Genomic DNA, 55,945 nt, shown 5'->3' on the forward strand with positions numbered 1-55,945 from the left:
TTCGGTGTTTCCGACTCTATCAGATCTTTTCTCGACCCGATCCCCAGTCAGCGGGGGTTGTCTTCGCGGCCGTTGGGCCGTTCCGACGAGTGAGACTTTAGCGGATTCCCGGCTCCCGACCTAATCGGGGGGCCGCGTCCTTTCGAACGTGGATTCCTCATTCCGTAAATACGCATGCCAATTACGCGACGACAGACAGCACGACTGTCGTCGAGTAGTGGATGGTCTTGCGGAGTGGCTGTCCGGGGACCGACCGGAGTCGGCGCTCACGTCGGACAACTCGGAGAACACTACGGAGGGAGCCGGGGTGTGTCAACTTCGCTCCGGAGGGCACTCCGACGGCGTAGTCTGTGACGCATGACGACGCATACGTGTTCCCAGCAGTGGTGGGCCGCCTGACGGCGGCCGTACACACGTATGCACTCAACGGTCGCTGCCTCGGCGGCCGTTCTCGTTTCTCCCTCCAGAACCCCTGAGGGCCGGCCGGCCGGGGGCGGTGGCCTCGACCAGGAGGTGGAGAAGAGATGACGCGAGTCTTCAGCGGGGTCAAGCCGACCGGGCACCTGACGCTGGGGAACTACCTGGGGGCCATGCGGCAGTGGGCCGCGGTCGACCAGCACCAGGCCGATGCGCTGTTCTGCATCGTCGATCTGCATGCGCTGACCGTGGAGCACGATCCGGCGCGGGTGCGCCGGCTGAGTCGGCAGGCGGCGACGCTGTTGCTGGCGGCCGGACTGGATCCGGAACTGTGCACGGTGTTCGTACAGAGTCATGTGGATGAGCACGCGCGGCTGTCGTTCGTGCTGGAGTGCGTGGCTTCCGACGGTGAGATGCGGCGGGTGATCCAGTACAAGGAGAAGTCGGCGCGGGAGCGGGCGCGGGGCGGGAGTGTGCGGCTGTCACTGCTGACGTATCCGGTGCTGATGGCGGCGGACATCCTGGCGTACGGGGCCGACGAGGTGCCGGTCGGGGACGATCAGTCGCAGCATGTGGAGCTGACGCGGGATCTGGCGGTGCGGTTCAACCAGCGGTACGGGCACACGTTCGTGGTGCCTCGGGCGACGCTGCCGAGAGTGGCCGCGCGAGTGATGAACCTGCAGGAGCCGACGTCGAAGATGGGGAAGTCGGACGACTCGGGGTCGGGGATCGTCTACCTGCTCGATGAGCCCGATGTGGCGCGGAAGAAGGTCATGCGGGCCGTGACGGACAGCGGGCGGGAGGTCGTGTACGACAGGGAGGCGCGGCCGGGGGTGGCGAATCTGCTGGAGATCCTCGCTGCGTGCACGGGTGGGAACCCAGAGGCCTTGAGCAGCGTTTATGAGTCGTACGGCGCCTTGAAGAAGGACACCGCGGAGGCCGTGGTGGAGGTTCTCAGGCCCGTGCAGGACAGGCACAGGGCGCTGTGCGCGGATCCTGGCTATGTGGAGGGGGTGCTGCGGGATGGTGCGGAGCGGGCGCGGGCCATGGCGCGGCCGACCGTGGATGCCGCCTATCGCGCGATCGGCTTGCTGCCGGCCGTTTCTGATACGGGTGCCGTGCTGAACGCAGCTCGGTAGGCGCGTGGGCTGGTGGCGAGGCGCGATGCGAAGTGCTGGCGCATCGTGACCTCGCTGCCGAAGCTGGCGCGACGGGCGACCTCGGGCATGGGCAGGTCGGTGCGTTCGAGGAGTTTCTGAGCTGCGGCGATGCGTTGGTCGAGGAGCCAGCTCAGGGGTGTGGTGCCGGTCTCGGCGGCGAAGTGGCGGGCGAAGGTGCGGTGGAGCGGCGGCGCGGGAAGGGGGACGGGGCTGAGCTGTTCATCACGAAGACCGTGAACTCGGCCTTCCTCGGGACGCCGGACCTGGGCGCCTGGCTGACGGCGGAGGGGACGCGACGTACACGTTCGGCCTGGCGGGGCCGTTCGGCTGGCGGCGGAGTGCGGAGGAGTTGGCGCAGGCGTCGGCGGTGTCGCTGCACGGGGGCGGTTTCGCGCGTGTGGTGACCACAAAGGAGGTGGTGGACGCGGCGGGGTGACCGCCCCCGTCGGGCGGGTGCGGGTCAGCTGTTGTTGCCGGAGGCCAGGGCGCGGCTGCGGTCGCGGGCGGCTTCGAGGGCGGCGATGAGGGCGGCTCGCACGCCGTGGTTCTCCAGTTCGCGGATGGCGTTGATCGTCGTGCCCGCGGGGGAGGTGACGTTCTCGCGGAGCCTGACCGGGTGTTCGCCGCTGTCGCGGAGCATGGTCGCGGCGCCGATCGCGGACTGGACGATCAGGTCGTGGGCCTTGTCACGGGGCAGGCCGAGCAGGATGCCGGCGTCGGTCATGGCTTCGACCAGGTAGAAGAAGTACGCCGGGCCGGAGCCGGAGAGGGCGGTGCAGGCGTCCTGCTGGGACTCGGGGACGCGGAGGGTCTTGCCGACGGCACCGAAGATCTCCTCGGCGTGGGCGAGGTGTTCGGCGGTGGCGTGAGTGCCGGCGGAGATGACGGACATGGCCTCGTCGACGAGGGCGGGGGTGTTCGTCATGACGCGGACGACCGGGGTGCCGGTCGCGAGGCGGGCCTCGAAGTAGGAGGTGGGGATGCCTGCGGCACCGCTTATGACCAGGCGGTCGGCGGGGACGTGGGGGGCGAGTTCGTCGAGAAGGGTGCCCATGTCCTGCGGTTTGACCGTGAGGATCAGGGTGTCGGCGGTCTTGGCGGCCTCGGGGTTGCTGACGGGGGTCACTCCGTAGCGGGTGCGGAGTTCGTCGGCTCGTTCCTGGCGGCGGGCGGTGACCAGGAGGTCTGCGGGGGGCCAGCCGCCGCGGATCATTCCGCTGAGCAGGGCTTCGCCGATCTTGCCGGTGCCGAGGACTGCGACTTTCTGGGTCATGGCTGGGGTGTCCTCCGGAGGTTGCGTCGTCCGGGTTCATCCTCGCACCGGGGATGGGTGCGCGGCGGAGGTGTCCGCTGAACGGACGTCGGCCGTCGGGCCGCCGACGGGCTCGTGCTGGTCGGCGCGGCGTGCGGAAGCGGCGGTCTGCCGGTGCGTCGACCGGCTCGCGGGGCCGGTCCGGCGTGCGGAAGGACCTGGTCGGTCGCCTCCCACGGTGGTGAAGGACGGGGGTGGGGCTGGCGCCTTGACCATCCGTGGCCCCGCGACCCGTGCGGCCGTTCGGGACACGGTGGCGGAGCGGACGGCCGTGGTGGCCGAGAAGCGACCGCCGCCCGGCACGGTCGGCCGAGAAGTAACCGTCCTCCGGGTCGGTCGGGCAGGGAGCCGGCGTTGGCCTGGCAGGTTGGTCACGCGGTGCGGCGGCGTAGCGTTGCTGCTCCCAGCCCGAGGACCAGGAGGGCGCAGCCCGCGACGATCAGCACGTCGCGTACGAAGGCGGCGGTCATGTCGGTGTGCTTGAGGACCTCGTTCATGCCGTCGACCGCGTAGGACATGGGCAGGACGTCGGAGATGGCCTCCAGGACAGGGTGCATCGCGTCGCGCGGGGTGAACAGGCCGCAGAGGAGGAGCTGCGGGAAGATCACCGCCGGCATGAACTGGACGGCCTGGAACTCGGAGGCCGCGAAGGCCGATACGAACAGGCCCAGGGCGGTGCCGAGCAGGGCGTCGAGGAGGGCCACGAGGAGCAGGAGCCAGGGGCTGCCGGTGACGTCCAGGCCCAGGAACCACACCGCGAGGCCGGTGGCCAGGGCCGACTGGATGATCGCGAGGGTGCCGAAGGCGAGCGCGTAGCCCGCGATGAGGTCGCCCTTGCCCAGGGGCATGGCAAGGAGGCGTTCCAGGGTGCCGGAGGTGCGTTCGCGCAGGGTGGCGATCGAGGTCACCAGGAACATCGTGATGAGCGGGAAGATGCCCAGGAGGGACGCGCCGATGTTGTCGAAGGTGCGCGGGTTGCCGTCGAAGACGTAGCGCAGCAGGAACAGCATCACGCACGGGATGAGGATCATCAGCGCGATGGTGCGCGGGTCGTGGCGCAGCTGGCGCAGGACGCGGGCCGCGGTGGCGGCGGTGCGGGAGGCGTTGAGGGCGCTCGGGGGCGCGGGGGTGATCGGCTGCGCGGTCGTGGTCGTAGTGGCGGGCGTCTTGCTCATCGGGCGGTCTCCTCCTTGCGGTTGGCCGCGGCGACTGCCTCGTCCACGAGGTGCAGGAACGCGGCCTCGACCGTGTCGGAGCGGGTGCGGGTGCGCAGGGCGTCGGGGGTGTCGTCGGCGAGGATCTCGCCCTCGCGCATGAGGAGGAGGCGGTGGCAGCGCTCGGCCTCGTCCATGACGTGGGAGGAGATGAGGAGGGTCGCGCCGCGTTCCGCCGCGATGGTGTGGAAGAGGTTCCACAGGTCACGGCGCAGGACGGGGTCGAGGCCGACCGTGGGTTCGTCGAGGACCAGGAGTTCGGGGGTGCCGAGGAGGGCGACGGCCAGGGAGACGCGGCTGCGCTGGCCGCCGGAGAGATTGCCGGCCAGGGCGTCGGCGTGAGATGTCAGGTCGACGTCGGCGAGGACGCGATCGACACCGTGGCGGCGTTCGGCGGAGGCGCGGCCGGGTGCGAGGATCGCGGCGAAGTAGTCGAGGTTCTGGCGGAGGGTCAGGTCGTCGTAGACGGACGGGGCCTGGGTGACGTAACCGATGCGGGTGCGCAGGGTTGGGTGGCCGGCGGGGTGGCCGAGGACGTCCAGGGTGCCGGTGACCTTGGCCTGGGTGCCGACGATCGCGCGCATGAGGGTGGACTTGCCGCAGCCGGAGGGGCCGAGGAGGCCGGTGACCTGGCCGCGCGGGACGGTGAAGTCGATGCCGTGCAGCACGGTGCGGGGGCCGCGGACGACGGTGAGGCCCTCGGCGCGGACGGCGGGTGAGCCGGTCGCGTCCGGGCCGGTTCGGGGTGGGTCGGACACGTAATTCATCATATGATGAATAATCCTCCTGCCGGTGGGTGGCGTCAAGCGGGAGGGGCACGCCGGGCGGCCGGGCATGCCACCTTCCTGCGGTTGCCGAAGCTGCTGGACGCGCTGGAGGGCCTGCCGCGCGAGCGGGCGGTGCGGCTGGAGCTGGGCGGGCTGCGGCACCTGGACCACGCCTGCGCGGCGGCCCTGGAGAGGTGGGCTGCGGGGAGAGGTCAGGGGGTGACGGCGGCCGGGCTGGTCGCGACCAGCAGAACGACGTCGTAGACCTCCTCGACCATCCCGTCCGGGAACACCTGCGTCAGGTGCTCGCGCTCCTCGGCGAGGAAGGCCGCGCTGCGCTCCGCGTCGACGAGGAAGATCGAGTGGCTGCCGATGTTGGCGAGGTGTGTGTCCAGCGGGACGCGGCGGCTCCAGCGGACCGTGCGGTGGGCGAAGTGGAGGCGGCCGGTGGGGTCGGCGACGCGGGCGTTGACGTTCCGCCTCTCAGCCGGGATGTGCACGCCGAAGCGGCGCCCGGTGCGCTCGGCCGCCTGCGCGATCCAGGGCACGTCGATGGCGTCGGTGTTCCACCACAGCGCCAGCGCCCCGCCCGGACGCAGCACGCGCAGCGCCTCCGGCACCGCCCGGGCCGGGTCGGTCCAGTGCCAGGCCTGGGCGTACGTCACGAAGTCGACCGAGGCGTCGGCGAGGGGCAGCGCGTTGCCGTTGCCGCGGACGATCGGGATACGGGGGAGCGTGCCGTGGAACTGCGCCGCCATGCCGTCCCCCGGCTCCACGGCGACCACGTCGGCACCGCGGCCGTGCAGGAGGGCCGTCGCGATGCCGGTACCGGCCCCGACGTCCGCGACGCGGGCGCCGGTGAGGGGAAGGCCGGCCATGTCCTCGATCGCGTCGAAGAGGGCGGGCGGATAGGAGGGGCGGTTGGCGGCGTACTGGGCTGCGACGGCGTTGAAGGAGTGGGCTCGGGCGGTGTGGGTGGTCCGGGTGGTCTGGGTCGAGGAGCCGGCGGGCGTGGTGGGAGGCGGGGGCGTTGTGGCCATACGGCCATGGTGGCTGGGAGTGGGGGTGGGCGGCAGTTGGATTCTGGTGAGAAGTGAGGCGCCGGCAGGAACTCGGTGTTCTGGAGGTTCAGGTCCCCTTCACCCGGCCACCTACGACCGACGGCGCTTCTTCGACGGGTTGCCCGAGCGGCGGGACGTGCGCTGTTCGTGGTGTTTGCGGGCAGCCTCGTATTCGGTGCGGTGGAGTTTCTCGCCGGGGGCCTCGGTGAGGGAGCGGAGGAAGTAGGCGAGGAGGGAGCCGACGAAGCCGATGGCCAGGAGGCCGCGCAAGGAGGCCTGGCGGTCGGGGTCGGGGCGGCGGGTGAAGCCGTCCCAGGTGTGGCGGAAGGCGAGCGCGCTGCAGACCGCGAACATCACGACCATGAGGAGTGTGACGAAGCTGCCGATGTCGGCGATCTGGAGGCCCTGGTAGGCGATGCGCAGGACGAGACAGGAGGCCACGGCCGCGGCGAGCGAGCCGACGGAGGCGGCGACGCGGCGGGCGGTGTAGCCGTGGTCGTGGTGCACCCAGGTCGTGCCGAAGAAGCGGAGGGGCTCGGGGCGGGGGCCGGACGGGGCCGTGGGGACCACGGGCCCCGGGGAGCCCTTGGCCTCCTCGGACCCCTTGGCCCTCCGGGAGCCTTGGGCATCCTCGGAACCCTTGGCCTTCCGAGAACCCTTGGCCCTCTGAGAGCCCTCGGAGCCCGCGGGGTTGTCCGGGTTGCCGTTCTCTTCGCTCACGCGTCGATTATGGCGCCGGTGTGCCCACGGGCTCCGGTTGGGCCAGGTTCTAGCCGCAGCGCGGAGCGACGTAGCCGTCGCTGCCCGTGCGGACGTAGGCGTCCGAGACGTACTGGCCGTCGGCGATGTTGTCCCAGATGTTCGTGGTGCCGTAGGGACCCGAGACCCACGTGCCCGGTGTCTGGCAGTAGATCGGGATCCTGGCGCCCTCGGGCAGGACGCGGACGACCGGGTAGCCGGTGCCGGGGCCGCTGCGGACGTTGAGGCGGTAGCCTGGCGCGACCGAGTAGTAGCGGACGACCGTGGCGGCGGCCTCCGCCTCCCCTCCCCCGTGCGACGCTCTGCCCGCGGTCTCCTGGACACGGTCAACTGACATGCACCCTCCCCCGTTTGCACCCCATGACTGCCATGGGGTCCCGTTGATTCCCCTAAATCACGTCAATGAAACACATGTACGCAAACTCGCACGGAGAGGCTAGTGCCCCGACAGGCAGCGTTGCCCGTCAAGGAGCGGCGTCCGGTGCGTGCTCTCGGCGTGTCGGCCGGAAGCCCTCGTACTGGACGTACTTGGGCTTTCGGCCGGTGCGGCGAGAAGGCGTGCCGGGCGCCGCGACGGGGCGAACGTTGCCTGCCGGGGCACTAGCAAGCCGCCTCTGGCTCATACGAGTCATCGACTAGGCTCCGTGCGTCGCGCGCGCGAACGAACCAGCACGGGGGTGGTCCCATGGCGCCACAGCGCAACACCGGAGCGGGCGCGGAAGCGGAACTTCCGGAGTTCGCCGGTCACTATCGTCTGGAGTCCTGTCTGGGGTCGGGCGGCATGGGCGTGGTGCATCTGGCGCGCAGCACCTCGGGGATGAAGCTCGCGGTGAAGATCGTGCATGCCCAGTTCGCCGAGGACCCCGAGTTCAGGGGGCGTTTCCGGCAGGAGGTGACGGCGGCGCGGCGGGTGAGCGGGGCGTTCACCGCGCCCGTCGTGGATGCCGACCCGGAGGCCGAACGGCCGTGGATGGCCACGCTGTTCATTCCGGGTTCGACCCTGGCCGAGCAGGTGAAGCGGAACGGGCCGATGGCGCCCGGGCAGTTGCGGCGGCTGATGGCCGGGCTGGCGGAGGCGTTGCGCGACATTCACCGCGTCGGTGTGGTGCACCGGGATCTCAAGCCGAGCAATGTGCTGCTCGCGGGCGACGGCCCGAAGGTCATCGACTTCGGCATCTCCCGGCCGAAGGACAGCGAACTGCGGACCGAGACGGGCAAGTTGATCGGCACACCGCCGTTCATGGCGCCGGAGCAGTTCCGGCGCCCGCGCGAGGTGGGTCCGGCCGCCGACGTCTTCGCCCTCGGGTCGGTGATGGTGCACGCGGCCACGGGGCGCGGGCCGTTCGACTCCGACAGCCCGTACATCGTGGCCTACCAGGTCGTGCACGACGAGCCCGACCTGACCGGCGTACCGGAAGAACTCGCGCCGGTCGTGCTGCGTTGTCTCGCCAAGGAGCCCGAGGACCGGCCCACGCCGGACGAGTTGATGCGGGAACTGCGGTCGGTGGCGGCGTCGTACGACACGCAGGCGTTCGTACCGTCGCCGCGGACGCACGACACGGATGAGGCCGAAGCAAAACAGCCGGGAGAGGCGGGACAGCCGGGACAGCTGGTACGGCCGGTACGGCCGGGAGACCTGCCGGAGGCGGCGGACGAGGTGCCGCGGCCGGACGCGGGCGGGTCCCGTGCCGCGGACTCGGTGCCGACGCCCGCGCCGCGCACGCGCCGGCGAACAGCCCTGGCGGCCCTGTCGGCGGGAGCGCTCGCGCTCGTCGCGGGCACGGTGTTCGCCTCGGTCCGGCTGCTCGACGACCGGGAACCGGCGGCGCGGAGCAGTGGCAGCGCCACGACGGCGTCGGCCCGGATCAGCGCGTGGGCGGTGCGGCCCGCCCCGCGCGGCGAGGGCACGCCCGAGTGCTCCCACGGCGCCGGGACGCTGTTCTGCGCCCGCAGCGGGGTGGTCTTCGCGGTCGATCCGGCCGACGGCGGACTGCTGTGGAAGCACCCTGTGCCCAAGGAGGTCAGGAGCGAGGCCCCGGTCCTGTCCGGCGGCCTCGTGCAGCCCATGGCGAGCCAGGGCCACCGCCTGGAGGCGCTCGACCCCGCCTCCGGCGATCCGCGCTGGCAGCGCCCCGTGCCGCCGTACAGCGGGGTGACGCGCATCGGCGGCATGCTCCTGCTCACCGGCGCCGACGGCAAGGTCACCGCGGTGGACGGCACGACGGGCCACACGAAGTGGAGCCGGCCGATCCCGGGGCTCAGCGCGCCGTACTTCCGTTCGTTCCCCGGCAGTCGGCTGGCGTACGCGACGAGCACCTCCGCCGACGGCTCGCGCACCCGCGTCACGGCGGTGGACCCGGTCACCGGCGACGTGCGGTGGACGGCACGGCTGAACGGCAATCTGGAGCCCGTCGGCGCCCATGACGGCTCCGTGTTCTTCCTCTCCCTCGACCAGGTCTACGGCCAGGCCGAGGCCGTCGTCCGCTACACCCGGGAGACGGAGGTGACGCGCCGGGTGCCGCTGCCCGTGCCCCGTCAGGGCGCCCAGGCCGCCGTACGCGGGGACGTCGTCTATCTCGTGGCCGCCGGCGGCTCGGTGGAGGCCGTCGACGTGGGTGCGCGCAAGCGGCTGTGGAGCCTCGAGGCGGCCGTGAGCCGGGGGTCGCGGCCGGTCGCGGACGCCCGGCACGTGTTCGTAAGCGCCCCCGACGGGCGGCTGCTCGCCGTGGACGCCCGTGAGGGGCGGCTCGCGGGGCAGACCGCGCCCCGCCTCGGCGCGCAGGCGGACCGGGTCGCAGCCACCCTGCCCGAACCGCTGATCGTCGACGGCCGCGTCTACGCCACCGCGCCCGACGGCACCGTCTTCGCGGTGGACGCCCGCGACCCGTCGGCCTGGCGCGGGTAAGGACACCCACAACACATGCGTAGGAACAGCCACCACACATAGACGCATAGGGACTGCCGCCACGCGTAAGGGCCGCCCCTCGGCAGGAGCGGCCCTCAAGGCGGTCTGTGTCAGCCCAGCTTGCTGACGTCCCGCACCGCGCCCTTGTCCGCGCTGGTCGCCATCGCGGCGTACGCCCGCAGGGCCGCCGACACCTTGCGGTCGCGGTTCTTGGGGGCGTACGTCCCGCCGAGCGCCTGCTCGCGCCGGGCCAGCTCGGCGTCGTCGACCAGCAGCTCGATCGAGCGGTTCGGGATGTCGATGCGGACGCGGTCGCCGTCCTCGACGAGGGCGATGGTGCCGCCCGACGCGGCCTCCGGGGAGGCGTGGCCGATGGACAGACCGGACGTGCCGCCCGAGAAGCGGCCGTCGGTGATCAGGGCACAGGCCTTGCCGAGGCCGCGGCCCTTCAGGTACGAGGTCGGGTAGAGCATCTCCTGCATGCCGGGGCCGCCCTTGGGGCCCTCGTAGCGGATGACGACGACGTCGCCCTCCTTGATCTCCTTCAGCAGGATCTTCTCGACGGCCTCCTCCTGCGACTCGCAGACGACCGCCGGGCCCTCGAAGGTCCAGATCGACTCGTCGACCCCGGCCGTCTTCACCACGCAGCCGTCGACCGCGAGATTGCCCTTGAGGACCGCGAGGCCGCCGTCCTTGGAGTACGCGTGCTCGACGGAGCGGATGCAGCCGCCCGCGGCGTCCTCGTCCAGGGCCTCCCAGCGCTCGGACTGGGAGAACGCCTCGGCGGAGCGGACGCAGCCGGGGGCCGCGTGCCACAGCTCGACCGCCTCGGGCGACGGGGAACCGCCGCGCACGTCCCAGGTCTTCAGCCAGTCGGACAGGGACGGGCTGTGGACCGAGTGCACGTCCTCGTTGAGCAGGCCCTCGCGGTGCAGCTCGCCGAGGAGGGCGGGGATGCCGCCGGCGCGGTGCACGTCCTCCATGTAGTACGTGCGGTTCTTCGCCACGTTCGGAGCCACCTTGGCCAGGCAGGCGACCCGGCGGGAGACCGCGTCGATCTCCGCGAGGCCGAACGGGACGCCGGCCTCCTGGGCCGCGGCCAGCAGGTGCAGGATCGTGTTGGTCGAGCCGCCCATCGCGATGTCGAGGGCCATCGCGTTCTCGAACGCCGCGAAGGTGGCGACATTGCGCGGCAGGACCGTCTCGTCGTCCTGATCGTAGTAGCGGCGGGTGATGTCCATCACCGTGTTGGCGGCGTCGACGTAGAGCTGCTTGCGGGCGGTGTGGGTGGCCAGGACCGAGCCGTTGCCGGGGAGGGAGAGGCCGATGGCCTCGGTGAGGCAGTTCATCGAGTTGGCGGTGAACATGCCGGAACACGAGCCGCAGGTCGGACAGGCGTTCTCCTCGATACGGAGGATGTCCTCGTCCGAGATCCTGTCGTTGGCGGCGTCGGAGATCGCGTCGATCAGGTCGAGCGTGCGGACCGTGCCGTCGACCAGGGTGGCCCGGCCGGACTCCATCGGGCCGCCGGAGACGAAGACCGTCGGGATGTTCAGGCGCAGGGCCGCGTTGAGCATGCCCGGGGTGATCTTGTCGCAGTTGGAGATGCAGATCAGGGCGTCGGCGCGGTGGGCCTCGACCATGTACTCCACGCTGTCCGCGATCAGGTCGCGGGAGGGCAGGCTGTACAGCATGCCGCCGTGGCCCATCGCGATGCCGTCGTCGACGGCGATGGTGTTGAACTCGCGCGGGATGCCGCCCGCCGCGACGACCGCCTCGCTGACGATCCGGCCGACCGGCGCCAGGTGCGTGTGGCCGGGCACGAACTCCGTGAAGCTGTTCGCGACCGCGATGATCGGCTTGCGGCCGATGTCCGCACCGGGTACACCGGAGGCGCGCATAAGGGCGCGGGCGCCCGCCATGTTACGGCCGTGGGTGACTGTGCGGGACCTCAGCTCGGGCATCGTCGCTCGCTCCTTCGGATACGGCTGTCAGAGAGTTCGGAGAGTTCTGACTGCTACTGAGCGTACGCCGGACATCCAGGGGGCGGGACGCGGTGTCCGGAATACGGGATGTAACATCTCAGGGCATCTCGGTGCGTCTCAGGGCCTCACGGCTGCGTCAGGTGTGCCTGCACCACCGGCGCCACCCGCGCGATGATCTGCTCGATGTCCGCCGATACCAGCGGCTCGATCTTGATCACGTACCGGATCATCACGATCCCGACCAGCTGCGAGGCCGCCAGTTCGGCCCGTAGCTCCGGGTCCGGCAGGTCGAGCTGGTCCGCGATACGGCGCAGCAGCTGGGTGGCGACGAGCCGGCGGAAGACCGCCGCCGCGGTCTCGTTGTTCACCGCCGACCGGAGGATCGCGAGCAGCGGCGTCCGGGTCACCGGGTTCTCCCAGAGGCCGAAGAGGATGCGGGTCATACGCTCGCCCACGGCGTCCAGGGGGCCCTCCAGGACCTCGTCCCGCGCCGTGAACGCGGGCGCGAACGCCACCTCGACCGCCGCCTCGAAGACCTTCTCCTTGGTGCCGAAGTAGTGGTGGACCAGCGCCGAGTCGACCCCGGCGGCCTTGGCGATGCCGCGCACCGACGTCTTCTCGTAGCCGCGCTCGGAGAACTCCTCGCGGGCCGCGCTCAGGATGCGGTCGCGGGTGCCGGCGGATTCCGTACGGCGGGGGCGGCCCCGGCCCCGGGAGGGCGCGTCGGTCATCGCCGCGGCACCCTCATCGCGGAGGCCAGGTGCAGCCGGGTGAAGGCCAGCGCCTCGGCCAGGTCGGCCTCCCGCTCGGCGCCGGACATGGCACGGCGGGTGTTGACCTCGATGACGACGTGACCGTCGAAGCCGGACAGGGCGAGCCGTTCCAGCAGCTCGGCGCAGGGCTGGGTGCCGCGGCCGGGCACCAGGTGCTCGTCCTTGGCCGAGCCCCGGCCGTCGGCGAGGTGGACGTGGCCCAGGCGGTCGCCCATGCGGTCGATCATCTGCAGGGCGTCGGTGCGGGCGGTCGCGGTGTGGCTGAGGTCGATCGTGAAGTGGCGGTAGTCGTCCTTGGTCACGTCCCAGTCGGGGGCGTAGGCGAGCATCTCGCGGTCGCGGTAGCGCCAGGGGTACATGTTCTCGACGGCGAACCGCACGTCCGTCTCGCCCGCCATGCGCCAGATGCCGGTGACGAAGTCACGGGCGTACTGGCGCTGCCAGCGGAACGGGGGGTGGACGACGACCGTACTGGCGCCGAGCTTCTCGGCCGCCGCCCGGGCGCGCTGGAGTTTGGTCCAGGGGTCGGTGGACCACACGCGCTGCGTGATGAGCAGGCAGGGGGCGTGGACGGCGAGGATCGGGATCTGGTGGTAGTCGGACAGGCGGCGCAGGGCCTCCATGTCCTGGCTGACCGGGTCGGTCCAGACCATGACCTCCACGCCGTCGTAGCCGAGGCGTGCGGCGATCTCGAAGGCCGTCGCTGTCGACTCCGGGTAGACGGAGGCCGTGGACAGGGCGACCTTCGCATCCGGGACGCGTACGGCTGGTTCGACCACGAGGACAGGTTACGGGGTGGGGGTGGGTGGGTGTGGGGTGCCTGTTCGCCGTTGTGGTGATCGCCATAGGCGGGTACGGGTGATCTGTGGCTTGGCGCGCCCACGCGGCGGAGCCGCATATCGATACGGCCCCGCGCCCCTTTCAGGCGCGCTACACCGAACCCATGTGGTCCAGGCGCCGCAGGATCACTCCCTCCCTCAGAGCCCATGGGCAGATCTCCACCGTCTCCACGCCGAACAAGTCCATCGCGCCCTCGGCCACCAAGGCGCCCGCGAGGAGCTGGCCCGCCCTGCCCTCCGAGACTCCCGGGAGTTCGGCGCGTTCCGCGGCCGTCATGCCTGCCAGTCGGGGGACCCAGCCCTCGAGGGACTCGCGTTTGAGTTCGCGCTGGACGTAGAGGCCCTCGGCGGAGCGGGCGGCGCCGGCGATGCGGGCCAGTTGCTTGAAGGTCTTGGACGTGGCGACCACGTGGTCGGGCGCGCCGAAGCGGCTGAATTCGCCCACGGTGCGGGCGATCTCGGCGCGTACGTGGCGGCGCAGCGCGCGGACGTCGTCCGGGTCGGGCGGGTCGCCGGGCAGCCAGGCGGCGGTGAGGCGGCCGGCGCCCAGCGGCAGGGACACGGCCGCGTCCGGTTCCTCGTCGATGCCGTACGCGATCTCCAGGGATCCGCCGCCGATGTCCAGGACCAGCAGCTTTCCGGCCGACCAGCCGAACCAGCGGCGGGCGGCGAGGAACGTGAGCCGGGCCTCCTCCTCGCCGGCGAGGACCTGCAGTTCGACGCCGGTCTCGTCCTGCACGCGCGCGAGGACCTCGTCGGCGTTGCTGGCCTCCCGCACGGCGGAGGTCGCGAACGGCAGCACGTCCACGACGCCCTTGTCCTCGGCGGCCTGGAGGGCCTCGTGCACGACCGCGATCAGTTTGGCGACGCCGTCGGGGCCGACCGCCCCGCTCTCGTCGAGCAGTTGGGCAAGGCGCAGGTCCGCCTTGTGCGAATGCGCGGGCAGTGGGCGCGCGCCTGGATGTGCATCCACCACCAGCAGATGCACCGTGTTCGAACCCACGTCGAGGACACCGAGTCTCATATACGGAACGCTACTGCCAGTCGAACGGTGCGCGGGCCCCGGAACAGCGTAAAGAGCGGGCCAGGGAGCTGTCCCGGGAGGGGCCGCGGGCGACTTACCCTGGACGGGTGCCAAAGACGAAAAAGGCGAAGGGCGACAAGGCCGCAAAGGCTGACAAGTCCGCCAAGAAGGCCAAAGCACCCAAGGGTTCTTCCCGGGTGGAAGCACCGGAGAAGTCGGAGCAGGCAGTGGTGGACGACGAGAAGGGCCTCGACTTCGCGCGCGCGTGGGTGGAGTTTCCGGATCCGGCGGACGACGAGCAGGTCTTCCGCTGCGATCTGACATGGCTGACCTCTCGCTGGAACTGCATCTTCGGCAGCGGCTGCCAGGGCATCCAGGCGGGCCGCGCGGACGACGGGTGCTGCACGCTGGGCGCGCACTTCTCCGACGAGGACGACGAGAAACGGGTCGCCGGGCATGTGGCGAGGCTCACGCCGGAGATCTGGCAGCACCACGACGAGGGCATGGAGCACGGCTGGATCGCGGAGGACTCCGAGGACTCCGAGGACGACGAGGGCGAGCGCCAGACCCGCCCCTACCAGGGGTCGTGCATCTTCCAGAACCGGCCCGGCTTCCCGGGCGGCGCGGGCTGCTCGCTGCACATCCTCGCCCTGAAGGAGGGCCGGGAGCCGCTGGAGACCAAGCCGGACGTGTGCTGGCAGCTGCCTGTCCGGCGCACGTACGAGTGGATCGACCGGCCCGACGACACGCGTGTGCTGCAGATCTCGATCGGGGAGTACGACCGCCGCGGCTGGGGTCCGGGCGGCCACGACCTGCACTGGTGGTGCACGTCGGCGACCTCGGCGCACGGCGCGGGCGATCCGGTGTACGTCTCCTACCGCGCGGAGCTGACCGAGCTGATGGGCAAGGCCGGCTACGACCGGCTGGCCGAGCTGTGCGAGGAGCGGCTGAACTCCCAGCTGCCGTTGCTGGCACCGCATCCGGCGGATCCCGTGGGCCAGGTGGACTAGGTGTTCTGCCTAGGCCGTCCACGACTGTGCGGGTGTGCCGGTTTACGACGTGGTCGGGCTCGGGTCGCCGCTGTCGCTGGGCGGCGGTGACGAGCCCGGCGGGTCGGAGGAGCCGGACGGGGTCGGGTCGCTGGGCGTGGGGTCGGGCGCGGGCGATGTGGGCCGGCCGGACGGGGACGGTGACGGGTCCGGGGGTGCCGAGGTCGTCGGGGTCGGGTCCGGGCGGGACGGCGGCGGGTCGCTGGGGGTGCCGGGGCTGCCAGGGGTACTGGGGCTGCCTGGGCCGGGGTTCGGGCCGGGGCCCGGGGCGGAGGGGCTGGGGGCGGTGCCGTAGCCGGTGATGGCGACCACGGCACCGGCCGGTGCGATCGCCACGCGTGCGGTCCAGTGGCCGGACGGCTCGCGCAGGTGGTCGACGTACACCTTGATCGTCAACGACTCGCCGGGGCGGAGGGTTCCCGACGAACGGCTCAGGTAGAGCCAGGAGACGGTCGTGGACGCGGACCAGCGGATCGGTGCGGAACCGGTCGCGGTGAGTGTGACGAGGGTGGTGTCGCCGCTGTTCGCGGCCCGCACGTCGAGGTGCCCGGTGCCCTTGACGGGCACGCTGGTGACCTCCACGGAGACGTCGGACGGACCGTCCTTGCCGAAGCGGGCGCCGGGCTGGGTGCTGGCGTTGCCGGCGTTCTCGTAGCCGCCGCCCGTCGCCTCGCCGTCGAGGCCGCCGGGGCCGTACTCCTCGCGCGCGGAGACGGAGGGGCCGCCCTGGCCCTCGCCGATCGGGGTGCCGCGGTAGGCCGCCCACAGCGCGAGCACGGGAGCGGCCACGACGGTGGCGACGACCGTCGTGGTGACGGCACGCGCGCGTAGGCGGTCTCTTCGGGCGGCGTGGTCCTTGGGGTCCATGGGGAAGCCGCGGCGGTCGAAGCGGGGTGCGGCGACTCGCGCGCGCGGGTGGTGGGCCAGGGCGCCGTGCAGGGCCGCGCGGGGCGCCTCCAGGACTGGCAGTTCGGCGGGCGTGACGCTGGTGCCGGGCCAGCGGCCGGGGATCGCGCGCTCCGCGGTGCGGCGGCAGCGGGGGCAGTCGTCGACGTGCCGGACGAGTTCGCGGCGCAGCGCCGCGCTGAGCACGAGCCGGCTGTCGCCGGTGAGGTGGGCGACGCTCGGGCAGGTGCCGGTCTCCACGACGGCGAGGGCCGCGCGCGTGCGCTCCACCTCACAGGCCGCGGAGGCGAGGAGTTCCCGGGCGGCGGCGAGGTCGAGACCGAGGACGGCGGCGACCTCGTGGGCGGCAAGGTGATGCCGGATGGCGAGCTCGAGCGCCTCCCGCTGCTCCGGCGTGGTCCCGGCGGCCTCCGGCCAGGCCAGCAGCCCCAACTCACGCCGCCGCCGCTCCTGAACGTCCTCGGGGAGGCCATCTCCGGCCGGCTGCGGGCCACGCCCTGCCCCGGTAGCCGGGCGTCCGGCCGCAAACCCCGACGCAGCCGCTGTACCCGGCACCGGTGCAGCGCCCGGCCCCGACGCCGGTCCCGATCCAGACTGCGGGCCTGTTGCCGCTCCCGGCGCCGGGCCAGGTGCGAATGCCCACGCCGACCCCGACCGCGGTGCCGACGCCGACCCGGGTCCGGATGCAGACCCGGCGGCTGGTCCTGACGCCGGCACAGACCCTGGTGCGGATCCCCACGCCGGTTCCGGCGTCGGTCCCGACGCAAACCCTGCGGCTGATCCCGGCCTCGGTGTCGATGCCGATCCCGGCCTGGGTGCAGATCCCGGCGGCGACCCTGCTCCCGGACCAGATCCGGACGCCCGCGAACCGGCCCCCGCAGCCAGTCCCGGGCTGGACCCCGCCGCCCCCGACGCCGGTCCGGACGCCGGCCCCGATCCCGGGCCGCGTCCCCGCGCCCGCCGTCGGCGCCGGTCATCGCCGCGGCGGCTCGCCGCGTGCGTGCCCTGACGTTTCTGCTTGGCCTCGGCCAGCTTGCGCAGGCAAGCCCAGCGGGCCAGCGCGTACAGCCAGGCCCGCCGGTCGCCCGCCGCCTCCGGCACGTGCCGGCCGCGCCGTTCGGCGAGCGCCAGGACCTCTCCGAGGGCGGCGATCGCGGCGTCGTGGTCGCACAGCACGGACAGGCAGTAGGTGAACAGGCCGTCCAGATACGGCTCGTAGCGCGCGGGCGGCCGCCGCGCCAACGTGCGCGCCGCCGCGCGATCACGCGCCTCCCGGTGCGCTCGATGCGCTCCCGTCGTGCGGGTCGGGGTCTCCGGCCTACTGCTCGTCATTCGGCGACCGTAGGCGGCGCCGGACGACCCCTTCGCCCACCTCCAGCACTTTTAATCCGTACGGGTGAAACGATCCCTCATAAAGGGACAGCAACCCCTTGTTCCGCGCGGAGCGCGCAGCACAGCACCGGGGGCGGCACTTCTGACGCCGGTCCTGCTGCCCAACTCAGGCGCACCCCTCGACGCCGGATCGGTCGTCCAGCTCAGCCCGTCCGGCACTTGAGGACGAGGCCGTACAGGCCGGAGCGGGGGTCCGGGGGCGTCAGAGCCCTCGGGACGGGACGGGTAGGGCGGCGGGGGCGAATCCGCGTTGTCAGTGGCGGAGGCTACGGTTTCGTCCATGGCTGCCCGTACGAAGACCGCCAAGGAGCGCCCGTCCTACCGCTGCACCGAGTGCGGTTGGCAGACGGCCAAGTGGCTCGGCCGCTGCCCCGAATGCCAGGCCTGGGGCACGGTCGAGGAGTACGGCGCGCCCGCGGTCCGTACGACGACACCGGGCCGCGTCACGACCTCCGCGCTGCCCATCGGCCAGGTCGACGGCCGCCAGGCCACCGCCCGCCCCACCGGCGTACCCGAACTGGACCGCGTGCTCGGCGGCGGCCTCGTCCCCGGCGCGGTCGTCCTCGTCGCGGGCGAACCCGGCGTCGGAAAGTCCACGCTCCTCCTCGACGTCGCCGCCAAGTCGGCCAGCGACGAACACCGCACGCTGTACGTGACGGGAGAGGAGTCGGCCAGCCAGGTCCGGCTGCGGGCCGACCGGATCAAGGCCATCGACGATCACCTGTACCTCGCCGCCGAGACCGACCTGGCCGCCGTGCTCGGGCACTTGGACGCGGTCAAGCCCTCCCTCCTGATCATGGACTCCGTGCAGACCGTCGCCTCCCCCGAGATCGACGGCGCCCCCGGCGGCATGGCACAGGTGCGGGAGGTCGCCGGGGCCCTCATCCGCGCCTCCAAGGAACGCGGCATGTCCACGCTCCTCGTGGGCCACGTCACCAAGGACGGCGCGATCGCCGGACCACGGCTCCTCGAACACCTCGTGGACGTGGTGCTGCACTTCGAGGGCGACCGCCACGCCCGCCTGAGGCTCGTACGGGGCGTCAAGAACCGCTACGGCACCACCGACGAGGTCGGCTGCTTCGAACTGCACGACGAGGGCATCACCGGCCTGGCCGACCCCAGCGGCCTGTTCCTGACCCGCCGCGCCGAACCGGTCCCCGGCACCTGCCTGACCGTCACCCTCGAGGGCCGCCGCCCCCTGGTCGCCGAGGTCCAGGCCCTGACCGTCGACTCGCAGATTCCCTCCCCCCGCCGCACCACCTCCGGCCTGGAGACCTCCCGGGTCTCGATGATGCTCGCGGTGCTGGAACAGCGCGGCCGGATCAGCGCTTTGGGCAAACGGGACATTTACTCCGCAACGGTCGGCGGTGTGAAGCTCTCCGAACCGGCCGCCGACCTCGCCATCGCCCTCGCGCTCGCCTCTGCCGCGAGCGACACCCCGCTGCCGAAGAATCTCGTGGCGATCGGCGAGGTCGGCCTCGCGGGCGAGGTCAGACGGGTGACCGGCGTCCAGCGCAGGCTCACCGAGGCGCACCGCCTGGGCTTCACGCACGCCCTCGTGCCGAACGATCCCGGGAAGATCCCTCCGGGTATGAAGGTGCTGGAAGTGGCCGACATGGGGGACGCTCTCCGGGTCCTTCCGCGCTCGCGTCGCCGAGAGGCCCCACGGGACGAGGAGGACCGCCGGTAGACTTTGCCCTGGTCTCGCCCGTCCGTACGAACCGAGTGTGCGACACGGGAGCGCCCCAGAACCTGCGACCGGAGGAGTGCAGTGGCAGCCAACGACCGGGGAGCAGCTCCCGGAAAGTACGGTGGGAGTGCCGGTGCCGATGGCCTGATGCGTGCCTCACTGAGCGCGGTGGCGCCCGGCACAGCCCTGCGAGACGGTCTGGAACGGGTGCTGCGCGGCAACACCGGCGGACTTATCCTGCTCGGCTCCGACAAGACCGTCGAGGCGATGTGCACCGGCGGCTTCGTCCTGGACGTCGAGTTCACCGCGACCCGGCTGCGGGAGCTGTGCAAGCTGGACGGCGGCATCGTGCTCTCCTCCGACCTGTCGAAGATCCTCCGGGCGGGCGTGCAGTTGCTCCCGGACCCGACGATCCCGACCGAGGAGACGGGCACCCGTCACCGCACGGCGGACCGCGTCTCGAAGCAGGTCGGCTTCCCGGTCGTCTCCGTCTCCCAGTCGATGCGGCTGATCGCCCTGTACGTCGACGGTCAGCGCCGTGTCCTGGAGGACTCGGCGGCGATCCTCTCCCGCGCGAACCAGGCGCTCGCCACGCTGGAGCGGTACAAGCTGCGCCTCGACGAGGTCGCCGGCACGCTGTCGGCGCTGGAGATCGAGGACCTGGTGACCGTCCGGGACGTCTCGGCGGTCGCCCAGCGCCTGGAGATGGTGCGCCGTATCGCCACGGAGATCGCCGAGTACGTCGTCGAGCTGGGCACCGACGGGCGCCTGCTGGCCCTCCAGCTGGACGAGCTGATCGCGGGCGTGGAGCCCGAGCGCGAGCTGGTCGTCCGGGACTACGTGCCCGAGCCGACGGCCAAACGTTCGCGCACGGTCGAAGAGGCCCTGGCCGAACTCGACGCGCTCACCCACGCGGAGCTCCTGGAACTCCCGACAGTGGCCCGCGCCTTGGGTTACACCGGCTCGCCCGAGACCCTGGACTCGGCGGTCTCCCCCCGCGGCTTCCGCCTCCTCGCCAAGGTCCCCCGGCTCCCCGGCGCCATCATCGACCGCCTGGTCGAGCACTTCGGCGGCCTGCAGAAACTCCTCGCCGCCAGCGTCGACGACCTCCAGACGGTGGACGGCGTGGGCGAGGCCCGCGCGCGGAGCGTACGGGAGGGCCTGTCGAGGCTGGCGGAGTCGTCGATCCTGGAGCGCTACGTCTGACCGCGAGCCGCAAGCGGTTGAGGGTGACCGATGGTCGGTGCGGGGTGACTGCGTCGGCCGGGCCGTGTCTGCCGGGAGCCCGGCGTTGGGGCTGGCCGGGGGTGGGTTTCGCTTGCCCGCGCCGGCGGGGTGCCTCCCCCACGCTCGAACGAGCTCGCGCGGGGGCACCCCCATCGCCCACCCGCGCCGCCCTGGCACCCCGTAAGCGCCGGGCTGCGCACCCAGCCCCCGGCCCACACCAGCCGACGGTCACCGGCAAACCGGCGCCAGCTAATCCGCATCCAGCACGAACGACGTCTGCACCTTCGCAAAGCCCGGAGCCTTCGCCTCCACCAGATACGTCCCCGCCCCGGCGGACCCCGCCGGAGGCGTCTCGCACTGGGGAGCGCTCGGCCGGCGGTCCCACTTCACGGTGTACGTGATCCCGCTACCGCCGGGCACCCGGAACCACTGACTCGCCGCCGCCCGGGGACAGTCCGCCGACGACCAGTACGCGTCGTCACCGCTCGCCGGCGTGATCGTCAGCACCGCGTTCTTCGGCCCGAGATCGACCTTGCAGTCGCTGGCCGAGGTGTTCCGCGCGGTCAGCTGGAAGGTCGGCGTCTGCTCGGGGTGGTACGTGTTCCGCACACTGCGCAGGCTGAACTTCACCACGCTGGCTGTGCAGTTGGGCAGCGTGGACCCGGCCGGCAACGTGTCCCCCGCGCCGACACCACCCGCCGCACCGCCCTCGGAGCCGCCACCCGCGGAACCACCCGCACCACCGGCCCCGGCACCAACCCCGGCACCATCCCCGGATCCAGCCCCGGATCCGCCACCAGCACCCGACGACGACCCGCCGGAACCCGAACCGTTCCCCGACTCATCCCGTCCGCCCGGCGCCTGACTGATCGCCGGTCCCGAACTCGACGGACCGGGAGTGATCGAGGCCGTGGGATTCCGGCCGTTGGCACCGTCCTGCCGTTCGTTCCTGTCGCCGCCGCCCGACGTGACGATCCATGTGATCAGCAGCGCCAACAGGGCGATCACAGACAGCAGTACGGCCCTCCGTCGCCAGTAGATGGAGGAGGGAAGCGGCCCGACCGGATTGCGCAGAGATCCCACGGCGCAAACCTTACGAGAGATCGGCGCGTTCACTGGCCCCACCCGCCGCGCAGAACCACAACTTTTCCGGATCATCATCCCGGAAACCCACCTGTCACCCCCGCCTTTCGTCAGGTGCGGCACCGGACGATCGCAGGATGTGACGGCAGCAGTCGGCCGCCTACGGTCCGTGAACATGGACTTCGAGGACACCGAGCTCTACCGCGACATCACCGGCTTCGCCCATGACACCCCAACGTGGGTACAGCACGCGGCCGAGACATGGACGGAGGCCGGACTGCTGCTGTTCACGGCGCTGTTCGTCGCCGCCTGGTGGCGAGCGCGCCGCCATAACCCCGCGCATTCGCGATCGCGGCCCTTGCACCTTTGGCCACGACTGTGGCGTACGTGTGCGGCGAGCTGCTCAAGTCCGGTGTCGCGGAGGAGCGTCCGTACCGGGCGGTCGTCGACGCGGCCCCGTCCCTCATGGCCTGCCCGCCGCACGGCGACTGCCAGCGGGGCCGCGGCTCGTTCAGCCCGATCCGGTCGGCCACGAAGCCGGCACTGCGAGGCCCGCCCAGCCGAGGGCGCCCCTGCCGAGCGGGCCGAGCCGGAGAAGACGACCTTCCATCCCGCCGACGCTACAAGCAGCCGACGGGGCGGCACTGCTGCCGATCGTCAGGTAGCGCACCTTCTCGGTGCCGGCCGGTGAAATCCCAGCCCGTCCGGCGTTCGAGGGCGAGGCCGCGAGGCCGATGGGGGTCTGGGGGCGCAGCCCCCAGGACAGCAACCCCCGAACAACCCGCACCCGAAAACGCGGCCCCACGTACCCGGTCGGCCCCCCGACCCATGGCAGGATCGGTAGCGCCATGACTGCGCCCACAAAGCCCCCGCACAGCACCGTCACCGCCCCCCGGTCCGAGGAACCCCCCGTCGGTCGGCCGCTGCACGGCCCCGTCATCACCTGGTTCGACGCCAACGCCCGCAACCTGCCGTGGCGGAGCCCGGACGCCGGCGCGTGGGGCGTGATGATCAGCGAGTTCATGCTCCAGCAGACGCCGGTCAACCGCGTCCTGCCCGTCTACGAACAGTGGCTGGCCCGCTGGCCGCGCCCCGCCGACCTCGCCAAGGAGGCCCCCGGCGAGGCCGTCCGCGCCTGGGGCCGGCTCGGCTACCCGCGCCGCGCGCTGCGCCTGCACGGCGCCGCCGTCGCCATAACGGAACGGCACGGCGGCGACGTACCGTCCGACCACGCCCAACTGCTCGCCCTGCCCGGTATCGGCGAGTACACGGCCGCCGCGGTCGCCTCCTTCGCCTACGGCCAGCGGCACCCCGTGCTGGACACCAACGTCCGCCGGGTCTTCGCGCGCGCGGTCACCGGCGTGCAGTACCCGCCGAACGCCACCACCGCCGCCGAGCGCAGGCTGGCCCGCGCGCTGCTGCCGGAGGACGAGCGGACCGCCGCCCGCTGGGCCGCCGCCTCGATGGAGCTGGGCGCGCTGGTGTGCACGGCGAAGAACGAGTCCTGCCAGCGCTGCCCGATCGCCGCGCAGTGCGCCTGGCGGCTGGCGGGCAAGCCGGAGCACGCGGGTCCGCCGCGCCGCGGCCAGACGTACGCCGGTACCGACCGCCAGGTGCGCGGGCGGCTGCTCGCCGTCCTGCGCGAGGCCCACGCGCCGGTCCCGCAGGCGGCCCTGGACCGCGTGTGGCACGAGCCGGTGCAGCGGGCGCGAGCCCTGGACGGCCTGGTCGCGGACGGTTTGGTGGAACCGCTGCCGGGCGGGCTGTACCGGCTGCCCCTGACATGAGGTCAGCCGGCCGACCCGACGTACAGGCAGATCACAGGCGCACAGGCTGTGTCACAGCCGTCTGACAGCCGCCCCCACCTGCCAAATCACCCATAGCGGCATCAAAGAGCCTCCTCCTTTACCCCGCTCCTACGGCTGTTACACAACCGACGGACAGCCGAGCGCTTCCCGCAGGCTGCTTCGCACCGCGCCGTGACAACCCGTCCGTAACTTCTTTCCCATGCCCGGCAAGGCACGGGACGACAACGGACACAGGCAGTGGGACCGGCGGTACGAACCGCCGGAACGGGGATCAGGAGGCGGTCACCATGGCGCAGGGCGAGGTGCTCGAGTTCGAGGAGTACGTCCGCACCCGGCAGGATGCGCTGCTGCGCAGCGCGCGTCGGCTGGTCCCGGACCCCGTCGACGCCCAGGACCTGCTCCAGACGGCGCTGGCCCGGACGTACGGCCGCTGGGACGGCATCGCGGACAAGCGGCTGGCGGACGCCTACCTGCGCCGGGTGATGATCAACACGCGCACCGAGTGGTGGCGGGCCCGCAAGCTGGAGGAGGTGCCGACCGAGCAGCTCCCGGACGCCTGCGTGGACGACGCCACCGAGCAGCACGCGGACCGCGCCCTGCTGATGGACGTGATGAAGGTGCTCGCCCCGAAACAGCGCAGCGTGGTCGTGCTGCGACACTGGGAGCAGATGTCCACGGAGGAGACGGCCGCCGCCCTCGGCATGTCGACGGGCACGGTCAAGAGCACGCTGCACCGGGCGCTCGCCCGGCTCCGGGAGGAGCTGGAGGCCCGCGATCTGGACGCACGCGCGCTGGAGCGTGAGGAGCGGGAGCGGTGCGCGGCCTGACCGGCGGGGAGTCCGATCGATCCGATCGGAACCGGGAGCCCCTCCAGGCGGCGATCACGGCGGCGGCCGGGTTCGCCGCCCTCGGCCTTTTCCTCGCCTCCTGCGGGGCCGGCGGCACCGGTGCCCGTGACGAGGGCCCGGCGCACTCCGACTCGGCGGCGGGTGCCGCCGCCTCGCCGGCCGCGAGCCCGTCCAGGACGCCGGACGGCGTGAACGCGGTCAAGCTCGTCAAGGACGACCCCTCGGTCTCCGCGGAGGTCAAGCATGAGCTGAAGCCGTGCGTCGCCGACGAGTACCCCGTCGACGTGTCGTACGGCAACCTCACCGGCGGTCCGGACGACGACGTCGTGGTCAACGTGCTGACCTGTGGCGACGCGGTGGGAGTCGGTTCGTACGTGTATCGCGAGGAGCGCGGGAGGTACGAGAATGTGTTCAAGGCCGAGGAGCCTCCGGTCTATGCCGAGATAGATCGCGGCGACCTCGTGGTGACCAAGCAGGTGTACGAGAAGGGCGACCCGGTGTCGAGTCCGTCCGGCGAGAACGTGATCACGTACCGCTGGACCTCGGGCAGGTTCACCGAGAAGTACCGCACGCACAACGACTACGGCAAGGTCGCCGACGCCCCGTCGCCGGTCCCGTCCGGCTGACGCCGCGGATCGCGCACCGCCTCGCGGACAGAAGACATTCGAAGGCATGTTGTCGATGGCACGCTACGAGAACTGAGAGCACCCGGATGGCAGAGCAGACCCATGTCCTGTTCGTCGAGGACGACGACGTCATCCGCGAGGCCACCCAGCTCGCGCTGGAGCGGGACGGCTTCGTGGTCACCGCCATGCCCGACGGACTGTCGGGACTGGAGGCGTTCCGGGCGAACCGCCCCCACATCGCGCTGCTGGACGTGATGGTCCCCGGCCTCGACGGCGTCAGCCTGTGCCGCCGGATCCGCGACGAGTCCACCGTGCCGGTGATCATGCTGTCGGCGCGCGCGGACTCCATCGACGTGGTCCTGGGCCTGGAGGCGGGCGCCGACGACTATGTGACCAAGCCGTTCGACGGTGCCGTGCTGGTCGCCCGGATCCGCGCGGTGCTGCGCCGGTTCGGGCACGCGGGCGGCGCGCAGGCGGAGGAGCGCGATACCTCGGCCACCGCGGGAGTGCTGGCCTTCGGCGACCTGGAGGTCGACACCGAGGGCATGGAGGTGCGCCGGGCCGGGCAGCCGGTGGCGCTCACGCCGACCGAGATGCGGCTGCTGCTGGAGTTCTCCTCCGCGCCGGGCACGGTGCTGTCCCGCGACAAGCTGCTCGAACGGGTCTGGGACTACGGCTGGGGCGGGGACACCCGCGTGGTCGACGTCCATGTGCAGCGGCTGCGGCAGAAGATCGGCCAGGACCGGATCGAGACGGTCCGCGGCTTCGGCTACAAGTTGAAGGCCTGAGCAGCGGTATGCGGGGGTACTTTCGGCGCCTGGCCGCCACGCACCCGGGGCGCGCGAGCATCCGTACGGGCCTGAAGTGGAAGCTGAGCGCGGCGATCGCGCTGGTCGGCGCGCTGGTGGCGATCGTGCTGAGCCTGGTCGTGCACAACGCGGCACGGGTGTCGATGCTGGACAACGCGCGCGATCTCGCCGACGAGCGCATCATGATCGCCCAGCGCAACTACGAGCTGTCCGGGCGGCTGAACTTCCCGAACACCAAACTCGACGACCCGGACCTGCCGGCGGCGCTGCGGGACAAGGTGGAGGAGGGCCGGCGGGCGACGTACGTGGCCGACCGGCCGGACCGGGCGCCGGACATATGGGCCGCCGTGCCGCTGAAGAACGGGCACGTGATGTCCCTGCACTCCGGGTTCACCGACCGCAGTTCGGACATCCTCAAGGACCTCGACCAGGCCCTGGTGATCGGCTCGATCGCGGTCGTTCTCGGCGGCAGCGCGCTCGGCGTGCTCATCGGCGGGCAGCTGTCGCGCCGGCTGCGCAAGGCCGCCGCCGCGGCTCACGAGGTCGCGGGCGGCAAGGCGGACGTGCGGGTGCGGGACGCCATCGGCGGGCTCGTCCAGGACGAGACCGACGACCTGGCCCGCGCCGTGGACGCGATGGCGGACACGCTCCAGCAGCGCCTGGAGGCCGAGCGCCGGGTCACCGCCGACATCGCGCACGAGCTGCGCACTCCGGTGACCGGGCTGCTGACGGCCGCCGAGCTGCTGCCGCCGGGCCGCCCTACGGAGCTGGTGCTGGACCGGGCGAAGGCCATGCGCACGCTGGTCGAGGACGTGCTGGAGGTGGCCAGGCTGGACGGCGCCTCGGAGCGGGCCGAGCTGCAGGACATCATGCTGGGCGAGTTCGTCGCCCGGCGGGTGGCCGCCAAGGACCCGGACATCGAGGTGCGCGTGGTGCACGAGTCGGAGGTCACGACCGACCCGCGGCGCCTGGAGCGGGTGCTGTTCAACCTGCTCGCCAACGCCGCGCGGCACGGCAAGCCGCCCATCGAGGTCACCGTCGAGGGCCGGGTCATCCGGGTCCGCGACCACGGGCCCGGCTTCCCGGAGGACCTGCTCGCGGACGGCCCGAGCCGTTTCCGCACCGGCCGCAGCGACCGCTCCGGCGCGGGCCACGGCCTCGGGCTGACCATCGCGGCCGGTCAGGCCCGGGTGCTGGGCGCCCGGCTGACCTTCCGCAACGTACGGCCGATGGGCGCGCCGGAGCACATACCGGCCGAGGGCGCGGTCGCGGTGCTGTGGCTGCCGGAGCACGCGCCGACGAACACGGGGAGTTATCCGATGCTGCCGTAGTGACGCGGCGGCGGCTCAGGGGTCCTTGCGCTATGCCCGCCCGGGTTCGCGTGGGCATCGCGCAAGGACCGCACTGACAACGGGGGTCCGCTGGGGTCAGACCGCCTCGGCCACCGGCGCCTGCGCCGCCGTACCGTCCGTCGTGTCGTCCGTCTTCGGCCCCGCCCCCTTCAGCGGGACCTCCTTCACGAACACGGCCGCCGCCAGCGCGATCACCGTGACCACGGCGCCCAGCAGGAACGCCCCGTGCGACCCCGCCGACACCGCGTGCTGGTACGCCTCCCGCGCCGCCGCCGGCAGCTTCGCCAGGCTCGCCGCGTCCAGCTGCGCGGACTGCTCGGTCACCTTGGAGCCCAGCGCACCGGCCCGCTCGGCCATGACGTCCTGGACCCGGTTGTTGAACAGGGCGCCCATGATCGCGACGCCGAAGGAGGCCCCGAGCGTGCGGAAGAGAGTGGCGGACGAGGACGCCACGCCCATGTCCTTCATCTCCACGCTGTTCTGCGCGACCAGCAGGGTGATCTGCATCAGGCAGCCCATGCCGAGGCCGAGCACGGCCATGAACACGCCGGACGTGAGTCGGCTCGTCCCGGTGTCCATCGTCGACAGCAGGTACAGCCCCACGATCATCAGCGCACCACCGAGGATCGGGAAGATCTTGTACCGGCCGGTGCTCGTGATCAACCGTCCGGAGATCACCGAGGTGACGAGCATCGCGCCGAGCATCGGCAGGAGCAGCAGCCCGGAGTTGGTCGCGGACGCGCCCTGCACGGACTGCTGGTACAGCGGCAGGAAGAGCGTGGCGCCGAACATCACGAAGCCGACGATGAAGCCGATCACGGACATCAGCGTGAAGTTCCGGCTGCGGAAGATGTGCAGCGGCAGGACAGGCTCGGTGGCCCGGGTCTGCCAGAACACGAACCCGACCAGCGAGGCGACACCGATACCGATCAGCTCCATGATCCGCGCGGAGGTCCAGGCGTACTCCGTGCCGCCCCAGGTGGTCACCAGCACGATCGCGGTGACGCCGAGGGTCAGCAGGACGACGCCGGGGTAGTCGATGCCCGCCTTGGCCCGCTTCTTCGGCAGGTGCAGTACGGCGCCGACGGCGGCCAGCGCGACCGCGCCGAGCGGCAGGTTGATGTAGAAGGCCCAGCGCCAGCCCAAGTTGTCGGTGATGGTGCCGCCGACCAGCGGACCGGCGATCATCGCGATCGCCATCACCCCGGCCATCATGCCCGTGTACTTGCCGCGCTCCCGCGGCGGGATCAGATCACCGATGATCGCCATGACGCCGACCATGAGACCGCCGGCGCCCAGACCCTGGATCGCGCGGAAGCCGATGAGCTGCCCCATGTCCTGGGCCATGCCGCTGAGCGCGGAGCCGGCGAGGAAGAGCACGATCGACGTCATGAACGTGCCCTTGCGGCCGTACATGTCACCGAGCTTGCCCCAGACGGGGGTCGCCGCGGCAGTCGCGAGCGTGTAGGCGGTCACCACCCACGACAGGTGCTCCAGGCCGCCCAGCTCGCCCACGATCGTCGGCATCGCCGTACCGATGATCATGTTGTCGAGCATCGCGAGCATCATCGCGATCATCAGCGCGAGCAGGACGACCCGCACACTCCTGGGCCGTTTGCCCGCCTCCGCTTCGGCTTCGGCTTCGGCCGTCTGCATGTCCGCCATCGCTCCCACTCCCCCACTCCCGGGACACTTACTTGCCGCCCGGCTAGTTCTGTACCGTGAGAACGTAGACTTCTAACTAGCCGGGCGTCAAGTAAGTTTTTCGGAAAGCGCGATGAGTACAAGGATGGGCGGCACCATGGACGGCACCAGGCAGCGGCGCCGCGGGGACACCCGCCAGCGCATCCAGGACGTGGCCCTCGACCTCTTCGCCGAGCAGGGCTACGAGAAGACATCCCTGCGCGAGATCTCCGAGCGCCTCGAGGTCACCAAGGCGGCGCTCTACTACCACTTCAGGACCAAGGAAGAGATCCTGGTCAGCGTCTTCGAGGACCTGACCCGGCCCATAGCGGAGCTGATCGAGTGGGGTAGGCAGCAGCCGCACACCCTGGAGACGAAGCAGGAGATCGTGCGCCGCTACAGCGAGACCCTGAAGGGCGCGTCCCCGCTGTTCCGGTTCATGCAGGAGAACCAGGCCACGGTGCGGGAGCTGCGCATCGGCGAGATGTTCAAGAACCGCATGCTCGGCCTGCGGGACATCCTGGTCGACCCGGACGCCGAGCTGGTGGACCAGGTCCGCTGCCTCAGCGCGATGTTCACGCTGCACGCCGGGATGCATGTCATGCAGGACCTCGACGGCGACCCCGAGGACAAGCGCAGGGCTGTCCTCGAGGTCGCCACGGACCTGGTCACGCAGGCCCACGAGAGTGCGGGGCGCACCAGGCAGGCACCCTGAGCTGCCGCAGAGAGCCACGAGGTGGCTCAGAGGTGCACGCCCTTGGCGCGCAGGAACTTGACCGGGTCGACGGCCGAGCCGTAGTTCGGGGTCGTACGGATCTCGAAGTGCAGGTGCGGGCCGCTGGAGTTGCCGGTGTTGCCGGAGCGGGCGATGTGCTGACCGGTCTTGACGATCTGGCCGACCCGCACGTCGATCCGCGACAGGTGGGCGTACTGCGAGTACGTGCCGTTGCCGTGCTTGATCACGATAGCGTTGCCGTACGCGGGACCGTCACCGGCGCCGTTGCCGCCGGCCTTGACGACCTTGCCGCCGTGCGTGGCGACGACGTTGGTGCCGCTCGGCACCGCGAAGTCCTGCCCGCTGTGGGTGGACTGCCACATGCCGCCGTTCTGGTTGAAGCGCGCGGTGAGCGTGTAGCGCTTCACCGGGTCGACCCAGGAGGCGGCCTTCTTCGCCTTGGCGGCCTTCGCCTTCGCGACAGCCTTCGCCTTAGCCGCCTGCGCGGCCTGCGCATGGACGGCACTGGCGGCACCGGAGGCCGCCGTCGTGTCGGCGGCGACCGCGACCCCGGCTCCCAGCACGGTGGAGACTCCGAGTCCGGCGGCCAGCACGGCGGCGCGGGCGCGAAGCGGGGACGTACGGGAAGAACGGGACATGACGCGCTGGAACATCGAAACCTCATGGGGACGGGGACAGAAAAACACCCGGCGCACAGCCAGTCGCCGGATGGGCCACACCTTGGTAACCCACGCCCCAACAAACCCCCAAAAACGTGATCTACGACGGAAATTAGTACATCTAGCCAAAGTCCCCAGACCCTTGACACAGCCACGATTCGGTGCGAATCGGGCCAGTATGGCCCATTTACCTGCCACTCCCGGGGGTAAAAGTCCTTTTTGCCCGATAAGGTCTTCCACTATTCCCGCTAGTAACGGACAAATCACCTGTGCGGCATGTCACCGGTCAACCGGAGGGAAAGGCTCCGGAATGTGACGTGGACTACGCTGAGCTCATCCGTACGAGACGCATCCGTACGACGACCGGGGAGGACACGGGTTGGCTCCGGCAGTGCTCGGCACCAGGCTCGCGTCCGGACGAGGACGGTGAGGAGACCGGCCCGGGCGGGATACGTCTCGCCTCCGCCGCCACCGCGCTGCCCGCCGAACAGGCCCTGGCCGACCACGACCTGGTGCTGCTGCGCGGGGTCGCGGAGTCCGGCAAGACCACGCTGTGCAGTGGCTCGCGGTCACGGCGACCCGGGCGAGCACGGCGACCGCGTCCCGTTCGTGCTGCAGCTGCGCACCCTCGTCCGCCGCCCCGGCGGGCTCCCGGCCCCGGACGCCTTCCTGGATGGACGCCGTACGCGTCCCCTTCCACGCCACCCAGCCGCCCGACTGGGCGGACCGGGTGCTCAGCGCCCGGCGCGGGCTGCTGCTCGTCGACGGCATCGACGAGATCCCGCAGCGGAGCGCGAGCGCACCCGCCGCTGGCTGGGCGAGCTGCTGGAGGTCTACCCCGGCAATCAGTGGCTGGTGACCTCCCGCCCCTCCGCCGCACGGGAGGACTGGCTGGCCCCGGACGGCTTCACGGAGCTCGCTCACGCCCATGGGACAGGCCGACGCGGCCGCCTTCATCGCCCGCTGGCACACGGCCGCCCGCAGCGACGCGCCCGACCCGGACCGCCTCGACACCTACGAACGCTCCCTGCTCGACGCCGTCGGGACCAAGCCCGACCTGGGCCGGCTCGCCACCAACCCGCTGATGTGCGGGCTGATCTGCGCCCTGCACCGCGACCGGCGCGGCTATCTCCCGCACGGCCGGCAGGAGTTGTACGACGCCGCCCTGTCGATGCTGCTGGCGCGGCGGGACGACCAGCGGGACATGTTCCCGCAGGGCGACGGGGCCGGGACATCCGGCTGACCGAACTTCCCCCAGATCCAGCTGCTGCCTGGCGTACTGACTGATCCGCAACAACCAGTCCGAGCTGGACCGCGAGCGCGCCGAGCGGATCGTCGCCGACGTGCTGCCCGCGCTGCCGGCCGCAGCGGCGCAGGGGGACGCCGGGCAGATCCTGCGCCACCTCGTCGTCCGCAGCGGTCTGCTGCGCGAACCCGGCGCCGGAACCGTCGAGTTCGTGCACCGCACCTTCCAGGACCATCTCGGCGCCAAGACCGCGGTGGAGGACGGCGACTTCGGGCTGCTGGTGCGGGGCGCCGCGGACACGCAGTGGGCGGACGTGGTTTTCCGGGCCTGCACACGATCACTGTCGCCCCCGCCCCAGACGTGACCGACATACCGGATGAGGTCCTCGCACCGCTCCCGGTCGCCCCAACCATCAAGCGGTTGCGCAGCGTTGTGTGACGCACGTCTCTGGCCGACTAATGTTCGGTAACCTTACGGTTCCTCTCGCGCCACTCTCGTACACGAACATGCACACGACATGTTGGCAGCGTCACTGACGTGAGAGGACCCCCACATGAGAAGCCGACGTGCCTGGTCACGCCGCCTTTCGGTGACCGCCGTCTCGGCGGCCGCCCTCGTCGCCCTGGCCGCACCCGCCGACGCGGCGACGCCCACCGGCACCACCGCGGCCACCGCGGCGACCGCCGCCGACGATGTCGACTACGACACCTGGCAGAAGGACTGCCGGGCCGTCATGGACCAGGCCCTGCCCTACCTGAAGCAGCGGATCGCCGACACCAGGCCGGGCGAGAAGCAGGCCATCGTCTTCGACATCGACAACACCACCCTGGAGACCGACTTCGGCTTCAGTTATCCGTCGCCGGCCAACAAGCCGGTCCTGGAGGCCGCCAAGTACGCCCAGGACCACGGCGTCGCCCTGTTCTTCGTCACCGCCCGCCCCGGCATCATCTACTCGGCGACCGAGTACAACCTCAAGCAGGTCGGCTACAAGGTCGCCGGGCTTCACGTGCGCAGCTTCGGCGACCTGTTCCGGGACGTGGCCGAGTACAAGACCGCCCAGCGCGCCGCCATCGAGTCCAAGGGCTACACGATCATCGCGAACATCGGCAACAGCCCCACCGACCTGTCGGGCGGCCACGCCGAGAAGACGTTCAAGCTGCCAGACTACGACGGCAAGCTGTCGTAACCCCGTACGCATGCGAAAGGGGCCGGTGCTCGAAAGCACCGGCCCCTCTCACGTGACCGTGAGGCCTACGCCTCCTTGCTCAGGTTCGGCCCGGCACCGCCGGCCGCCTGCTCGATCGGCGGGACGTCCGGCAGGGCCGCCTTCTCCTCACCGCGGAAGGTGAAGGTCTTGGTCTCGCCCTCACCCTCGGTGTCCACGACCACGATGTGGCCGGGGCGCAGCTCGCCGAAGAGGATCTTCTCGGAGAGGGAGTCCTCGATCTCGCGCTGGATGGTGCGGCGCAGCGGCCGCGCACCGAGCACGGGGTCGTAGCCCTTCTTCGCGAGCAGCTCCTTGGCGGACTGGGAGAGCTCGATGCCCATGTCCCGGTCCTTCAGGCGCTCGTCCACCTTGCCGATCATCAGGTCGACGATCCGCAGGATGTCGCCCTGGGTCAGCTGCGGGAAGACGACCACGTCGTCGACGCGGTTGAGGAACTCGGGCCGGAAGTGCTGCTTGAGCTCGTCCGACACCTTGTTCTTCATGCGCTCGTAGTTGGACTTCGAGTCACCCGAGGCCGCGAAGCCCAGGTTGAAGCCCTTGGAGATGTCCCGGGTGCCGAGGTTGGTCGTCATGATGATGACCGTGTTCTTGAAGTCCACGACCCGGCCCTGGGAGTCGGTCAGGCGACCGTCCTCCAGGATCTGCAGCAGCGAGTTGAAGATGTCCGCGTGGGCCTTCTCGACCTCGTCGAAGAGGACGACCGAGAACGGCTTGCGGCGCACCTTCTCGGTCAGCTGACCGCCCTCCTCGTAGCCCACGTAGCCGGGGGGCGAACCGAAGAGACGCGAGACCGTGTGCTTCTCGCTGAACTCCGACATGTCGAGGGAGATCAGCGCGTCCTCGTCACCGAACAGGAACTCGGCCAGCGCCTTGGACAGCTCGGTCTTACCCACACCGGACGGGCCGGCGAAGATGAACGAACCACCCGGACGCTTCGGGTCCTTGAGCCCTGCGCGCGTACGGCGGATCGCCTTCGACAGCGCCTTTACGGCGTCGTCCTGGCCGATGACCCGCTTGTGCAGCTCCTCCTCCATGCGGAGCAGGCGGCTGGACTCCTCCTCGGTCAGCTTGAAGACCGGGATGCCGGTGGCCGTGGCGAGGACCTCGGCGATCAGCTCGCCGTCGACCTCGGCGACGACGTCCATGTCGCCGGCCTTCCACTCCTTCTCCCGCTTGGCCTTGGCGGCCAGGAGCTGCTTCTCCTTGTCGCGCAGGGAGGCGGCCTTCTCGAAGTCCTGCGAGTCGATCGCGGATTCCTTGTCCCGGCGGACACCGGCGATCTTCTCGTCGAACTCGCGCAGGTCCGGCGGCGCGGTCATCCGGCGGATGCGCATCCTCGAGCCGGCCTCGTCGATCAGGTCGATCGCCTTGTCCGGCAGGAAGCGGTCCGAGATGTACCGGTCGGCCAGCGTGGCGGCCTGGACCAGTGCCTCGTCCGTGATGGAGACGCGGTGGTGCGCCTCGTACCGGTCGCGCAGGCCCTTGAGGATCTCGATCGTGTGCGGCAGGGACGGCTCGGCGACCTGGATCGGCTGGAAGCGGCGCTCCAGGGCCGCGTCCTTCTCCAGGTGCTTGCGGTACTCGTCCAGCGTGGTCGCACCGATGGTCTGCAGCTCGCCGCGGGCCAGCATCGGCTTGAGGATGCTCGCCGCGTCGATGGCGCCCTCGGCGGCACCCGCACCGACCAGCGTGTGCAGCTCGTCGATGAACAGGATGATGTCGCCGCGGGTGCGGATCTCCTTGAGCACCTTCTTCAGGCGCTCCTCGAAGTCACCGCGGTAGCGGGAGCCGGCGACCAGCGCGCCGAGGTCCAGCGTGTAGAGGTGCTTGTCCTTGAGCGTCTCGGGCACCTCGCCCTTGACGATGGCCTGCGCGAGGCCCTCGACGACGGCCGTCTTGCCGACGCCGGGCTCACCGATCAGCACCGGGTTGTTCTTCGTACGGCGGGACAGCACCTGCATGACCCGCTCGATCTCCTTCTCGCGCCCGATGACCGGGTCGAGCTTGGACTCACGAGCGGCCTGGGTGAGGTTCCGGCCGAACTGGTCGAGGACCAGGGACGTCGAGGGGGTGCCCTCGGCAGGCCCGCCCGCGGTGGCGGTCTCCTTGCCCTGGTAACCGGAGAGCAGCTGGATGACCTGCTGCCGCACCCGGTTGAGGTCTGCGCCCAGCTTGACCAGGACCTGGGCGGCGACGCCCTCGCCCTCGCGGATCAGGCCGAGCAGGATGTGCTCCGTGCCGATGTAGTTGTGGCCCAGCTGAAGGGCCTCGCGGAGCGACAGCTCCAGGACCTTCTTGGCACGGGGGGTGAAGGGGATGTGACCCGACGGGGCCTGCTGGCCCTGACCGATGATCTCCTCCACCTGCTGGCGGACCGCCTCAAGCGAAATGCCGAGGCTCTCCAGGGCCTTTGCGGCGACACCCTCACCCTCGTGGATCAGGCCCAGGAGGATGTGCTCAGTGCCGATGTAGTTGTGGTTGAGCATCCGGGCTTCTTCCTGAGCCAGGACGACAACCCGCCGCGCGCGGTCGGTGAACCTCTCGAACATCGTTAATCGCTCCTCAGAGCGGTCAGGCAGTGGGGGGAACTTCCCCTCCCTGTCCTTCCGCAGCTTAGTCCCGCAAGCGGGGACCGCTCATTCCAACTGCCGACACCATCGTTGGCCTCCTGACCCTGTGCGCCGACATCTGCTCCAACCCGATGGTGCGAGACGATGTTCCCGCAGGCCAGACACTTACCCCAGTCGCCAGTACGCCGATGGCGAACGCGAGACGGCCTTTCCTGCGTGTCGCCCCCTCCCACTAGGGATGTCTTACCCGCTCGCACTGACAGTCCATGCCGCGCGCCCCCGTTCCCTCCGCTACGGGCGAACAACCTTGCGCCTCGCCGCACCCCCGCACGCCCCCTCTTTTCGACACTCTGCGCGTTCGCAAGAACACTCAGCGTAACCTGTGCGCTTGTGACGGTTGCACTTGGCATGGTCGGCGCCCTTCCCGCAGTCACCGCTGTCCCGCTTCCCCCGCCCCGGCGGCCACTCGACCCGGGCGACGGCATTCCGTACGACGGGTCCGCGAGCGATCGGGTCAGGGGCTGGTACGAGAACGAACTGGGGTGGCCGACGGAGCCCGGGGAGCCGGTACGGCTTCGCGTGGGCGTGCGCTTCGACGTCCTGGACGTGCCGGCCGAGGCGGGCGTTGCCGCGCTCGGGCGGCTGTCGCCGGGCTCTCCGGTGGCCGTGCGGGGGGACCGGATGCGGCTGCTGGTGGCCGCGGGCAGCGCCGAGGAGCTGCCCGGGCTGCTGGAGTGGCTGGAGTGGGGTGCGCTGGCGCTCGATCTCACGGTGATCGGCGCGGGCGGCCTCATGGACGCGCCCGAGCCCCCGGGACGCGGCCCGGCCGCCGTCGTACGGCCGCTGCCCGCGCGGCCGGTACCGATCGCCGTGGGGACCGTGGGCCGGTGCGATGCGCAGGGGGCGGCCGTGTGGCTGCGAGCTCCCGAGCCGGGGTGCGAGCTCGAGGCCTCGCTGCCGACGCTGTCGGCCCTGGGAGGCGGTGGGGTCGCCCCCGATCTCGTACGGCTGGTCGACACGGTGGCAGCACAGTGTCACCGGGTCCGGTTGCGGCGCGCGTGCGCCCGGCCGCCGGCTCTCTCGCGGACCTCGCGCGCGTGAGCCCCCCGTTGGCGGGCGCCGTCCGCCCGGGCATGCTGCCCGTCGGCCCGGCGTCCACGGGCCCCGCGCCCGCGGGCCTCCTGACCGAAGGCCCGTGCGCGTGCACGCGGCCGCTCGACCGGCCGCCGGTCCTGCCGGCCTCTGCGTTCGGCCGTGGACCTGTTCTCGTGCCTCGTGATCAGGCGTTGGCCTTCTCGTAGGCCTCGCGGATGGACGCGGGGACGCGGCCGCGGTCGTTGACCTCGTAGCCGTTCTCCTTCGCCCACGCGCGGATGGCCGCGGTGTCCTGGCTGCCGCCCGAAGAGGCGCGCGCCTTTCCGCGCCCGCCCGAAGCACGGCCTCCGGTTCGACGACCGCCCTTCACGTAAGGCTCAAGAAGGCTGCGGAGCTTGTCCGCATTGGCGGTCGTGAGATCGATCTCGTACGTCTTGCCGTCCAACGCGAACGTCACGGTCTCGTCTGCCTCGCCGCCGTCGAGGTCGTCGACAAGAAGGACCTGAACCTTCTGTGCCACCGGATTTCCTTTCCATCGATAACGTGAGGACCGGGGGTGTCCGGCGTCCGCCGTATCGCCGTCCCCTGTTATATGCAGTACTGCAGTACGTCGGAAAGCAAACCGCTTTTGCCGGAAAAACACAAACCCTCGCCGGAGACCGACCGCCCGCCCCGCCCGGAAACATGCGCGTTTCGGACATAGGGAACCGGGGCAAGGGGTCGCCGCGCGGAATATGTCGTGACGTACCTTGCCGGGCGGCCTTGACCGCGGCCGTCGATCACAGATGCAGAAGCATCCGGCTGTTGCCCAAGGTGTTCGGTTTCACTCGTTCGAGTCCGAGGAACTCCGCGACGCCCTCGTCATAGGAACGCAGCAGCTCGGCGTACACATCGGTGTCGACCGGAGTCTCACCGATCTCCACGAAGCCGTGCTTGCCGAAGAAGTCCACTTCGAAGGTCAGACAGAAAACGCGCCGAACGCCGAGCCAGCGCGCGGTCTCCAGCAACTTCTCCAGCAACTGATGGCCGACCCCGGCGCCCTTCAGTCCCGGCTTGACGGCGAGAGTGCGCACTTCCGCGAGGTCTTCCCACATCACGTGCAGGGCGCCGCAGCCGACCACCTCGGGGGTGTCGTACCGTTCCGCGACCCAGAACTCCTGGATGTCCTCGTAAAGCGTGACGGTCGCTTTGTCGAGCAGGATGCCGCCGCGGACGTAGGCGTCAAGGAGGTGGCGCACGGCCGGGACATCGCTGGTGCGGGCCCGTCGGACGGTGATGGCTTTTGCGGTGGCTTCCGGGCTCTCTGCTGACATGAGCGGACGCTATCGCCCGCCGCCGCCCTGCGCCGAGCCGGGGTTCTCCTGGACTGTATGCGGGTGTTGCGCTGCCGTATGCGGGTCTTCGGATGCCGTATCGGGTTCGTGGGTTTCCGGGCCTTGGGCGATGCGGATGGCATCCCGCAGGGCCTGACGCTGTTCGTCGCTCATCATGCCGAAGAAGGCGACGAGAGCCGCGGCGGGGTTGTCGCTCTGCGACCACGCCTCGTTCATCAGGGCGGCGGCGTAGGCGGCGCGGGTGGTGACCGCCTCATATCGATAGGCCCGGCCTTCCGCTTCGCGGCGCACCCAGCCCTTCTGATGGAGATTGTCCAAAACGGTCATCACCGTGGTGTAGGCGATGGACCGTTCCTGCTGGAGATCTTCCAGGACTTCTCGAACGGTCACCGGGCGGTTCCACTTCCACACCCGCGTCATGACCGCGTCTTCGAGTTCTCCCAATGGGCGAGGCACACCTCAGCACAATAGTGGGAGATCAGGGCATTGACGCGACGGACGTGCACATTCAGTGACGAATGAGGAGAAAAGGGGCGTGCGGGTCAGGCGGGACTCGACGTCGCGTGGTCGGCACAGCTCGGGCTTGTGGCCCGTGACTCAGACGTCGGTCTTCGTGGACGTCGCGGAGGACTGCCGGGCGCCCTCCGCGCGCGCGATGGCGGCGTCCACGGCCGCGTCCTCCTTGGCCTTGTTGGCACCGCCCTGGGTCTTCACGATCACCCTGATCACGCCGATGAAGAACACGGCCATGACGACCGGGGGCAGGAGCGCGGAGACATAGTCCATGCGTCCAGAGTAGCCACGGGGCGCTGCGCGGCTGGGAGCCGGGTCGGAGGGCGCGGCTGGGGGTCTTTGGGTGGGGCTCGGTGGGTCAGCCTGCGGCGAGTCGCTGTTCCTGGGGGTTGGCGGGGGGTGGGGTCGGTTTGCGGCGGGGGAAGACCTCGCCCGGGGTGGGGATCGGACGGGTGGGCTTCGGGGTGGCCGGTGAGGGTTTGGGTGCGGCGGGACGGGCGGGGGCCGGTTTCTCGGTGGGCTTCCTCTCGGGCCTCTTCTCGGGCCTCTTCTCGGGTTCCTTGGCGGATTCCTGGTCGGCTGCCGTGGAGAGCGGCCCGGAGAGGCCCTCGGAGAGGCCCCCTGGGAGGGCCAGGAGGCGGGTACGGGACGCGGGGACGGCCGTGCGGGGCGTCGGGACGGGGGAGGTGGCCGGACGGGGCATGGGGGCCGTACAGCCGGCGAGACGGGTGCGCACGTCCTGCTCGGCGAGGGTCTGGCAGCGGTACAGGAGGGCGGCCGCGGTGGGGTTGCCGCGCAGGGCCCGGAGGGCGGCGAGGTCGTCGGGGTTCGGGCGGTATCCGGCGGCCAGGGCCTCCTCCAGGAGCGTGAGGTAGCCGGCTGCGGTGCCGGGGAGGGCGTCGCGGTAGCGGGCGAGGTCGGCCACGAGGAAGGCGCGCAGCCTGGCCCCCTCCCGCGTCGCCTCGTCCAGCGACTCGGCGAGGCGGAGGCAGTCCTGGACGTCCTCGGCCGAGGCGGAGGTGGGATGGAGGGCGAGGGCGAGAGCGCGGCGGAGCACACGCAGCTCCTCCACGCCGAACGCCATGCCGCCGCGGGATCCGTATGGCGTGGGCATGCGGCGACGATACGCGCTAATCAGACAAACGAGGCACTAAGCGAGGGGCGTGGCGTGAGCGAGCCACTCGGGCGGGGGTGCGGGTGCACGGGGTTGCCGTGTGGGGTGCGAGGTGCCTGTACGGCCGGTGAGTGAGTGCGGGTTTGTGTTGTATGCCTGCGGCGGCCTGCGCGGGTGGGGTGGGGGTTCGCGTAGCGCCTACGGCGCGGTGGGTGGGTCGGGGCCGCGCCAGGGGGGTGTCCGTCCTCGGTCCGGCGATGTGGTGGGCTACAGGGGTGGTCGTGTGTTGACGCCGGCCGCTGCAGGCGGACACTCCCCGACCCGTCCCCTTCCCGCCGTCGGCGACTGCGGCCCGTCGTAGCTGCGTGCAGGCGTGCCTCCCCCAGTGTCTTAAGGGCCTGGGAGGTACCCCCAGGGCGGCACGGGTGGGCGCAGCGGCACCCCGCAGCGCCGGGCCGCGCGACCCACCCCCGGCCCGCACCAACGCCGGGCAGGCCGCAAACGTCGGCCCCTGCTACATACGGGCGACGTTGCGTTCGTAGACCAGGCGTAGGCCGATCAGGGTGAGCCAGGGCTCGTGTTCGTCGATGACCGAGGATTCGCCGAGGACCAGGGGGGCCAGGCCGCCGGTCGCGATGACCGTGACCTCGTCGGGGTCGTCGGCCAGTTCGCGGGCCATGCGGTTGACCACGCCGTCGACCTGGCCGGCGAAGCCGTAGATGATGCCCGCCTGCATCGCCTCGACCGTGTTCTTGCCGATCACGCTCCGCGGCCGGGCCACCTCGATCTTGCGGAGCTGGGCGCCCCTGACGCCGAGCGCTTCCACGGAGATCTCGATGCCGGGCGCGATGACCCCGCCGACGTACTCCCCGCGCGCGCTGACCGCGTCGAACGTCGTCGCCGTACCGAAGTCGACGACGATCGCCGGACCGCCGTAGAGGTCGACCGCGGCCACCGCGTTGATGATGCGGTCCGCGCCCACCTCCTTGGGGTTGTCCGTGAGAATCGGTACGCCCGTCTTGACGCCCGGTTCCACCAGGACCGCGGGGACGTCGCCGTAGTAGCGGCGCGTCACCTCGCGCAGTTCGTGCAGCACCGAGGGGACGGTCGCGCAGATCGCGATGCCGTCGATGCCGTCGCCCAGCTCGTCGCCGAGCAGGGGGTGCATGCCCATCAGGCCCTGCAACAGCACGGCCAGTTCGTCGGCCGTACGGCGCGCGTCCGTGGAGATGCGCCAGTGTTCGACGATGTCGTCGCCGTCGAACAGGCCGAGGACGGTGTGCGTGTTGCCTACGTCGATCGTCAGCAGCATGGCCGGTACCCGCTCCCCTACTCCGCCGGTCGCAGGTCGAGGCCGATGTCCAGGATCGGCGAGGAGTGGGTGAGTGCCCCGACGGCGAGGTAGTCGACGCCCGTGTCGGCGTACGCCTTGGCGTTGTCGAGGGTGAGGCGGCCGGAGGCTTCCAACGCGGCGCGGCCGTCCACGATCGCCACCGCCTCCTCGCACTCGATCGGCGTGAAGTTGTCGACGAGGATCAGGTCGGCGCCGGCGTCCACGACCTCCCGGAGCTGGTGCAGGGTGTCGACCTCGACCTCGATCGGCACGTCGGGGAAGCGTTCGCGAACCGCCCGGAAGGCCTGCGCGACACCGCCCGCGGCGACCACGTGGTTGTCCTTGACCAGGGCCGCGTCCGAGAGGGACATGCGGTGGTTGACGCCGCCGCCGCAGCGCACCGCGAACTTTTCGAGGGAGCGCAGGCCGGGGGTTGTCTTGCGGGTGTCCCGGACCTTGGCCTTGGTGCCTTCCAGAACGTCCGCCCACGCGCGCGTGGCCGTGGCGATGCCCGACAGGCGGCACAGGAGATTGAGCGCGCTGCGCTCGGCGGTCAGGAGGTCGCGGGTGCGGGTGGTGATCGAGAGAAGCTTGTGGCCTGCCTCTACCCGGTCGCCGTCCGCCACGTGCCGCTCGACGGCGAGTTCGTCCGTGCAGACCACGGAGAGGACCGCTTCGGCGATCCTGAGGCCCGCCACGACGCCCGCCTCGCGCGCGGTGAAGTCGGCGGTGGCGACGGCGTCCTCGGGGATGGTCGCGACGGTCGTCACGTCCACGCCGTGGTCGAGGTCCTCCTGGATGGCGACGTTGGCGATGTCCTCGACCTCGACGGGGTCGAGGCCGGCGTCGGCCAGGAGCTGGGCGAGGGCGGGGTCGAGGCCGCACTCCGCGTACTCGGCGTAGCCCTCTTCGGCGTCCGCACCGCAGGCACAGCCGTCGCCGCAGCCGCCGGTGGAGGCGAGGGGAAGGTCGGGGGTCGTCACGTGTGTCACTGCTCCTGCTGTGGCTGCCGGACAGGGGGGAAGTCTGTGGTGTCGGTGGTGTGCACGGCCAGTGTGCGACCGGGGTTCAGGCGTACGACGATGTGGCGGCGCCACGCCGTGTCGTCGCGCCCGGCGCGGTCCTCACGCCAGTGGCAGCCGCGGGTCTCCTCGCGCAGCTCGGCCGCCGCGACGAGGACGCGTGCCACGCACAGGAGGTTGGTGGCCTCCCAGGTGTCGACGCCGGGCTCGGCCGTCTTGCCGTTCTCGTCGAGGGCGTCACGGGCGTCGGCGTGCAGTTGCTGGAGCCGGGCGGCGGCCTTGGCGAGGGACTCGGCGGAGCGCAGGACCCCGGCTCCCTCCGTCATGATCCGCTGGATCGTGAAGCGGGCCTCGGGCGCGAGAAGGGGGTGCTCCGGGGCCTCCGGGTACGGGAGCGGTTCGGGTACGCGCGCGTGGAGGCCGTTTTCCGTCTGGGCCGCCGCGATGTCGGCGGCGATGCGCTCGGCGTAGACCAGGCCCTCCAGGAGGGAGTTGGAGGCCAGGCGGTTGGCGCCGTGGACGCCGGTGCAGGCGACCTCGCCGCAGGCGTACAGGCCGGGGACGGTCGTACGGCCGTGGGAGTCGGTGCGGACGCCGCCGGAGGCGTAGTGCGCGGCCGGGGCGATCGGGATGGGCTCGGTGACCGGGTCGATGCCGTGGGCGCGGCAGGCGGCGAGGATCGTCGGGAAGCGGTGCTCCCACATGGCGGCGCCGAAGTGCCGGGCGTCGAGGTACATGTGCTCGGCGTCCTGCTCCTGCATGCGGCGCATGATGCCCTTGGCGACGATGTCCCGGGGGGCGAGTTCGGCCAGTTCGTGCCGGCCCCGCATGAAGCGCACGCCGTCGGCGTCCACCAGGTGGGCGCCCTCGCCGCGTACCGCCTCGGAGACCAGTGGCTGCTGGCCCTCGGCGTCCGGGCCGAGGAAGAGCACGGTGGGGTGGAACTGCACGAATTCGAGGTCGCTGACCTCGGCACCCGCGCGCAGGGCCAGGGCCACGCCGTCGCCCGTGGAGACGGACGGGTTGGTCGTGGCGGAAAAGACCTGGCCCATGCCCCCGGTGGCCAGGACCACGGCGGGTGCGTGGACGGCCCCTACGCCGTCGTGCTGGCCCTCGCCCATGACGTGCAGGGTGACGCCGGCGGTGCGGCCGTCGGCGTCCGTGAGGAGGTCCAGGACGAGCGCGTTCTCGACCGTACGGACGCCACGCGCGCGTACCGCCTCGACGAGCGCGCGGGAGATCTCCGCGCCGGTGGCGTCGCCGCCGGCGTGCGCGATGCGGCGGCGGTGGTGGCCGCCCTCGCGGGTGAGGGCCAGCTCCCCCGCGGAGGACTCGTCGAACTGCGCGCCCGTCTCGATCAGCCGCCGCACGGCGTCGGGGCCCTCGGTGACGAGGATGCGGACCGCCTGCTCGTCGCACAGGCCCGCGCCCGCCACCAGGGTGTCGGCGAGGTGCTGCTCGGGTGTGTCGCCCTCGCCGAGGGCCGCGGCGATGCCGCCCTGCGCCCAGCGGGTGGAGCCGTCGTCGAGGCGGGCCTTGGTGACGACCACGGTGTTCAGGCCGACGGCCTCGCAGCGCAGCGCCGCGGTCAGGCCGGCCACGCCGGAGCCGACGACCACGACGTCCGCCGGGACGGACCACCCTGGGGCGGGCGCGTGCAGTCGAGGGAGGCGAGCGCGAAGCGCTCTCGGCTGAGGGTGGTGGTGGGCGACGGGCGGGCGTATGCCTGTGCTGGTCACGAGGCGGCTCCGAAGACGAGGGGCAGATTGTCGATCAGCCGGGTGCTGCCGACCCCGGCGGCGACGGCGAGGACCGCCTCGCCGGTGAAGTCGTCCCCGATCTCGGTGAAGTCGTCGGGGTCCACGAGGGCGAGGTAGTCCAGCTTCAGCGGCGGGTCCATGCGGGCGGCCTCGTCGAGGACCAGCCGGGCGGCGGCCCGCACGGCCGCCGGGCCGCCCGGCAGGGCCTGGGCGACGGCGTGCGCGTCGGCGGCCGCGCGGGACTCGCCGAGGGCGCTGAGGGCCTCGGCACGCGCGTGCGTGGCGGGCACTTCGCGGGCCCGCGCGCGCAGCGCCTCCTGGGCGGCGTGCCGGTCGCGGCCGGCGAACAGGGCCTGTGACAGGGCGAGGGCCGTGCGCCGCTCCGCGGGCGAGAGGTAGCGGTTGCGGCTGGACAGGGCCAGGCCGTCCTCCTCGCGCACGGTGGGTACGGCGACGATGTCGACGCCGAAGTTCAGGTCCCGCACCATGCGACGGATCAGGGACAGCTGCTGGGCGTCCTTCTGGCCGAAGAACGCCACGTCGGGGCGGGTGAGGTGGAGCAGCTTGGCGACGACGGTGAGCATGCCGTCGAAGTGCCCGGGCCGCGAGGCGCCCTCCAGGCGCTCCCCCATGGCCCCGGCGCGCAGGGTGACCTCGGGCCGGCCGCCGGGGTACATGTCGTCGACGGACGGCGCGAACACGACGTCGGCGCCGGACTGCTCGGCGGTCTTCAGGTCGGCCTCGAGCGTGCGCGGATAGCGGTCGAGGTCCTCGCCGGCGCCGAACTGGAGCGGGTTGACGAAGACGGTGACGATCACGAAGCCCCTGCGCCCGACGTGCTCGCGGGCGGTCCTGACCAGCGTGGCGTGCCCCTCGTGCAGGGCGCCCATCGTCATCACCACGGCGGTGCGGCCCGGCACCGCGAAGTGCTCCCGGACGTAGTCCAGGTCCTCGCGCGTGGGGACGAGTTCGAAGTCGCGGCTCATTGGTCTCCCCGGCTCTCGGGTCGCGCCGCCCGGTCGGCGAGCACCCCCAGCAGGTCTTCGGCAAGTTCCGGCTTCAGCAGCCCGTGGGCGAGCGCCCGGTCGGCGGTCGCGCGCGCCATCGCCAGGTAGCCGGCGACGGCCTGCGGGGCGTGTTTGCGCAGCTCCGTGACGTGCGCGGCGACCGTGCCGGCGTCCCCGCGCGCGACCGGGCCGGTCAGGGCCGCGTCACCGGAGCGCAGGGCGTTGTCCAGGGCCGCGCCGAGCAGCGGGCCGAGCATCCGGTCGGGGGCCTCGACGCCGGCCGAGCGCAGCAGCTCCATGGACTGGGCGACCAGCGTCACCAGGTGGTTGGCGCCCAGGGCGAGCGCCGCGTGGTAGAGCGGCCGCATCTCCTCGGCGATCCACTCCGGCTCGCCGCCCATCTCGATGACCAGCGCCTGGGCGGCCAGCCGCAGCTCCTCGGGCGCGGTGACGCCGAAGGAACACCCGGCCAGCCGCTGCACGTCCACGGGTGTGCCGGTGAAGGTCATCGCCGGGTGCAGGGCCATCGGCAGCGCGCCGGCCCGCAGCGCGGGGTCCAGCACGCGCGCGCCGTACCGGCCGGAGGTGTGCACGAGCAGCTGCCCCGGCCGTACGGCGCCGGTGTCGGCGAGTCCCGTGACCAGGTCGGGCAGGGCGTCGTCGGGGACGGTCAGCAGCACCAGCTCGGCGTGGTCGAGAACCTCGGCGGGCGGGACGACGGGCACGTCCGGGAGCATCTCGGCGGCGCGCCGCCGGGAGGTGTCGGAGACCCCGGAGACGGCCACCGGGCGGTGCCCGGCGAGCTGGAGGGAGGCCGCGAGCGCGGGACCCACGCGTCCGGCGCCGACGACGCCGACGGTGAGCCGCGCGGGGCGGTCCTTGGGGTCTGGCTGTGGGGTTGTGTTCACTCGACGGCGGCCTTCCCGTTCCAGTCCGCTCCGGGTACCGGACGATTTCTCGTCATGTTAACGCGATCGGTTCGAGAGGCGTTCGGTTGTCCACAGGCCTGTGGGTTGACGCACGCCCGTACGGCAGTCCGTACGGATCCACGGGTGCCCGCGCGCGGGAGACCGTACGGAAAAAAATGCGCGTGCCCGCGCGCAGCGGCGCGCGGGATGATCCGGGGCATGAGCGATACGGCGGAGCAGGGCGGACCGCAGGCGCAGTCCGCGCCGGAGGAAGAGCGGCGCAGGCAGCTGAGGGAGCGGCGCATCAACGCCGCCCGCAGCGCACGGCGGGCACTCGCGCGCCTCGGTTTCCTGGGCACGCTCCGGGAGCGCCTGGCGCTGCTCGACACGGCGGAGAGCGTCTACGACCTGGACAAGCGCGCGGACCTGTACGGCGACGGTGTCGTCGAGGCCCTGGAGAACAAGGTCGCCGGGCTGCTCGGGACCGAGGCCGCCGCCTTCTTCCCCACGGGCACGATGGCCCAGCAGGTCGCCCTGCGCTGCTGGGCGGGCCGCACCGGCAGCCCGGTCGTCGCCCTGCACGGCCTCAGCCACCCCGAGGTCCACGAGCGGCAGGCGTTCAGCCGGGTCAGCGGCCTGCGCCCGGTGCGGGTGACGAGCGAGCCGCGGCTGCCCACCGCCGCCGAGGTGCGCGACTTCGAGGAGCCCTTCGGGGCGCTGATGCTGGAGCTGCCCCTCAGGGACGCCGGTTTCGTGCTGCCCACCTGGGAGGAGCTCACCGAGGTCGTGGAGGCGGCGCGGGAGCGCGACGCGGTGGTGCACTTCGACGGGGCGCGCCTGTGGGAGTGCACGGCGCACTTCGGCCGGTCCCTGGACGAGATCGCGGCCCTGGCGGACAGCGTCTACGTTTCGCTCTACAAATCTCTCGACGGGCTCGGAGGCGCAGCCCTGGCCGGCTCACAGACGCTCGTGAGCGAGGCGAAAGTCTGGCGCCACAGGTACGGCGGCCAGGCATTCCAGCAGTTTCCGACAGCCCTGTCCGCGCTGATCGGCCTCGACAGAGAGCTGCCTCGGCTGCCTGAGTATGTGGCCCATGCGCGCATGGTCGCCGCGGCGCTGCGGGAGGGGTTCGCCGCGGCCGGAGTGCCCTGGTCGCGCGTCCATCCCGAGGTGCCGCACACCCACGACTTCCAGGTCTGGCTGCCATACGACGCCGACGTCGTCGCCGAGGCGGCGGTCCGCACGGCTGAGGAGACGAAGACCGTCCTGTTCGCGGGCGGCTGGGACCAGAGCGGGCCGGGCTTGTCCGTCACGGAGGTGTACGTGCGGGCGGCCGGCCTGGAGTGGACTGCCGACGACGTCATGGAGGCGGTCGCGGAATTTGCTGCCCGGCTGACCGAGGAGGCCAGCCGGTAGGCAACCGGCGGCGGTCCACCCGGCGGGCAACCTGCGGCGGTCAGCCGATGGGCAGCCACCGGCCCAGGGTCCGCCGTATCCGCCCGCGCGCGGGGCGCCCGGCGAGGACCGCCCGGAACTGCCGGCGGTCGCGCCACTCGCGCACGACCTGCCCGTCGTGGGCGCCGGGCGCGGGCGGGGCCGGCTCGCCGAGCCGCTGGGCGCGGTAGGTGTCGAGTGGTGGCCCGGCCGGGCAGCGACTTTGTGGAGGGGATTCTGCGCTGAGCCGCCCGCCGGGGCTCGGTCGGACCGCATGTGCGGACTCCGAGCCGCGCCGACTCAGTCGAACGGGATGTGCCGGATCCGGACCCACGCCGGGCTCAGTCGAACCGGATGTGCCGGATCCCGACCCGCGCCTGCCGCAGCCGGGTGCGCAGCCGGCCCTCGGTGTTGGACCTCAGCCGCAGCCCGGCCAGGGTGGCGATGCGGTCCGCCGTCTTCGGCACGGTCGTGTGGTCCGTCCACAGGTGCTCGGCGAACTCCGGCTCGCGCAGCCGCTCCAGACAGTGGTCCAGCTGCTGTACGGCCCAGCTCTCCCGGCGCAGCCCGGCGTTCTTCCCGGCGACGTACTGCAGGAGGTGGCCCAGGCCGCGCTCGTTCAGCCGCTTCAGAACGGTGGCGCGCTCGGCGAGGAGTGTGAAGTGCCGTACGTCGTGGCCGAGTTCGCGCAGGCGGCCGACGGTCTCGGCGAAGTAGCCGGGGTCGGTGACGGTCATGGGGGCGATCACCACGCCGTCGTGCTTGGTGAGGGCCAGGTCGAGGACCTCGACCACGCCCTGCCGCCAGGCGCCCAGGTCCTGGAAGTCCCCCCGCAGGTCGGGCGGCAGCATGCGGCGCAGTCCGAAGCCCGCGTGTTCGGGGTCGCAGATGACGCTGCGCGGCAGCCGTCGCTGTATCTCGTGTGCGGTCTGTGTCTTGCCGCCCCCGAAAGGGCCGTTGATCCACAGGAGCATGCGCGCACCCTAGTGGGCGGCGGTCACGCGCGGGTCACCGTGTCCACTAACCGTGCCCGCCCGCCCGCACCAGACCGGTCTCGTACGCCAGGACGACCACCTGGACGCGGTCCCTGAGGCCCAGCTTGGTCAGGATGCGGCCCACGTGCGTCTTGACGGTCGCCTCGGACAGCACGAGCCGGGCCGCGATCTCGCCGTTCGACAGGCCCTGCGCGACCAGCACCATGACCTCCCGCTCGCGCTCGGTGAGCCGCTCCAGCTCCTTGTGCTCGGGCCGCTTGCCGCCGCTGGGCAGCATCGGCGCGAAGCGGTCCAGAAGGCGGCGGGTGGTGGACGGCGCGACCACGGCGTCGCCGCTGTGCACGGAACGGATGGCGGCCAGCAGCTCGCCGGGCGGGACGTCCTTGAGCATGAATCCGGAGGCGCCCGCCTTCAGCCCGGAGAAGGCGTACTCGTCAAGGTCGAAGGTGGTCAGGATCAGCACCTTCGGCGGATCCGGCTGGGCGCAGATGCGGCGGGTGGCCTCCACGCCGTCCAGCTTCGGCATACGCACGTCCATCAGAACCACGTCGACGCCGGTCGAGTCGAGCGCCTGGAGGGCCTCGACGCCGTCGCCCGCCTCCGCCACGACCTCCATGTCCGGCTGGGCGGCGAGCACCATCCGGAACCCGGTGCGCAGCAGCACCTGGTCGTCGACGAGCATTACGCGGATCGTCATCAGGGGCCTCTTCCGTAGTCCGCAGTCCGCCGATGCCGTCGGCGGGTCGTTACAGGTGTCAACAGGGGACGTGCGTCGGTGTCAGTGCGCTGGTTTGAGCGGCAGCAGGGCACTGATGCGGAATCCTCCGCCAGGGCGCGGGCCGGCGTCCAGCGTGCCGCCGACCATGCCGACCCGCTCGCGCATGCCGATCAGGCCGTGGCCCTGGCCGTCGAGGCCGCCCTCCTCGTACAGCTCGTGCGGGGCGCCCTTGCCGTCGTCCTCGACGAGCAGGCCGAGGCCGTCGTCGAAGTAGACCAGCCGGACGCTCGCGCCCGCGTTCGGCCCGCCGTGCTTGCGCGTGTTGGTGAGCGCCTCCTGCACGATGCGGTACGCGGTCAGCTCCACTCCGCTGGGCAGCGGGCGCGGGGTGCCCTCGACCTTGAAGTCGACGGGCAGCCCGGAGCCGCGGCACTGCCCGACCAGGTCCTCGATCTGCTGCACGTCGGGCTGTGGGACGTACTCCCCGGACTCCTGGTGCTCGCCGGTGCGCAGCACGCCGAGCAGGCGGCGCATCTCGGCGAGGGCCTGGCGGCCGGTGGAGGAGATGGTCTCCAGGGCCTTCTTCGCCTGGTCGGGCGCGGCGTCGAGGACGTAGGCGGCGCCGTCGGCCTGTACCACCATCACCGACACGTTGTGCGCGACGACGTCGTGCAACTCACGGGCGATCCGGGCGCGTTCCGCGGCGACCGCGACCTTGGACTGCGCCTCGCGCTCCTTCTCCAGGCGGGCGGCGCGCTCCTCCAGCTGCGCGAAGTAGGCGCGGCGGGTGCGGATCGAGTCGCCGAGCACCCAGGCGAGGGCGAACGGAACCGTCTGGAAGACCATGAGCGCGATGTTGCCCCCGGTGCCCGTGACCTCGTTGGGCCAGCGCAGCTGTGCCATGGGGGCCGCGCACAGGCCGACGCCCAGGGCGAGCCGCGACGCCCAGCGGGCGCCGGTCGCGGCGACCGTGTAGACGATCACCAGCATGGCGAAGTCGGCGGGCATCGTCTCGACGTCGAGCGCGAGCTGCGCCGCGCCGACACCGATGGCCAGCAGCAGCATCTTCTCCGGCATGCGCCGGCGCAGCGCGATGACCAGGCACAGCAGGAGCAGGATGGGCACGAGCGCCGCCGTGGCCTCCTCGCCCTGCACCACGTGCTGGGAGGCCGCCGTCACCACCGCGATCCCGAGCAGGACGATCGCCCAGGCGGTGTCGACGCCGGTGGGGTGTCTGCGGAGGAAGTCGTAGAGGCGCTGCACGTAACCCAGCGTAGGGAAGCGAGATGCGTGCAGGAGTCAACCGGAGGACCGATCCGCGCCCCGCGCGCCTACTCCCCAAGGTGGAGTCCCCGTGGCCCTGTGCGCTTGGGCGGGTCATGCCGCGCACAGGGCTAGCCTGGCCCGGTGAGGCCAGTGGGGACAGTGAGAGATATTGAGGCCAGTGGGGACAGTGGGAGAACCGGACGAGTGGCGCGGGTGGCGGGCTGCCGCGCAGGACGCGCTGTACCGGCCGGGCGGCTTCTACCGCAGGTCCGAGGGCCCGGCCGGGCACTTCCGTACGTCCGTGCACGCGTCGCCGCTGTTCGCCCGGGCCGTGGCGGAGCTGCTGTGCCGCCTCGACGCCGCGCTGGGCCGGCCCGCCGAGCTGGCCTTCGTCGACATGGGGGCCGGGCGGGGTGAGCTGGTCACCGGCGTGCTCGCCGCGCTGCCCGCCGGCGTGGCCGCCCGCGCGCGCGGGTACGCCGTCGAGGTCGCCGGCCGCCCCGCCGGGCTCGATCACCGGATCGAGTGGCTGGCCGAGCCGCCCGAGGGCGTCACGGGGCTGTTGTTCGCCAACGAGTGGCTGGACAACGTACCCGTGGAGGTCGCAGAGGTGGATGCCGCCGGCGTGCCGCGGCGGGTGCTGGTCCGGCGGGACGGGACCGAACGGCTCGGGGAGCCGGTGTCCGGGGAGCAGGCGCGGTGGCTGGCGCGCTGGTGGCCGCTGCCGGCCGAGGAGGGGCTGCGCGCGGAGATCGGGCTGCCCCGCGCCGCGGCGTGGGCGTCGGCCGTGGCAGCGCTGGAGCGGGGGCTCGCCGTCGCCGTGGACTACGCGCACACGGCGGACGCACGGCCGCCGTTCGGGACGCTCACCGGGTTCCGGGAGGGGCGCGAGACGGCGCCCGTGCCGGACGGGTCGTGCGACATCACCGCGCATGTCGCGCTGGACGCGTGCGCGCTGCCCGGCGGGAGCGTGCTGCGCCAGGCGGACGCGCTGCGCGCCCTGGGCATCACCGGCGCACGCCCTCCGCTCACGCTCGCCTCCACGGATCCCACGGCGTACGTCCGCGCCCTCGCGCGCGCCGGAGAAGCCGCGGAGCTCACCGCGGCGGACGGACTCGGCGACTTCGGCTGGCTGGTGCAGCCGGTCGGCGTCCCGGAGGCCGGCGACCTGTTCGCCGGGGTCCCGGAGGCAGGCGACCAGTCTGCCGGTCGTCCGGCGGCGGGCGGCCTATTTGTCGATGTCCCCCACGACGAAGAACAGTGACCCCAGGATCGCCACCATGTCCGCGACCAGCGTGCCCGGCAGCAGCTCGGTCAGTGCCTGGATGTTGTTGTACGACGCCGACCGCAGCTTCAGCCGGTACGGCGTCTTCTCGCCCTTGCTGACGAGGTAGTAGCCGTTGATGCCGAGCGGGTTCTCGGTCCACGCGTACGTGTGCCCCTCGGGCGCCTTCAGCACCTTGGGGAGCCGCTGGTTGATCGGGCCGGGCGGCAGCTCGGTGAGCCGGTCGAGGCAGGCGTCGGCGAGGTCCAGGGAGTTGTGCGTCTGCTCCAGGAGGCACTCGAAGCGGGCCAGGCAGTCGCCCTCCTTCCGGGTGACCACCTTCAGGACGTCGCCGAGGTCGCCGTACCCGAGATACGGCTCGTCGCGCCGCAGGTCGAAGTCGACGCCCGAGCCGCGCGCGATCGGCCCGCTGACGCCGTACGCGTGCACGGTCTCCGGCGCGAGCACCCCCACCCCGCGCGTGCGCCCCCGGAAGATCTCGTTGCCGAGCACCAGGTCGTCGAGCCGGTCCATGCGCGAGCGGACCTCGGCGACGGCCGCACGCGCGCGCGTGGTCCACCCGGCCGGAAGGTCCTCCTTCAGACCTCCGACGCGGTTGAACATGTAGTGCATGCGCCCGCCGGAGACCTCCTCCATCACGTGCTGGAGCTTCTCCCGCTCCGTGAAGGCGTAGAAGATCGGCGTGATACCGCCCAGCTCCAGGGGATACGACCCGAGGAACATCAGGTGGTTGAGCACCCGGTTCAGCTCCGCGAGCAGGGTCCGCGTCCACACCGCGCGCGTGGGAACCTCCATGCCGAGCATGCGCTCCACAGCGAGGACCACGCCCAGCTCGTTCGAGAACGCCGACAGCCAGTCGTGGCGGTTGGCGAGCATGATGATCTGGCGGTAGTCGCGCGCCTCGAACAGCTTCTCCGCGCCCCGGTGCATATAGCCGATCACCGGCTCCGCGCGCGTGATGCGCTCGCCGTCCAGGACGAGCCGCAGCCGCAGCACGCCGTGCGTCGACGGGTGCTGCGGTCCGATGTTGAGCACCATGTCGGTGCTCTCCGCCGCGCCGCCGATCCCGACCATGGTCTCCGTCGTAGGAGTCATGAACACAGTCTCCCCTACGTACGCTGGCCTCATGGAGACGGGGAGCCAGCACGAGACGACCGAGGCAGTGGGCGACGAGCCGGTGTGGACGGGACTGCCGCCGGGACTGCTGCGGATGCGGCGACTGCTGCTGGTGGTGTGGCTGGGACTGCTGGCACTGGCCGCCGGACTGCTGCCGGGGCTGCTGGCCGGGCCCGGCTGGGCCGCGTTCGCGCTGCTGCCGCTGGCGCTGACCGGGTGGGGCTGGGTGATGGTCGGCCGCAACTGGCGCTCCTGGCGGTACGCCGAGCGCGCCGACGACCTGCTGATCAGCCGGGGTGTGCTGTGGCGGCAGGAGACCGTGGTGCCGTACGGGCGGATGCAGCTGGTCGAGGTCACCTCCGGGCCGGTCGAACGGCACTTCGGGCTGGCGAGCGTGCAGCTGCACACGGCGGCCGCGGCCACCGACGCGACCATCCCCGGCCTCGACCCGGTCGAGGCGGAACGGCTGCGCGACCGGCTCACCGAGCTGGGCGAGGCACGATCGGCGGGGCTGTGACGGCGCCGGGCGCCGGCGGCGACGTACGCGCGCGGGAGCCGGTGACTGAGCTGCGGCTGCATCCCGTGACGCCGCTGCGGCGGGCGTGGGCGCCGGTCGCCGTGCTCGTGGGGTGGGCGGTGCACGACCCCGACGGTACGCAGCGCCAGCTGACCCGGCTGACCACCGGCACGCTGCTGATCGCCCTCGCCGTGCTGCTGCCGGCCGCCGCGCTCTACGGCTTCGGCTCCTGGTGGTTCACGCACTTCGCGGTGACCGAGAGCGAGTTGCGCATACGGACGGGCCTGGTGTTCCGGCGCACCGCGCACATCCGGCTCGAACGCATCCAGGCCATCGACGTCACCCAGCCGCTGCTCGCGCGGGTGGCGGGGGTGGCGAAGCTCAAACTCGACGTCATAGGGACCGACAAGAAGGACGAGCTGGCCTTCCTGGGTGCGGACGAGGCGCGGACGCTGCGGGCCGAACTGCTCGCGCGGGCGGCGGGGTTCGCGCCCGAGACCGCGCACGAGGTGGGTGAGGCGCCGGCCCGGGAGCTGCTGCGGGTGCCGCCGAGGGTGCTCGCGGTGGCGCTGCTGCTGACCGGGGCGACCTGGGGGTGGCTGGTGGTCGCGGTGCTCGCGGTGCCGGGGGTGTGGCTGCTCACCCACAGCCCGTGGACGCTGCTCGCGGCCGGACTGCCGATGCTCGGGGCGGCGGGGGCGAGCAGTGTGGGGCGGTTCGTCACCGAGTACGACTGGACGGTGGGCGAGTCGCCGGACGGGCTGCGGATCGATCACGGGCTGCTGGACCGGGCGCACGAGACGGTGCCGCCGGGGCGGGTGCAGACCGTGCGCGTTGTCGAGCCGTTGCTGTGGCGGCGGCGGGGGTGGGTGCGGGTGGAGCTGGATGTGGCGGGGTCGGCCAACTCCATGCTGCTGCCGGTCGCTCCGCGGGATGTCGCGGAGTCGGTCATCGCGCGTGTGCTGCCGGGGGTTTCGGTGCCGGCGAGGGAATCGGTGTCGGGGGCGCCGGCGCGGGCGAAGTGGTGTGTGCCGGTGTGGTGGCGGGGGTACGGGCTGGCCGTGACCGATGCGGTGTTCGCTGCGCGGCATGGGCTGTTGCGGCGGAGTCTGGCGTTGGTGCCGCATGCCAAGGTGCAGAGTGTGCGGTTGGTTCAGGGGCCTTGGCAGCGGGTGTGGGGAGTTGCCGATGTGCATGTCGATACCGGGGCGAACAAGACGGTGACCGCGCGGTTGCGGGGGGTTGGGGAGGCGCGGGAGTTGTTGGCCGCGCAGGCGGAGCGGTCGCGGACGGGGCGGAAGGCGGCGCGGCCGGACCGGTGGATGGTGTGAGCGGGGGCTTGGTGGTGGCCGTTGGGTGGGTGCTGGGGGCTGCGCCCCCAGACCCCCGCGTTCGGGTCAGTTGGAGCGTCGTACGGTCTGTCGGGCCAGGTGGCGCAGGCGCGTGCGGTGAGGGGAGTCGGGGAGGCCACGCAGGCGGTCCTGGGCTCACTGGGCGTACGTCTCCGCCATCGCGCTGGCCCGGGCGAGGGCGCCGGTTTCGTCGAGGAGGTGCTGGAGTTCGGGGAAGGCCGACTCGGGGTCGGGGTCGCGCCGCAACAGGAGGACCCCTCTCGGGGACACGGCCAAGTCGGGTGATTGCCGTGAAGATGATCGCAGTGGAGATGGACCGACCCGGCACCGAGAGGTGCCGTCCGTCAGGAAACCGCGCTGCGCAAGCCCTGTACGTCGATCTGTTCCGTCTCGTCGTGGGCCGTCAGGTCGATGACCTGGCCCACGGAGCGGGACTCCTCGTCGGCCGGCTTGAACTGGGACTCGGTCTCGGCCTTGTGCAGGGCGAGGGCCTCCTGGCCGACGACGTCGGCGAGGTCCTCGTTCTGGACGGATTCGAGGGCGGCCTGCGAGGCGCCCTTGTGCGTGCCGAAGAAGTCGAACCCGCCCTCGGCCGCGGGACGCCGCACGGGCATCGTCGGCGGTACGACGGCCACCGCCCTGGGCACGGTGAAGTGCCCGGACGCCTGCGCGGACTGGGCGGACGGGTCAGGCTGCGCGGTCTGCGCGGACGCGCCCGGCGTCGGTGCGGCGGCCGCGTGCTCGTGCCCGTCGGCCGCCCCGGGCTGCCCCTGCGCTTCGTCCTCCTGCGCGGGCGCGGCCGCCGTATCACCGGCGTCGGCCGACGCCAAGGCGCCCGTCCTCACCGGCGCGACCTGCGCGGCCTTGTCGTCGTCCTTCGCCGCGGGCTCGCCCGTTCCCTTGCCCGGGCCGTCACCGTCGCCACCGGTACCCTTGCCGTCGGCCGGTCCGCCGTCGAACCTGGCCAGCGCCGCCCTGGCGCGCAGGAACAGCTGGGAGCCCTCCGGGGAGAACACCGCGGGAATCGCCGGCCTTTCCTCGGCCGCGGCCTCCCGCGCGGGCGTCTCCGCCGACGGACCCGCCGTCAGCTCGCGCCCCGAGGACGCCGGAGCCGCGGCCTCTGTCTCCAGCAGGCGCCGGCCCTCCAGGGCGCTGGCCCGCTGCGTCTCGGCCGTGGCGTACCGGCGCAGCAGGGCCGCGTGCTCGTTGCGTAGCGCCGTCAGCTCCGCGCGCTTGGCCCGCAGCCGGTGCTCCAGCTTGACGCGCAGCTCGCGCGACTCCTCCAGGTCGGTCTCCAGTTCGGCGACCCGCTCCTCGTACCGCCACTCGTCGCTCACCCGCGCGCGCGTGAGGTCGGCGACCTGCTTGCCCGCCTGGATGTCCCAGCGGCGCATGACGACCGCGCCGACGACCGCCGTCACCGCGGCGGCCGCGGCCAGACCACGGAGCACCGATTGTTCACTGAACGCCCAGGGGCCTAGCGCGCAGACGGTGGAGACGCCTGCGATCGCGGACGGGGGCAGCAGCCGGTGCAAGGGCGGTGAATGGCGGTGACGTCCACGTGGCATGGCCAGAAACTTACCGCGCGTAGGTGAATCGTGGTGCCCCGCCCCGCAAAAACACCTCCATTACGATGAGTTCACGGGCCATCAAGGGCAACAGGGCCGCTCCCCCGGCTCCGCAGAAGGCCATTCGCCGAATTCCGCAAGATCATTTCAGCGGTCGCTCAACCGCCCGCTGATCCACTGCAACGTCGCCGGAATCTCCCGCCGCCACGTGTTGAAGTTGTGCCCGCCGCTTTCCAGGATGATCGACGAGATCCGGGTGATCCCCGTGGCCTTCACGCGGTCTATGAACTTCAGCGTGTCCTTGTAGTTGGACTCCCCGATCCGGCTGCTGGTGACGAGCAACGACGTGTCGGGCGCGGGCATGTGCTTGAGGTACCACCACAGATCGGCGCGATTCTTCAGGTGCCGGTCGCCGTGGAAGAGGTCGCCCGTGGTGGGGTCGACCGGCGCCTTGTAGTACGGGGACAGCCCGGCCCCGGC

Annotated in this window: 53 protein-coding genes and 3 pseudogenes (1 of these 56 cut by a window edge); 23 read left to right on the top strand and 33 right to left on the bottom strand. The window is 71.7% G+C overall.

Annotated elements, in window-relative coordinates; all coding sequences use genetic code 11:
* The first annotated feature begins 524 nt into the window (after positions 1-524).
* Entirely contained in the window at positions 525-1,556 is a 1,032-nt protein-coding gene (gene trpS, locus H8R17_RS17740; protein ID WP_187824181.1) for a tryptophan--tRNA ligase, read from the top strand.
* Here trpS and H8R17_RS17745 read toward each other — a convergent pair.
* Complete coding sequence (locus tag H8R17_RS17745; RefSeq protein ID WP_399476888.1) at positions 1,490-1,711, bottom strand: helix-turn-helix domain-containing protein; 222 nt, start codon at positions 1,709-1,711, stop codon at positions 1,490-1,492. The genes trpS and H8R17_RS17745 overlap by 67 nt on opposite strands.
* Before the next feature lie 45 nt (positions 1,712-1,756).
* On the opposite strand from H8R17_RS17745, the pseudogene H8R17_RS46875 reads away from it, so the two are divergent.
* Positions 1,757-2,013, top strand: a pseudogene (locus H8R17_RS46875) (cysteine hydrolase); the annotation flags it as partial.
* Between the two features lie 24 nt (positions 2,014-2,037).
* Here the strand turns inward: H8R17_RS46875 and proC are convergent.
* The 3 genes from proC to H8R17_RS17760 form a co-directional block, all read right to left on the bottom strand.
* Positions 2,038-2,850, bottom strand: coding sequence for a pyrroline-5-carboxylate reductase (proC, locus tag H8R17_RS17750; RefSeq protein WP_187824182.1), 813 nt, complete (start codon positions 2,848-2,850; stop codon positions 2,038-2,040).
* A 410-nt stretch (positions 2,851-3,260) separates the two neighbouring features.
* On the bottom strand, positions 3,261-4,064 hold the full coding sequence (locus H8R17_RS17755) for an ABC transporter permease (protein WP_187824183.1): 804 nt from the start codon (positions 4,062-4,064) through the stop codon (positions 3,261-3,263).
* Positions 4,061-4,873 (bottom strand): ABC transporter ATP-binding protein, encoded by an 813-nt coding sequence (locus H8R17_RS17760; protein ID WP_187824184.1) that lies wholly within the window; start codon positions 4,871-4,873, stop codon positions 4,061-4,063. The genes H8R17_RS17755 and H8R17_RS17760 overlap by 4 nt, the downstream gene beginning before the upstream one ends.
* Before the next feature lie 51 nt (positions 4,874-4,924).
* Between H8R17_RS17760 and H8R17_RS17765 the strand changes: the two are divergent.
* A pseudogene (locus tag H8R17_RS17765) lies at positions 4,925-5,134 on the top strand (SulP family inorganic anion transporter); the annotation flags it as partial.
* On the opposite strand, the gene H8R17_RS17770 reads toward H8R17_RS17765, so the two are convergent.
* From H8R17_RS17770 to H8R17_RS17780, 3 genes are all read right to left on the bottom strand, one after another.
* Positions 5,083-5,910 (bottom strand): class I SAM-dependent methyltransferase, encoded by an 828-nt coding sequence (locus H8R17_RS17770; RefSeq protein WP_187824185.1) that lies wholly within the window; start codon positions 5,908-5,910, stop codon positions 5,083-5,085. The pseudogene H8R17_RS17765 and the gene H8R17_RS17770 sit on opposite strands and share 52 nt — an antisense overlap.
* Positions 5,911-6,021: 111 nt before the next feature.
* The gene (locus tag H8R17_RS17775; protein ID WP_187824268.1) at positions 6,022-6,501 is read right to left on the bottom strand and encodes an EamA/RhaT family transporter; all 480 of its coding nucleotides are present in this window, start codon (positions 6,499-6,501) and stop codon (positions 6,022-6,024) included.
* A 199-nt stretch (positions 6,502-6,700) separates the two neighbouring features.
* Positions 6,701-7,027: an SH3 domain-containing protein gene (locus tag H8R17_RS17780; RefSeq protein ID WP_187824186.1), complete on the bottom strand. Its 327-nt coding sequence runs from the start codon at positions 7,025-7,027 to the stop codon at positions 6,701-6,703.
* 348 nt (positions 7,028-7,375) lie between these two features.
* Between H8R17_RS17780 and H8R17_RS17785 the strand changes: the two genes are divergently transcribed.
* On the top strand, positions 7,376-9,595 hold the full coding sequence (locus H8R17_RS17785; protein WP_187824187.1) for a PQQ-binding-like beta-propeller repeat protein: 2,220 nt from the start codon (positions 7,376-7,378) through the stop codon (positions 9,593-9,595).
* Positions 9,596-9,705: 110 nt separating this feature from the next.
* Here H8R17_RS17785 and ilvD read toward each other — a convergent pair whose 3' ends face one another.
* The 4 genes from ilvD to H8R17_RS17805 all read right to left on the bottom strand — a co-directional run bounded on the left by ilvD (position 9,706) and on the right by H8R17_RS17805 (position 14,216).
* Positions 9,706-11,559, bottom strand: a complete 1,854-nt coding sequence (gene ilvD / locus H8R17_RS17790; RefSeq protein ID WP_187824188.1) for a dihydroxy-acid dehydratase — start codon at positions 11,557-11,559, stop codon at positions 9,706-9,708.
* 146 nt (positions 11,560-11,705) lie between these two features.
* Positions 11,706-12,311, bottom strand: a complete 606-nt coding sequence (locus tag H8R17_RS17795; RefSeq protein WP_187824189.1) for a TetR family transcriptional regulator — start codon at positions 12,309-12,311, stop codon at positions 11,706-11,708.
* Entirely contained in the window at positions 12,308-13,132 is an 825-nt protein-coding gene (locus H8R17_RS17800) for a sugar phosphate isomerase/epimerase (protein WP_187824190.1), read from the bottom strand. The genes H8R17_RS17795 and H8R17_RS17800 overlap by 4 nt, the downstream gene beginning before the upstream one ends.
* A 151-nt stretch (positions 13,133-13,283) precedes the next feature.
* Positions 13,284-14,216, bottom strand: a complete 933-nt coding sequence (locus H8R17_RS17805; RefSeq protein WP_187824191.1) for a Ppx/GppA phosphatase family protein — start codon at positions 14,214-14,216, stop codon at positions 13,284-13,286.
* A gap of 197 nt (positions 14,217-14,413) precedes the next feature.
* Here H8R17_RS17805 and H8R17_RS17810 point away from each other — a divergent pair, with 197 nt between their 5' ends.
* Positions 14,414-15,226 carry a hypothetical protein gene (locus H8R17_RS17810; protein ID WP_399476890.1) on the top strand — a complete coding sequence of 271 codons (813 nt, stop codon included), beginning with the start codon at positions 14,414-14,416 and terminating at the stop codon, positions 15,224-15,226.
* A 42-nt stretch (positions 15,227-15,268) separates the two neighbouring features.
* Here the strand turns inward: H8R17_RS17810 and H8R17_RS17815 are convergent, their stop codons facing one another.
* Positions 15,269-17,056 (bottom strand): BACON domain-containing protein, encoded by a 1,788-nt coding sequence (locus H8R17_RS17815; RefSeq protein ID WP_187824269.1) that lies wholly within the window; start codon positions 17,054-17,056, stop codon positions 15,269-15,271.
* Between the two features lie 787 nt (positions 17,057-17,843).
* Here H8R17_RS17815 and radA point away from each other — a divergent pair.
* Together radA and disA are read left to right on the top strand one after the other, a co-directional pair.
* Positions 17,844-19,253: a DNA repair protein RadA gene (gene radA, locus H8R17_RS17820; protein ID WP_187824193.1), complete on the top strand. Its 1,410-nt coding sequence runs from the start codon at positions 17,844-17,846 to the stop codon at positions 19,251-19,253.
* Between the two features lie 81 nt (positions 19,254-19,334).
* Entirely contained in the window at positions 19,335-20,459 is a 1,125-nt protein-coding gene (disA, locus tag H8R17_RS17825) for a DNA integrity scanning diadenylate cyclase DisA (RefSeq protein WP_187824194.1), read from the top strand.
* Positions 20,460-20,729: 270 nt separating this feature from the next.
* Here the strand turns inward: disA and H8R17_RS17830 are convergent, their stop codons facing one another.
* Positions 20,730-21,563, bottom strand: coding sequence for a hypothetical protein (locus H8R17_RS17830; protein WP_187824195.1), 834 nt, complete (start codon positions 21,561-21,563; stop codon positions 20,730-20,732).
* A 175-nt stretch (positions 21,564-21,738) separates the two neighbouring features.
* Between H8R17_RS17830 and H8R17_RS46885 the strand changes: the two are divergent.
* The 6 genes and pseudogenes from H8R17_RS46885 to cseC all read left to right on the top strand — a co-directional run.
* Positions 21,739-22,052: pseudogene (locus tag H8R17_RS46885) on the top strand (hypothetical protein); the annotation flags it as partial.
* 359 nt (positions 22,053-22,411) lie between these two features.
* On the top strand, positions 22,412-23,350 hold the full coding sequence (locus H8R17_RS17835; protein ID WP_187824196.1) for an A/G-specific adenine glycosylase: 939 nt from the start codon (positions 22,412-22,414) through the stop codon (positions 23,348-23,350).
* A 308-nt stretch (positions 23,351-23,658) separates the two neighbouring features.
* Positions 23,659-24,198 (top strand): SigE family RNA polymerase sigma factor, encoded by a 540-nt coding sequence (locus tag H8R17_RS17840; RefSeq protein WP_187824197.1) that lies wholly within the window; start codon positions 23,659-23,661, stop codon positions 24,196-24,198.
* Positions 24,186-24,845: a hypothetical protein gene (locus H8R17_RS17845; RefSeq protein ID WP_187824198.1), complete on the top strand. Its 660-nt coding sequence runs from the start codon at positions 24,186-24,188 to the stop codon at positions 24,843-24,845. Before H8R17_RS17840 ends, H8R17_RS17845 begins: the two co-directional genes overlap by 13 nt.
* Before the next feature lie 86 nt (positions 24,846-24,931).
* Positions 24,932-25,633 carry a two-component system response regulator CseB gene (gene cseB, locus H8R17_RS17850; RefSeq protein ID WP_187824199.1) on the top strand — a complete coding sequence of 234 codons (702 nt, stop codon included), beginning with the start codon at positions 24,932-24,934 and terminating at the stop codon, positions 25,631-25,633.
* Between the two features lie 8 nt (positions 25,634-25,641).
* Positions 25,642-26,985, top strand: coding sequence for a two-component system sensor histidine kinase CseC (cseC, locus tag H8R17_RS17855; RefSeq protein ID WP_187824200.1), 1,344 nt, complete (start codon positions 25,642-25,644; stop codon positions 26,983-26,985).
* 96 nt (positions 26,986-27,081) lie between these two features.
* On the opposite strand, the gene H8R17_RS17860 is transcribed toward cseC, so the two are convergent.
* On the bottom strand, positions 27,082-28,671 hold the full coding sequence (locus H8R17_RS17860; protein WP_187824201.1) for an MDR family MFS transporter: 1,590 nt from the start codon (positions 28,669-28,671) through the stop codon (positions 27,082-27,084).
* A 124-nt stretch (positions 28,672-28,795) separates the two neighbouring features.
* Here H8R17_RS17860 and H8R17_RS17865 point away from each other — a divergent pair, with 124 nt between their 5' ends.
* Positions 28,796-29,404, top strand: a complete 609-nt coding sequence (locus H8R17_RS17865) for a TetR/AcrR family transcriptional regulator (RefSeq protein ID WP_187824270.1) — start codon at positions 28,796-28,798, stop codon at positions 29,402-29,404.
* Positions 29,405-29,430: 26 nt separating this feature from the next.
* Here the strand turns inward: H8R17_RS17865 and H8R17_RS17870 are convergent, their stop codons facing one another.
* Positions 29,431-30,078 carry a M23 family metallopeptidase gene (locus H8R17_RS17870; protein ID WP_187824202.1) on the bottom strand — a complete coding sequence of 216 codons (648 nt, stop codon included), beginning with the start codon at positions 30,076-30,078 and terminating at the stop codon, positions 29,431-29,433.
* Between the two features lie 679 nt (positions 30,079-30,757).
* Between H8R17_RS17870 and H8R17_RS49265 the strand changes: the two genes are divergently transcribed.
* The 4 genes from H8R17_RS49265 (at position 30,758) to H8R17_RS17880 (ending at position 32,516) form a co-directional block, all read left to right on the top strand.
* A complete protein-coding gene (locus tag H8R17_RS49265; RefSeq protein ID WP_399476869.1) occupies positions 30,758-30,943 on the top strand; it encodes a hypothetical protein in 186 nt (61 codons plus the stop codon).
* Between the two features lie 69 nt (positions 30,944-31,012).
* Positions 31,013-31,327 (top strand): hypothetical protein, encoded by a 315-nt coding sequence (locus tag H8R17_RS49270; protein WP_399476870.1) that lies wholly within the window; start codon positions 31,013-31,015, stop codon positions 31,325-31,327.
* A gap of 100 nt (positions 31,328-31,427) precedes the next feature.
* Positions 31,428-31,694 (top strand): hypothetical protein, encoded by a 267-nt coding sequence (locus H8R17_RS49275; protein WP_399476872.1) that lies wholly within the window; start codon positions 31,428-31,430, stop codon positions 31,692-31,694.
* Positions 31,695-31,883: 189 nt separating this feature from the next.
* On the top strand, positions 31,884-32,516 hold the full coding sequence (locus H8R17_RS17880) for an HAD family acid phosphatase (RefSeq protein ID WP_187824203.1): 633 nt from the start codon (positions 31,884-31,886) through the stop codon (positions 32,514-32,516).
* 65 nt (positions 32,517-32,581) lie between these two features.
* On the opposite strand, the gene H8R17_RS17885 is transcribed toward H8R17_RS17880, so the two are convergent.
* Entirely contained in the window at positions 32,582-35,107 is a 2,526-nt protein-coding gene (locus H8R17_RS17885) for an ATP-dependent Clp protease ATP-binding subunit (protein WP_187824204.1), read from the bottom strand.
* Between the two features lie 429 nt (positions 35,108-35,536).
* Between H8R17_RS17885 and H8R17_RS17890 the strand changes: the two genes are divergently transcribed.
* Complete coding sequence (locus H8R17_RS17890; protein WP_187824271.1) at positions 35,537-36,229, top strand: SCO3374 family protein; 693 nt, start codon at positions 35,537-35,539, stop codon at positions 36,227-36,229.
* 178 nt (positions 36,230-36,407) lie between these two features.
* On the opposite strand, the gene H8R17_RS17895 is transcribed toward H8R17_RS17890, so the two are convergent.
* The 10 genes from H8R17_RS17895 to H8R17_RS17940 all read right to left on the bottom strand — a co-directional run bounded on the left by H8R17_RS17895 (position 36,408) and on the right by H8R17_RS17940 (position 45,214).
* Entirely contained in the window at positions 36,408-36,743 is a 336-nt protein-coding gene (locus tag H8R17_RS17895) for an Lsr2 family protein (protein WP_187824205.1), read from the bottom strand.
* A 259-nt stretch (positions 36,744-37,002) separates the two neighbouring features.
* Positions 37,003-37,536, bottom strand: coding sequence for an amino-acid N-acetyltransferase (locus tag H8R17_RS17900; RefSeq protein ID WP_187824206.1), 534 nt, complete (start codon positions 37,534-37,536; stop codon positions 37,003-37,005).
* 9 nt (positions 37,537-37,545) lie between these two features.
* Entirely contained in the window at positions 37,546-37,977 is a 432-nt protein-coding gene (locus tag H8R17_RS17905; protein ID WP_399476893.1) for a BlaI/MecI/CopY family transcriptional regulator, read from the bottom strand.
* Between the two features lie 177 nt (positions 37,978-38,154).
* Complete coding sequence (locus tag H8R17_RS17910; protein ID WP_187824272.1) at positions 38,155-38,343, bottom strand: hypothetical protein; 189 nt, start codon at positions 38,341-38,343, stop codon at positions 38,155-38,157.
* 85 nt (positions 38,344-38,428) lie between these two features.
* Positions 38,429-39,154 carry a hypothetical protein gene (locus H8R17_RS45720; RefSeq protein ID WP_262505324.1) on the bottom strand — a complete coding sequence of 242 codons (726 nt, stop codon included), beginning with the start codon at positions 39,152-39,154 and terminating at the stop codon, positions 38,429-38,431.
* Between the two features lie 544 nt (positions 39,155-39,698).
* Positions 39,699-40,496, bottom strand: a complete 798-nt coding sequence (locus H8R17_RS17920) for a type III pantothenate kinase (RefSeq protein ID WP_187824208.1) — start codon at positions 40,494-40,496, stop codon at positions 39,699-39,701.
* Positions 40,497-40,513: 17 nt separating this feature from the next.
* Complete coding sequence (gene nadC, locus H8R17_RS17925; protein ID WP_187824209.1) at positions 40,514-41,500, bottom strand: carboxylating nicotinate-nucleotide diphosphorylase; 987 nt, start codon at positions 41,498-41,500, stop codon at positions 40,514-40,516.
* 5 nt (positions 41,501-41,505) lie between these two features.
* Positions 41,506-43,263, bottom strand: a complete 1,758-nt coding sequence (locus H8R17_RS17930; RefSeq protein ID WP_187824273.1) for an L-aspartate oxidase — start codon at positions 43,261-43,263, stop codon at positions 41,506-41,508.
* 11 nt (positions 43,264-43,274) lie between these two features.
* A complete protein-coding gene (gene panC, locus H8R17_RS17935; RefSeq protein ID WP_187824210.1) occupies positions 43,275-44,285 on the bottom strand; it encodes a pantoate--beta-alanine ligase in 1,011 nt (336 codons plus the stop codon).
* Positions 44,282-45,214 carry a Rossmann-like and DUF2520 domain-containing protein gene (locus H8R17_RS17940; protein WP_187824211.1) on the bottom strand — a complete coding sequence of 311 codons (933 nt, stop codon included), beginning with the start codon at positions 45,212-45,214 and terminating at the stop codon, positions 44,282-44,284. Before H8R17_RS17940 ends, panC begins: the two co-directional genes overlap by 4 nt.
* A gap of 219 nt (positions 45,215-45,433) precedes the next feature.
* On the opposite strand from H8R17_RS17940, the gene H8R17_RS17945 reads away from it, so the two are divergent.
* Positions 45,434-46,630, top strand: a complete 1,197-nt coding sequence (locus H8R17_RS17945; protein WP_187824212.1) for a low specificity L-threonine aldolase — start codon at positions 45,434-45,436, stop codon at positions 46,628-46,630.
* A gap of 359 nt (positions 46,631-46,989) precedes the next feature.
* Here the strand turns inward: H8R17_RS17945 and H8R17_RS17950 are convergent, their stop codons facing one another.
* From H8R17_RS17950 to H8R17_RS17960, 3 genes are all read right to left on the bottom strand, one after another.
* Positions 46,990-47,622, bottom strand: coding sequence for an AAA family ATPase (locus H8R17_RS17950; RefSeq protein ID WP_187824213.1), 633 nt, complete (start codon positions 47,620-47,622; stop codon positions 46,990-46,992).
* Between the two features lie 46 nt (positions 47,623-47,668).
* Entirely contained in the window at positions 47,669-48,340 is a 672-nt protein-coding gene (locus H8R17_RS17955; RefSeq protein ID WP_187824214.1) for a response regulator transcription factor, read from the bottom strand.
* Between the two features lie 81 nt (positions 48,341-48,421).
* Positions 48,422-49,624: a sensor histidine kinase gene (locus tag H8R17_RS17960; RefSeq protein WP_187824215.1), complete on the bottom strand. Its 1,203-nt coding sequence runs from the start codon at positions 49,622-49,624 to the stop codon at positions 48,422-48,424.
* A gap of 172 nt (positions 49,625-49,796) precedes the next feature.
* Between H8R17_RS17960 and H8R17_RS17965 the strand changes: the two genes are divergently transcribed.
* Positions 49,797-50,891 carry an SAM-dependent methyltransferase gene (locus H8R17_RS17965; protein WP_223125176.1) on the top strand — a complete coding sequence of 365 codons (1,095 nt, stop codon included), beginning with the start codon at positions 49,797-49,799 and terminating at the stop codon, positions 50,889-50,891.
* Here the strand turns inward: H8R17_RS17965 and H8R17_RS17970 are convergent.
* Positions 50,856-52,007 (bottom strand): NADH-quinone oxidoreductase subunit D, encoded by a 1,152-nt coding sequence (locus H8R17_RS17970; RefSeq protein WP_187824216.1) that lies wholly within the window; start codon positions 52,005-52,007, stop codon positions 50,856-50,858. The genes H8R17_RS17965 and H8R17_RS17970 overlap by 36 nt on opposite strands.
* A gap of 31 nt (positions 52,008-52,038) precedes the next feature.
* Here H8R17_RS17970 and H8R17_RS17975 point away from each other — a divergent pair, with 31 nt between their 5' ends.
* Both H8R17_RS17975 and H8R17_RS17980 read left to right on the top strand, forming a co-directional pair.
* Positions 52,039-52,545: a PH domain-containing protein gene (locus H8R17_RS17975; protein ID WP_187824217.1), complete on the top strand. Its 507-nt coding sequence runs from the start codon at positions 52,039-52,041 to the stop codon at positions 52,543-52,545.
* Positions 52,542-53,876, top strand: coding sequence for a PH domain-containing protein (locus tag H8R17_RS17980; RefSeq protein WP_187824218.1), 1,335 nt, complete (start codon positions 52,542-52,544; stop codon positions 53,874-53,876). The genes H8R17_RS17975 and H8R17_RS17980 overlap by 4 nt, the downstream gene beginning before the upstream one ends.
* A 156-nt stretch (positions 53,877-54,032) precedes the next feature.
* Here H8R17_RS17980 and H8R17_RS46890 read toward each other — a convergent pair whose 3' ends face one another.
* From H8R17_RS46890 to H8R17_RS17990, 3 genes are all read right to left on the bottom strand, one after another.
* The gene (locus H8R17_RS46890) at positions 54,033-54,167 is read right to left on the bottom strand and encodes a hypothetical protein (RefSeq protein ID WP_262505322.1); all 135 of its coding nucleotides are present in this window, start codon (positions 54,165-54,167) and stop codon (positions 54,033-54,035) included.
* Between the two features lie 74 nt (positions 54,168-54,241).
* Positions 54,242-55,465, bottom strand: a complete 1,224-nt coding sequence (locus tag H8R17_RS17985) for a hypothetical protein (protein WP_187824219.1) — start codon at positions 55,463-55,465, stop codon at positions 54,242-54,244.
* Positions 55,466-55,612: 147 nt separating this feature from the next.
* On the bottom strand, positions 55,613-55,945 hold the 3' end of the coding sequence (locus H8R17_RS17990) for an esterase family protein (protein WP_187824220.1). The gene runs 792 nt beyond the window's last position; only the last 333 of its 1,125 coding nucleotides appear in the window; its start codon lies off the right edge, out of view; it ends in the stop codon at positions 55,613-55,615.

The sequence above is a fragment of the Streptomyces sp. TRM68367 genome, assembly GCF_014495685.1.
In the GTDB taxonomy this organism is placed as follows: domain Bacteria; phylum Actinomycetota; class Actinomycetes; order Streptomycetales; family Streptomycetaceae; genus Streptomyces.

Bases quoted from the DNA above. Each gene is read 5' to 3' on its own strand.
- H8R17_RS17955 (WP_187824214.1), bottom strand. From the start codon at position 48,340: ATGACGATCCGCGTAATGCTCGTCGACGACCAGGTGCTGCTGCGCACC.
- H8R17_RS17770 (WP_187824185.1), bottom strand. From the start codon at position 5,910: ATGGCCACAACGCCCCCGCCTCCCACCACGCCCGCCGGCTCCTCGACC.
- H8R17_RS17870 (WP_187824202.1), bottom strand. From the start codon at position 30,078: ATGTTCCAGCGCGTCATGTCCCGTTCTTCCCGTACGTCCCCGCTTCGC.
- H8R17_RS45720 (WP_262505324.1), bottom strand. From the start codon at position 39,154: ATGGCGTTCGGCGTGGAGGAGCTGCGTGTGCTCCGCCGCGCTCTCGCC.
- H8R17_RS17840 (WP_187824197.1), top strand. From the start codon at position 23,659: ATGGCGCAGGGCGAGGTGCTCGAGTTCGAGGAGTACGTCCGCACCCGG.
- H8R17_RS17760 (WP_187824184.1), bottom strand. From the start codon at position 4,873: ATGATGAATTACGTGTCCGACCCACCCCGAACCGGCCCGGACGCGACC.
- radA (WP_187824193.1), top strand. From the start codon at position 17,844: ATGGCTGCCCGTACGAAGACCGCCAAGGAGCGCCCGTCCTACCGCTGC.
- H8R17_RS17795 (WP_187824189.1), bottom strand. From the start codon at position 12,311: ATGACCGACGCGCCCTCCCGGGGCCGGGGCCGCCCCCGCCGTACGGAA.
- H8R17_RS17900 (WP_187824206.1), bottom strand. From the start codon at position 37,536: ATGTCAGCAGAGAGCCCGGAAGCCACCGCAAAAGCCATCACCGTCCGA.
- H8R17_RS17885 (WP_187824204.1), bottom strand. From the start codon at position 35,107: ATGTTCGAGAGGTTCACCGACCGCGCGCGGCGGGTTGTCGTCCTGGCT.
- cseB (WP_187824199.1), top strand. From the start codon at position 24,932: ATGGCAGAGCAGACCCATGTCCTGTTCGTCGAGGACGACGACGTCATC.
- H8R17_RS17865 (WP_187824270.1), top strand. From the start codon at position 28,796: ATGGGCGGCACCATGGACGGCACCAGGCAGCGGCGCCGCGGGGACACC.
- H8R17_RS17905 (WP_399476893.1), bottom strand. From the start codon at position 37,977: ATGACGCGGGTGTGGAAGTGGAACCGCCCGGTGACCGTTCGAGAAGTC.
- H8R17_RS17860 (WP_187824201.1), bottom strand. From the start codon at position 28,671: ATGGCGGACATGCAGACGGCCGAAGCCGAAGCCGAAGCGGAGGCGGGC.
- cseC (WP_187824200.1), top strand. From the start codon at position 25,642: ATGCGGGGGTACTTTCGGCGCCTGGCCGCCACGCACCCGGGGCGCGCG.
- H8R17_RS17890 (WP_187824271.1), top strand. From the start codon at position 35,537: ATGGTCGGCGCCCTTCCCGCAGTCACCGCTGTCCCGCTTCCCCCGCCC.
- H8R17_RS17985 (WP_187824219.1), bottom strand. From the start codon at position 55,465: ATGCCACGTGGACGTCACCGCCATTCACCGCCCTTGCACCGGCTGCTG.
- H8R17_RS17835 (WP_187824196.1), top strand. From the start codon at position 22,412: ATGACTGCGCCCACAAAGCCCCCGCACAGCACCGTCACCGCCCCCCGG.
- H8R17_RS17920 (WP_187824208.1), bottom strand. From the start codon at position 40,496: ATGCTGCTGACGATCGACGTAGGCAACACGCACACCGTCCTCGGCCTG.
- trpS (WP_187824181.1), top strand. From the start codon at position 525: ATGACGCGAGTCTTCAGCGGGGTCAAGCCGACCGGGCACCTGACGCTG.
- H8R17_RS17785 (WP_187824187.1), top strand. From the start codon at position 7,376: ATGGCGCCACAGCGCAACACCGGAGCGGGCGCGGAAGCGGAACTTCCG.
- H8R17_RS17755 (WP_187824183.1), bottom strand. From the start codon at position 4,064: ATGAGCAAGACGCCCGCCACTACGACCACGACCGCGCAGCCGATCACC.
- H8R17_RS17880 (WP_187824203.1), top strand. From the start codon at position 31,884: ATGAGAAGCCGACGTGCCTGGTCACGCCGCCTTTCGGTGACCGCCGTC.
- proC (WP_187824182.1), bottom strand. From the start codon at position 2,850: ATGACCCAGAAAGTCGCAGTCCTCGGCACCGGCAAGATCGGCGAAGCC.
- H8R17_RS49270 (WP_399476870.1), top strand. From the start codon at position 31,013: ATGGGACAGGCCGACGCGGCCGCCTTCATCGCCCGCTGGCACACGGCC.
- H8R17_RS49265 (WP_399476869.1), top strand. From the start codon at position 30,758: ATGGACGCCGTACGCGTCCCCTTCCACGCCACCCAGCCGCCCGACTGG.
- H8R17_RS17975 (WP_187824217.1), top strand. From the start codon at position 52,039: ATGGAGACGGGGAGCCAGCACGAGACGACCGAGGCAGTGGGCGACGAG.
- panC (WP_187824210.1), bottom strand. From the start codon at position 44,285: ATGAGCCGCGACTTCGAACTCGTCCCCACGCGCGAGGACCTGGACTAC.
- H8R17_RS17805 (WP_187824191.1), bottom strand. From the start codon at position 14,216: ATGAGACTCGGTGTCCTCGACGTGGGTTCGAACACGGTGCATCTGCTG.
- ilvD (WP_187824188.1), bottom strand. From the start codon at position 11,559: ATGCCCGAGCTGAGGTCCCGCACAGTCACCCACGGCCGTAACATGGCG.
- H8R17_RS17945 (WP_187824212.1), top strand. From the start codon at position 45,434: ATGAGCGATACGGCGGAGCAGGGCGGACCGCAGGCGCAGTCCGCGCCG.
- H8R17_RS17910 (WP_187824272.1), bottom strand. From the start codon at position 38,343: ATGGACTATGTCTCCGCGCTCCTGCCCCCGGTCGTCATGGCCGTGTTC.
- H8R17_RS17970 (WP_187824216.1), bottom strand. From the start codon at position 52,007: ATGACTCCTACGACGGAGACCATGGTCGGGATCGGCGGCGCGGCGGAG.
- H8R17_RS17950 (WP_187824213.1), bottom strand. From the start codon at position 47,622: ATGCTCCTGTGGATCAACGGCCCTTTCGGGGGCGGCAAGACACAGACC.
- H8R17_RS17780 (WP_187824186.1), bottom strand. From the start codon at position 7,027: ATGTCAGTTGACCGTGTCCAGGAGACCGCGGGCAGAGCGTCGCACGGG.